Here is a 49,219-nt window from a genome sequence, read left to right as displayed (position 1 = left end):
CAGCACGGCGCCGCCGACCGCGGCGGCGGCCGCGGCGGCGACCAGGACCCGGAGCACCAGCGCATCGCCGACCAGCCAGGCACCGGCGGCGCAGGCAATTGACGCACCGGCGACCGTCGAAGGGGGAAGAAGCCGGTGCAGGGGTGGGGAATGGCGATGGCGTCCTCGTGGCATGGCCTGAAATTTACCGTGCGTACGAGGCTGGTGGGGCCCCGCCCTGCAATCCGTTTCCCGCTGGTTACTTGTTGAGCAGGTTCTTCTCCTTCAGATAGGCCGTCGCGACATCCGCCGGCTTGCGCCGGTCGGCATCGACCTGGCGGTTCAGCTCGATCAAGTCCTTCGTCGTGAGCACCTTCGTGAGCTTGCCGAGCGCACTCGCGATGGCGCTGTCCCCGGCGCTCTTCGCATTCACCACCGGCAGCACATTCTCGGCGTTCTGCAGGTGCTTGTCGTCCTTGAGGAGCACCAGCCCGAAGCTGCCGAGCGTGGCGTCCGTCGTCGTGGTCAGCACCAGCTGGTCCGTGCCGTCCTTGACCGCCTGCTTGGCCTGCACCGTGCCCACGCCCTTGGGGTCGATGCCCGTGACATCTATGCCGTACGTCTTCTTCAGACCCGGCAGGCAGTACGGCCGGGTCTCGCACTCCTCGCCCGCCGCGAGCTTCACCTTCTCCTTCGAAGCGCCGAGGTCCGAGAGCGTCTTCAGCTTGTGCTTCGCGGCGAATTCCTTGGTGACCGCGAAGGCGTTCTGGTCCGTCGCCTCGCCCTGCGGAAGAACCTTCAGCCCGCGCGGTGCGGCGAGCTTCTTCAGTGCCGCTACGGTCTCGTCCGCGTCGTTGGACGCGACGGACTTCGCCTTGGCGCCGTTCTCCTTGGCGTTGAGGAAATCGGCGAGCGTGGAGGCGTATTCCGGAACGACATCGACCTCGCCCTTCTCCAGGGCCGGTTCGTAGAGCTCGCGATTCTTCAGGGTCTGGACGGAGGTCTTGTACCCGGCATTGGAAATGATCTTGGAATAGAGCTCGGCGAGCACCGTGGACTCGGTGAATCCCGCCGAACCGACGACGATCGAGCCCTTGCCGCCCGTGCTCTTGCCGCCCTTTTCCTCCAGGCTCTGGCCGCCGCACGCGGAGAGCCCCGCGGCCAGCGCCAGCACCGTCCCCGCGACGAGGGCCGTCCGCGCGGTACGCGACGTGCTGTTCATCGGTTTCACCATCCAGTCGTTGAGATCGAGCAAGGGGTACAGCAGAGGTGAGCGAGTACAGCAGAGGCGCGGCCGGACGTCTGTACCCAACGGGGTACAGGTCACCGTTGTCGGCAAGCCCGTGTCAGAAAGCCGGCGCGTCCTTGCGGGCCGCCCGTATGCCGCGGCGGCCCGTGCGCGCCGGGCGCTTGCCGCGCATCGGGTCGCACAGCCGCTCCACCGCCACCAGCACCGCCTCGACGAGCAGCGCCAGCCCCGCGACCAGCACCGCGCCCGCCACCACCTGCGGGGTGTCGTAATTGCCGAAGCCCGCCGTGATGATCCGGCCGAGACCGCCGCCGCCCGCCAGCGCCGCCAGCGTCACCGTCGCCACGACCTGCACCGACGCCGACCGCAGCCCCGTCATGATCAAGGGGTACGCGAGCGGCAGCTCGACCCGGAGCAGCAGCTGCGAGCCGGACATGCCCATCCCCCGGGCCGCCTCCACCACATCGCGATCGGCCTCCCGCATCCCGATGTACGCGTTGGTCAGCAGCGGCGGCACGGCGAACAGCACCAGCGCCACGATCGTCGGCCAGTCCCCCGCCCTGCCCAGCGGGCTGAGCGTCAGCAGCACCAGTACCGCGAAGGTCGGCACCGCCCGGCCGACGTTGGCGAGATTGACCGCCAGCGCCCCGCCCTTGCCGATGTGGCCCAGATACAGCGCCACCGGCAGCGCCAGCACACAGGAGATGACCAGGCACACCACGCTGAGCTGCACGTGCTGGCCCAGGCGGTGCCATACGCCGTTCTCCCCCGCCCAGTTGGCCGCGGAGCCCAGCCAGTCCCACGCACCCGTGATCGCATCCATCGCTCAGGCCACCGCCTTCCGCTCGCGCCCGAACCGCCGCGTCCGCTCAGGTCCCGCTCCCCCGGCCCCGGTCCGGCCACGCCGGGCCCGTCCGGCCCGGGTCCACGGCGTCAACGCCCGCTGCAGGCCCACCAGCAGCAGGTCGGCGACCAGCGCCAGCAGCACGCACAGCACGGAGGCCGTGAGGACCTCCGCCTTGAAGAAGCCCTGCATCCCGCTGTCGATGAGATTGCCCAGGCCGCCGAAGCCGACGACCGCGCCGATCGTCGTCATCGCCACCGTCGAGACCGTGGCGATCCGCAGCCCCGCCATCACCGCGGGCAGCGCCAGCGGCAGTTCGACCTGGAAGAGCAGCCGCAGCGGGCCGTATCCCATCCCGCGGGCCGCCTCGCGCACCTCCGCGGGGACCGCCTGCAGGCCCGCGAGGATGTTCCGCACCAGGATCGTGAGGGAATAGAGCACCAGGCCCGTCACGACCACGGCGGCCGAGACCCCGAACACCGGGGTCAGCAGCGCGAACATGGCCAGCGACGGGACCGTGTACAGAATCGTCGTCAGGCCGAGGACCGGCCCGGCCGCGCCGCGCCGCTGCCGGGCGAGCAGCGCCAGCGGGAAGGCCACCAACAGGCCGACGGCCACGGAGAGGACGGTGATCCACACGTGCTGGACGGTCGCGTCCACCAGCTCCTGGCTCCGGCTGCGGACGTACTCGCCGCAGATCCAGTCGTTGGCCTGCAGGCAGCTGCGCGGGCTCACGGCCGCGCTCACGTACGTACTCGCGATCGTGCTCATGGGCGTGCTCACGCCACGTCACCTCCCCCGTCCACTCGCTCACAAATCCGGTGACTGTCTGCGACCCTATCCCCCGCCACTGACAATCGGCCCGGACCGCCATTCACTCGCAACATCCCGTTCATCCCGCCCCGGGCGGACCGACGACAATGGGGAAGCATGAGCATGATCCGTTTCGAGCACGTCACCAAGCGTTACGCGGACGGCACCACCGCCGTCGACGACCTCTCCTTCGAGGTCGCGGAGGGCGAGCTCGTCACGCTCGTCGGCCCGTCCGGCTGCGGCAAGACCACGACCATGAAGATGGTCAACCGCCTCATCGAGCCCAGCGACGGCCGCATCTTCCTCGACGGCGCGGACATCGCCACCGTCGACCCGGTCGAACTGCGCCGGCGCATCGGGTACGTCATCCAGCAGATCGGACTGTTCCCGCACAAGACCGTGCTGGACAACACCGCCACGGTCCCGCACCTGCTCGGCCGGCCCCGGAAGCAGGCCCGCGCCCGGGCCGCCGAACTCCTCGACCTGGTCGGCCTGGACCCGTCCGTGTACGGCGACCGGTACCCGGAACAGCTCTCCGGCGGTCAGCGCCAGCGCGTCGGCGTGGCCCGCGCGCTCGCCGCCGATCCGCCCGTGCTGCTCATGGACGAGCCGTTCGGTGCCGTGGACCCGGTCGTCCGCGAGCACCTGCAGACGGAGTTCCTGCGCCTGCAGTCCTCGCTCCACAAGACGGTGCTCTTCGTGACGCACGACATCGAAGAAGCCGTACGGCTCGGCGACCGCATCGCCGTCTACGGGGCCGGGCGCATCGAACAGTTCGACACTCCGGCGACGGTGCTGGGCGCGCCCGCGACGCCGTACGTAGCGGAGTTCGTCGGCGCCGACCGGGGGCTGAAGCGGCTGTCCGTCACCCCCATCGAGACCGGCGACCTCGAACAGCCGCCGGTCATCCACCTCGACGACCCCGTGGGGCGCGCGCTGGCCGGGATGACGGCGGACGGCGCCCGCTGGGCGGTCGTGCTGGACCACGAGGACCGGCTGCACGGCTGGGTCGCGGCGGACACCCTCGCGCTCGCGAAGGAGGGCACGGTCCGCGAGCACGCGCGGCGCATGGAGGCGTGGCTGCCGGTCGGGGCGCCCCTGAAGCAGGCGTTCAGCACGATGCTGCAGCACGACGCGGGCTGGATCGCCGTACTGGACGGCGACCGCTTCCTCGGCGTCCTCACGCCGGGCCGCCTCCACGAGGCGCTGCGCCGCTCGACCACGGCGGACGCGGCGAACATCCCCCGCACCGAGGTGGACCTGGAGTCCGTACTGGACGCGTGAGGGGCGACCGGCCGGCTGCGCCTACGGGCGCAGCTTCCGGGTCCCCCACCCCGGGGGTTACCCAAGGACGAGTGCCGCCGCACCCGAGCAGTCCCGAGTGCACCCGAAAGAGCCCCCGCGCCCGCGCGTCACGCAGCCCCCGCACTCGCGCGTCACGCAGCCGCCGCGCCCGCCTCGTCGTCATCGTCCGGGAGCTTGCAGACGCGCTCCAGGAAGACGGCGGCGGCCACCACCGCCAGGCCGGCGAGGACCGCCAGGCCCGCGTACACCGTCTGGTCCCCGCGGCCCTGGGCCGCCGAGCCCGAGGTCAGCAGGAAGACCGCGACGCCGCCGTACAGGCCGCTCACGACCGCGGCGACCAGCGCGCTCGCCTGACCGAAAAGCACCGCCCGCGCGGCCATCATCGGCTCGACGCCCTTCGCGCCGGGCACCCGCTCGCGCTGGGCCTTCAGCCGGCTGCGCAGCGACAGGGCCGTCGCCGCCAGCACGGCCGCGATCAGCGCCAACACGATCGGGGCCGCCAGCGGCACGCTGGGCAGGCTGCCGAGCGCGTCCCACAGCCGGGCGCCGGCCCAGGCCAGTACGCCTGCCACCACGAACAGCCCGACCAGCACCTTGATCCGTAGCTGCTTCACCGAGCTCTTCGCCCCTCACACCGTCCTGGCCGCACGCCCCACGCGGGCGCGCCGGCCGTCATGTCCACCGGACACCATCATGATCCCTGCACCGGCCCGGGGGCCGTAGGGACAACGATCACTCCGGCAGTCGCAGTTCCAGGTCGGCGCGCGGCGCGACGCCGCCCCGGCCCAGCTCCTCCAGCAGCTCGGCCACCGGGCCGCGCCCGGGGACCAGGGCCTCGGGGTCGACGTCGTGCCACGGCACGAGGACGAAGGCGCGCTCGTGGGCGCGCGGGTGCGGCAGGGTCAGCACCGGGTCCTCGGAGACGACGTCCTGGTACGCGACGATGTCGACGTCGATCGTGCGCGGACCCCAGCGCTCGTCGCGGACCCGCTCGAACGCCTCCTCGATGGCGTGGCCGCGCTCCAGGAGCGAGGAGGGCGGCAGCGTGGTCTTCAGGAGGACGACGGCGTTGAAGTACGTCGGCTGGGAGCCCGGCTCCACGCCCCACGGCTCGGTCTCGTACACCGGCGAGACGGCCTTCACGCGCACGCCGGGGGTGTCCTCCAGCGCGTCGATGGCGCCCTGCAGCGTCTCCAGGCGGTTGCCCAGATTGCTCCCCAGGGAGATCACCGCGCGTTTGGGGTTGGTGAGCGTCACGTCCGCCGCGTCCACCTGCTCCACCACGGAGGCGGGCACCGGCTGTACGGTCGGGTCACTGCTGGTCATACTCGGCTCCGGGTGATGGTGATGGTCACGTCGTCAAAGGGGACCGTGATCGGGGCATCGGGCTTGTGAACGACGACCTCGACCTCCTCCACCCCCTCGTGCTTCAGGCATTGGGCGGCGATCCGCTCCGCGAGCGTCTCGATGAGGTCGACCGGCTCGCCCTCGACGATCGCCACGACCTCCTCCGCCACGACTCCGTAGTGCACGGTCTTCGCGAGGTCGTCGGTCGCCGCCGCCGGCCGGGTGTCCAGGCCGAGCACCAGGTCCACGACGAACGCCTGGCCCGCCTCGCGTTCCTGGGCGAACACACCGTGGTGTCCTCGGGCCTTCAGCCCGCGCAGCGCGACACGGTCCACGCGAATCACTCCCACTGGTACCACTGATCGTCGGATTACCGGGCACGCACCGGACACCGTCCGGAACACCACCCGGTCATCGAATTTACCTGCGAGCACTGACAGCGCTCGCCCACGGGGGCCATGGACGGCACCCCGCACAGCTGCCGCACAGCCGAGTCCCCGTCCGCGCGGCCATTTACCCCGCGGCCCCTCGCTCCACCCCTACCCCGACACGACTTGGCTCGAACGAGTGCTCCCTCGGTCACCCCGCTGACCCCGGCCGCTGACCCCCGGACACGGTATCCGCCGACGTCAGCGCCGTGCACGCGCCCGGTCGGCGCCCGGCACGGAGCCCGCCGAGACGCGTCTCACAGGCCGCCGGGCAGCCCGCCCACGCCGTCGTCCTCGTCCTCGGGCCCGTCCTCGTCGTCCTCGTCGTCCCGGTCGGCGAGCACCGGCGACCCGTGGTGCGACCACACCCGCCAGCCGTCCTCCGTACGCCGGAAGACGTTGGTCGCCACGACCAGCTGGCCGATCAGCGGGCCCACCGAGCCGTCCTCCTCGGCCGGGCCGCCGCTGAGGATGTTCTCCGTGCAGGTCACCAGCGCGGTGTCGGCCACCACGTCGATCTCCACATCGGTGAGGAAGAACTGGATGTACTCGGTGTTCGCCATGATCAGCGCATACGAGCGCAGCACCTCGCTGCGGCCGCGCAGCACCGGCCAGCCAGGGTGCACCACGCTCACCTGGCCGTCCAGCCACAGCTCGGACATCGCCTCGTGATCGCCGCGCTCGATGGCCTCGTAGAACGCGGTATTGGCCTGCTCCACCAGCTCGATGTCCGTACGTGGGCTCAAACCGCTCACACCGCTCCCGTCATGATCCTCGTGCGTACTTCGCGTCCTTATGGGCGTGCACAGGTACGTGCACGCATGCGTGCCCCGCGCCCCCGCCACCCGGGCACCCGCGCGCCGCCTGGCTGCCCTGTGCCCTGCCGGGCCCCGTTCTACGCCGTGCGCCGGGCCGCGGAACCGGCCGCCTCCACGGCGCGCGCGACCCGTACCGCGTCGGCGCTCGCCCGCACTTCATGCACGCGAACCGCCCAGGCGCCCTCGCGCGCCGACAGGGCGGTGACCGCGGCCGTCGCCGCGTCCCGCTCCCGGGCCGGCGGCACGGAGGCGGAAGCGCCGGCACCGGCCAGCACCCGGCCCAGGAACCGCTTCCGCGAGGCGGCCACCAGCAGCGGCCGGCCCAGCTCGCGCAGCCGCTCCAGGCCCGCGATCAGCTCCAGGTCGTGGTCGGCCCGCTTGGCGAAGCCCAGCCCCGGGTCGATCACGACGCGCTCCGGGTCGATGCCTCCGGCGACCGCACGGTCCATCGACACGCGCAGCTCGGCCACGACCTCGCCGACGACGTCGCGGTAGACCGCCCGCTCGTTCATGTCGACGGACTGGCCACGCCAGTGCATCACCACGAACGGCGCGTTCGCCGCGGCCACCACCGGGATCATCGCCGGATCGGCGGCGCCCGCGCTGACGTCGTTGACCAGCCGCGCGCCCGCCTCCAGAGACTGCTCGGCCACGGAGGCCCGCATCGTGTCCACGGAGATCACCACGCCGGCCGCCGCCAGCTCCCGTACGACCGGGATGACGCGGCGCAGCTCCTCGGCCTCGTCCACGCGCGCGGCGCCGGGCCGGGTCGACTCGCCGCCCACGTCCACCAGGTCGGCCCCCTGGGCCACCAGGTCCAGGCCGTGCTTGACCGCGAGCTCGGTGTCGAACCAGTCGCCACCGTCGGAGAACGAGTCGGGGGTCACGTTGACCACGCCCATGACCGCGCACCGGTCCCACTCGGGAAGACCGGCCACCCGGCCACGCAAGGTACTCATACATCCAGCCTAGGCGCTGTGGCCGGGCGGCTCGCCCCACGCACGGCGCGTTCCTGGGCGAACGCGGACGTACGGGAACACCTGTACGTCCCCGTACGTACCCGTTCGCCGCCTCCCCCGCCGGCCCCGGCCGCCACCGCGCCCGCCCCTCGGGCTCTCAGGCGGCCCGCTCGACCGACGTGCCGCGCAGCCCCCGAGAGCGGTGCGCACACGGGCGCGCCACGGGCTCCGGACGCCGGCGGCGCAGCAGCCGCGGCAGCCCCAGCTGCACGAACCCTTCGGCCTGCATCGCCGCGAAGCCGATCCGCGGCAGGTCACGGGTGGCCCGGAAGACCACGAAGCGCGGCTCCCAGCGGGGCTGGAACTTGGCGTTGAACTTGTACAGCGATTCGATCTGGAACCAGCGCGAGAGGAACACCAGCAGGCCCCGCCAGGTGCGCAGCACCGGCCCCGCGCCCAGCTTCTCGCCGCGGGCCAGCGCCGAGCGGAACATCGCGAAGTTCAGGGAGACCTTGGCCACGTCCAGCTTCGGCGCCGCCTGCAGCGCTGCCACGATCAGCAGCTCGTTCATCCCCGGGTCGGCGCTGCGGTCGCGCCGCATCAGGTCCAGCGACATGCCGTCCGCGCCCCACGGCACGAAGTGCAGTACCGCCTTCAGGTCGCCGTACGGGCCCGGCGCCTCGCCCTCTTCGGGGGCGCGGTGCGCGGTGGCTATGACCGCGTCCCCGTCCCGCGGGTCGCCGATCCGGCCCAGCGCCATCGAGAAGCCGCGCTCGGTGTCGGTGCCCCGCCAGTCGTCGGCGGCCCGCTGGACCGCCGCGATCTCCTCGGGGGTCAGCTCCTCCACGCGGCGCACCCTGGTCTCGTAGCCGTTGCGCTCGATGCGCTTGACCATCTGCCGTACGTTGCGCATCGCGCGCCCGGAGAGCGTGAAGTCCGCCACGTCCACGATGGCCTCGTCGCCCAGCTCCAGCGCGTCCAGGCCCGTCTCGCGGGTCCACACCTCGCCGCCGGTCTCGGAGCAGCCCATCACCGCGGGCGTCCAGGAGTGCGCCCGCGCCTCCTCCATGAAGCGCTCGATCGCACCGGGCCACGCCTCGACGTCCCCGATGGGGTCGCCGCTGGCCAGCATCACCCCGGAGATCACGCGGTAGCAGACCGCCGCCTTGCCGCTGGGCGAGAAGACCGCGCCCTTGTCGCGGCGGAGCGCGAAGTGGCCGAGGGAGTCCCGGCTGCCGTGCCGGGCCAGCAGGTCCCGCAGCCGGTCCTCGTCCTCCGCCGTGAGCCGGGCGGCGGGCTGCTCGGGCCGGAAGGCGAGGTACGCGGTGGTCGCCAGGGTCAGCAGGCCGAGCGCGCCGAGCGAGTAACCGACCGTGTAGTCGACGTGGTGGGTGTACGCCACGGGGCCCTCGAAGCCGAACAGGCCCCACAGGACGTGCTGCAGCTCCTCCCAGACCGTCGGGTCGCCGACGGTGCGGTGCGGGTGGGAGTTGACGATCACCATGCCGAGGGCGACGCTCACGCCGCCCAGCACGACGAAGTTCAGCAGCGCCTTCCAGCGGCTGCGCGGGTCCGGCAGCGCGGCGAACTCGCTCCGGTGCCGGACGAGGTAGGCCAGCAGCGCCAGGGACAGCACCGCGCCGACGACGGAGTGGCGGTACGCGAACTGCGCCGCCGCGCCCACCGGGAGCAGCGTCACCGCGGCGACCCACACCCGCCGCTTGCGCCGCTTCAGGCCGTGCGCCAGCAGCAGGAGCAGCAGGCCCACCACGATCGAAGCGGCCGCGGCCAGCGGGCTCACCGCGCCGGGCAGCACCTCCGCCAGCGCGTGCATGCGGCTGTGCCGGAAGCGCGGGAAGACACCGGCCGCCACGTTCAGCAGACCGATCAGCGTGCAGGCCGTACCGACGGCCGTGGGCACCGCTTCCGGGCGCGGTCCCCGCACCCAGCGTGCGCGACGCCACGCAACCACTCCGGACTTTTCGCCATCTAGCCTGTCAGACATCACTTTCCCGTCGCCCGCTCCTCAAGCCGCCTGGTCTTCAGAACGCGGAGCATCAGTCGCCACTACGTGGACAATTTGCGTCCTGTAGGACGGCGCTTCAGGGCTCGGGGTTCCATCAGGCGATCGGGCCGTCCGGCCGCCCGGCAGGAAGTGGACATGGAACTCACCAGTAAGACCGTGCTGGCGCTCACCGTGCTGGTCGCGGTGGCTCTCTTCGTCTGGACCGTGCTGCTGTGGCCGCGCCTCGCAGGCCGCACCTGGCGCGCCGTGACGGGCCGGATCGGGCTGCTGCTGGCGACCCAGCTGACCCTCTTCGCCTCGGTCGGGCTGGTGGTCAACGGCGCTTTCGGGTTCTACGCGTCCTGGGCCGACCTCTTCGGCCAGGAGCACCAGACCGGTGTCGTGGTCGACCACACGACCGGCCCGGGCGGCACCGACCTGAAACGGCAGGGCATAGAGCGGACCGGCCTGCCGCACGACAAGCGGCGCGCCGACGTCGCCGGCCGGCTGGACAGGGTGCTCGTACGGGGCGAGTCGACCGGCATCACCAGCCCGGCGTACGTCTACCTGCCGCCGGAGTACTTCCAGCCCAGGTACGCCCATCAGCGCTTCCCCGCGGCCGTCGTGCTCACCGGCTATCCGGGCACCGCCGAGGCGCTGTACACCAAGCTGCACTACCCGCAGACCGAGCGCCGGCTCGTCGGGCAGGGCAGGATGCGGCCGACGATCCTGGTGATGATGCGGCCGACGGTCGCCCCGCCGCGCGACACGGAGTGCATGGACATACCGGGCGGCCCGCAGACCGAGACGTTCTTCACCAAGGAGCTGCGCGCGGACATCGCGGCGCACTACCGCACCGGTACGGCCGCCCGCAGCTGGGGCCTGATGGGCGACTCCACGGGCGGCTACTGCGCCCTGAAGATGACCATGCGCCACCCGGAGGCGTACTCGACGGGCGTCGCCCTCTCCGGCTACTACAAGGCCCCGCTCGACCCGACCACCGGCGACCTCTTCGCCGGCGATCCGCAGCTCCGACGCGAGAACGACCTCATGTGGCGGCAGCGCCACCTGCCGGCGCCTTCGGTGAACCTGCTGGTCACGACCAGCAGACAGGGCGAGGCCAACTACGCCGACACCATGCGCTTCATCCGGCAGACCAAGGAGCCCACCCGCGTCTCCTCGATAGTCCTGGACAGCGGCGGCCACAACTTCAACACCTGGCGCCGGGAAATCCCCGCCGCACTGGCGTGGCTGGCAGGCCGCCTCAGCGCATAGCCGGCAGCGCACAGCCGCACGCCGCGCCCGGCGGCGTGCGGCCGCCGAGCGGGCTCAGCGAGCCAGGATCAGGCTCATCGCCTCGGCGCGCGTAGCCGCGTCCCGCAGCTGTCCGCGCACCGCGGACGTGGTGGTCTTCGCACCCGGCTTCCGCACGCCGCGCATGGTCATGCACATGTGCTCGCACTCGACCACGACGATCACGCCGCGCGGCTCCAGGATCTCCATGAGGGAGTCGGCGATCTGCGTGGTCAGCCGCTCCTGGACCTGCGGGCGGCGGGCGAAGACGTCCACCAGCCGGGCCAGCTTGGACAGCCCCGTGATCTTGCCGTCGGTGGACGGGATGTAGCCGACGTGCGCGACACCGACGAACGGCACCAGGTGGTGCTCGCAGCTCGACATCACCTCGATGTCCTTGACCAGCACCATCTCGTCGTGGCCGAGGTCGAAAGTCGTCGTGAGGACGTCCTCGGGCTTCTGCCACAGCCCCGCGAATATCTCCTTGTACGCCCGCGCCACCCGCGCCGGCGTTTCCAGGAGGCCTTCGCGGTCCGGGTCCTCGCCGACCGCGATCAGGAGTTCGCGGACGGCGTCCGCGGCCCGCTTCTCGTCGAACTCACCGATCTTGCCTTCGCCGTCCAGCGCCACCGGGTCGGTCATCTCGTGCCTCGTTCCGTCTTTCACCCCGCTGCGAACGCGGAATGCCGCGTCCCCCAGGCTAGAACCTGGGGGACGCGGCATTCATTCCGGGGCCGCTGTGGCGAGCGGCCGACCGGTCACGCCTCGCTGCTGCCGGAGTCCTCCGGGAGGTCCACCTTCTCCGTGGAGACGGTGGGCGTCGCGGTGACCGCGCCGTTGGCCGGGGCCAGCTCCTTGGGAGAGAGCACCGGCGGGCGGGTGGAGGGCGTACGCCGTGAGGAGCCGGTCCACGCGGGGCGGGCCGGGCGCTTCACGATGTGCTTGAAGACCTCGGCGATCTCCTCCTTGCCCAGGGTCTCCTTCTCCAGGAGGGCCAGGACCAGGTTGTCGAGAACGTCGCGGTTCTCGACGAGGATCTCCCACGCCTCGTTGTGCGCGGTCTCGATCAGCTTCTTGACCTCCTCGTCCACCAGCGCCGCGACCTCTTCCGAGTAGTCGCGCTGGTGGGACATCTCGCGGCCCAGGAACGGCTCGGACTGGTCCGAACCGAACTTGATCGCGCCGAGCCGCTCGGTCATGCCGTACTGCGTGACCATCGCGCGGGCCGTGGCGGTCGCCTTCTCGATGTCGTTCGCGGCGCCCGTCGTCGGGTCGTGGAAGACCAGCTCCTCCGCCGCGCGGCCGCCCAGCATGTATGCCAGCTGGTCGAGCATTTCGTTGCGCGTGGTGGAGTACTTGTCCTCGTCCGGGAGCACCATCGTGTAGCCGAGCGCGCGGCCGCGGGACAAGATCGTGATCTTGTGGACCGGGTCGGAGTTCGGCGAGGCCGCCGCGACCAGGGCGTGTCCGCCCTCGTGGTACGCGGTGATCTTCTTTTCCTTGTCCGACATGATCCGGGTCCGCTTCTGCGGACCGGCCACGACCCGGTCGATCGCCTCGTCCAGGAAGTGGTTGTCGATCAGCTTCTTGTCGCTGCGGGCGGTGAGCAGCGCGGCCTCGTTGAGGACGTTGCTCAGGTCCGCGCCGGTGAAGCCGGGCGTACGCCGGGCCACCGCGCTGAGGTCGACGTCCGGGGCGACCGGCTTGCCCTTCTGGTGAACCTTGAGGATCTCCAGACGGCCCTGCATGTCGGGGCGGTCGACCGCGATCTGCCGGTCGAAGCGGCCCGGGCGCAGCAGCGCCGGGTCCAGGATGTCCGGCCGGTTCGTGGCGGCGATCAGGATGACGCCGCCCTTCACGTCGAAGCCGTCCATCTCGACCAGGAGCTGGTTCAGCGTCTGCTCGCGCTCGTCGTGACCGCCGCCCAGGCCCGCACCGCGGTGCCGGCCGACGGCGTCGATCTCGTCGACGAAGACGATCGCCGGGGCGTTCGCCTTGGCCTGCTCGAAGAGGTCACGGACACGCGAGGCGCCGACACCCACGAACATCTCGACGAAGTCGGAGCCGGAGATCGAGTAGAAGGGCACGCCCGCCTCGCCCGCGACGGCGCGCGCGAGGAGCGTCTTGCCCGTACCGGGCGGGCCGTACAGCAGTACGCCCTTGGGAATCTTGGCGCCCACGGCCTGGAACTTGGCCGGCTCCTGCAGGAACTCCTTGATCTCATGGAGCTCCTCCACCGCCTCGTCCGACCCGGCGACGTCCGAGAACGTCGTCTTGGGGGTGTCCTTGGTGATGAGCTTGGCCTTGGACTTGCCGAAGTTCATGACCCGGGAGCCGCCGCCCTGCATCTGATTCATCAGAAACAGGAACACGACGACGATCAGGACGAACGGCAGCAGCGAGAGCAGCATGCCCACGAAGGGGCTCTGCTTCTCCGGCGAGACGGTGTAACCGTCCTTGATGTCGCCCGTCTGGTACTTGGACTGCAGGGTCTTTGCCAGGTCCACGCCCTGGTCGCCGATGTAACTCGACTGGATCTTGTCGGAACCCTCGACCTTGTTGCCGCCGGAGAGCTCGACCTTGATCTTCATCTCGTCGCCGGTCGTCAGCTCGGCGGACTTCACCTTGTTGTCCGTGATCGCCTTGACGACCTGACCGGTGTCCACCGTCTTGTAGCCGCCGGACGAACTGACGACCTGCATCAACACGACCACGGCGAGGACGGCCAGCACGATCCACATGACCGGCCCACGGAAGTATCGCTTCACGTCCATCCATACGGAGCCCAAAGGCCCCGTCCCTCCTGCCACAGTGAGGCACTCCAGCCCTCGGGGAGGTCTGGTCGTGCGTACGGTGTATTACTGGCCCGAAAAAGACTGACCTTCGGACGGTACCCCAGCATTGTCACCCGACGCCGCTGCCCGTGGTGAACAATGCGACTTGGATTCCGCCCTCCCTGCTCCAACGGCGGGAGACCGCTGAGGGTTCCCGCCGTCCGGCACGAGGTGCTTTCCAGGCCCTGTCCGGCACCGCCGACGGGGCGTCAGCCGCCGTAGACGTGCGGCGCGAGCGTGCCGACGAACGGCAGGTTGCGGTACTTCTCGGCGAAGTCCAGGCCGTATCCCACGACGAATTCGTTGGGGATGTCGAAGCCGATCCACTTCACGTCGATGTCGACCTTTGCCGCTTCCGGCTTGCGCAGCAGCGTGCAGACCTCGAGCGAGGCCGGCTCCCGCGAGCCCAGGTTCGACAGCAGCCAGGACAGCGTCAGGCCGGAGTCGATGATGTCCTCGACGATCAGGACGTGCTTGCCCTTGATGTCGGTGTCCAGGTCCTTGAGGATGCGGACCACGCCGGAGGACTGGGTGCCCGCGCCGTACGACGACACGGCCATCCAGTCCATCGTGACGGGGGTGGACAGCGCACGTGCCAGGTCCGCCATCACCATCACGGCGCCCTTCAGGACGCCGACGATGAGCAGCTCCTTGCCCGCGTACTCCGCGTCGATCTTCGCGGCCAGCTCGGCCAGCTTCGCATCGATCTCTTCTTTGGTGATGAGCACCGACTGAAGGTCGGAACCCATGTCCTTGTCGTCCACCCGTGCCACTTTCGCTCGGTTCGGTGTCATGAAGCCTCAGGAAGCATGAAGCCTCAGGAAGGCTGTCTTGCGACTCGTCCGGCCGGGCGGTCCCGCGCGGCTCAGCCCTGCCGGATGACCAGTTTGCCACCCTGCCGTCGCACACCCACCAGCCCGGGGAGGTCGATGGCCCCCTGGCCGCGCCAGGCGGTGATCAGCCGGTCGACCTCCTCGATGTGCCGGGCGAAGAGCGAACCCGCAGGTGAGCCCGCACGCAGCAGGGCCCGGCGGAGCACTCGGCGGCGTACCGCGGGAGGGAGCGCGTACAGCGCGGTCACGTCCAGCGCACCGGTGGCATCGGCCACACCGCGCTCGGCCTCGACGGCCCAGGAGTCCAGCGCGTCGGCGTCGTCGCGGGAGAGCTGCGCCGTACGGGCGAGGGCCTCGACGACGCCCTTGCCGAGCGCCTTCTCCAAGGCGGGCAGGCCCTCGTGGCGGAGCCGGGAGCGGGTGTAGGAGGGGTCGGTGTTGTGCGGGTCGTCCCACACGGGCAGCGACTGGATCAGGCATGCCTTGCGGGCGGTCTGCCGGTCGATCTCCAGGAAGGGGCGGCGGTAGCGGCCGTCGGCGCCGGAGACGGCGGCCATGCCGGACAGCGAGCGGGTGCCGGAGCCGCGGGCGAGGCCGAGGAGCACGGTCTCGGCCTGGTCGTCGCGGGTGTGGCCGAGGAGGACCGCGCTCGCGCCGTGCCGCCGGGCGGCGTCGTCCAGCGCGGCGTACCGGGCCTCGCGGGCGGCCGCTTCGGGGCCGCCGTCCCTGCCGACGCAGACGGTGACGGCCTCTGCCGGGTCCAGATGGAGCGACCGCATACGGAGGACGACCTCGGCGGCCCGGGTGTCGGAGCCATCCTGGAGGCCGTGGTCGACGGTGACGCCGCCGGCGCGGACGCCGAGGCGCGGGGCTTCGAAGGCGAGGGCCGAGGCGAGCGCCATGGAGTCGGCGCCGCCGGAGCAGGCGGCGAGCACCAGGGGCGGCGGGGCGTCGGGGCCGGACCGCCGGGTGTGGGACGTGAGGACGTCGTGGAGTACGCGGCGGACCGCCAAGCGTATTGCGGCGACCGCTGGATGGGGACCCATGTCCGTTTCCAATCGTTCAGCTGGGGGAGCCTCGGGCCGGACGGCGGCTGCCGTCCGGCCCACCAGGGAGCATCTCGGGGGCGAGCGCCGGGGGGATCGCCGGGCGATCCCCGGGGCGGTCACTCAGAGTGTCTCGATGGTGACAGAGATGAGCTGTTACCCGAGCATTGCACGCCTCTCCCCGGGCCACGGTCCCTCAGAAGGGTGATTGAGGGGGCGTTCTTCTGTCCTACGGCGCGCCCACGGCGCCCTGCCTTCCTACGGCGCACCGTCCGCCTTGCGGTGCACCCGCGCGACCCAGTCCGCCGGTTTGGCGATCTCCTGTTTGGTCGGGAGCGTGTTCGGCGAGGTCCACACGCGGTTGAAGCCGTCCATGCCGACCTCGTCGACGACGGCCCGTACGAAGCGCTCGCCGTCCCGGTACTGGCGCAGCTTGGCGTCCAGGCCCAGAAGCTTGCGCAGCGCCTGGTCCAGGCGCCCTGCGCCGCTCGCCCGGCGCTGCTGGAACTTCTCCCGGATCTCCGTCACCGAGGGCACGACCTGCGGGCCCACGCCGTCCATGACGTAGTCGGCGTGCCCCTCCAGCAGGGACATCACGGCGGTCAGCCGGCCGAGGATCTCGCGCTGCGCCTTGGTCTGCACGAGGTCGACCAGGCTGCGGCCGCCGTCGTCCTCGCCGGCCTCGCCCTCGGGCTTGGCCCCGGTCAGCGACTGGGCGGCCTCCCGCAGCCGTTCGAGGAGCGTGCCGGGGTCGATCTCGGTCTCGCCGAGGAACGACTGCACCTCGCCCTCGATGTGGTCGCGCAGCCAGGGCACCGCGGTGAACTGCGTGCGGTGCGTCTCTTCGTGCAGGCAGACCCACAGCCGGAAGTCGTGCGGGTCCACCTCCAGCTCGCGCTCGACGTGGACGATGTTCGGCGCGACGAGCAGCAGCCGGCCGCCGCGGGCGCCCGCTGGCAGGTCCTTGGTGGGCGGCGCGAAGGTCTCGTACTGGCCGAGCACGCGGGAGGCCAGGAAGGACAGCAGCATGCCCAGCTCGACGCCGGTCACCTTGCCGCCGACCGCGCCTATCACCGCGCCGCCGGGGAGCGAGGAGCGGCGCTCCTGCATCTTCTCCAGCAGCGGCTTCAGTACGGCGCGGAAGCCGGCGACGTTGGCGCGGATCCAGCCGGGCCGGTCGACCACCAGGACGGGGGTGTCGTGGCCCGCCGCGCCGCCCTCGCTCCCCGGTGGGGTCATGCGGGTGAACGCGCGCACGTGCTCCTCGGCGGCCTTCGCGTGCCTGCGCAGCTCGGCGACGACCGCGCGGGCCTCGTCGCGGCTCACCTCTGGGCCCGGCCGTACGAAGCGGGACGCGGTCGTCACCGCGAGATTCCAGTCGACCATCTCGGCACCACCGATGCTCGTCATGACTTCACGGTACGGGTGCGCTCGGCCCGGGGATAGCCGATTCGCGGCGCTCGACGGTGGCCGGCGCCGCATACGGGGGCGCGCACGCATCACCGGCAGCCGCAGTTGGCCACCGCCGAGGCGAGGCGGTCGAGGGACCGCTGCGCCCCGTACGCGTCGCTCGTGCCGTTGGTCATGAAGGCGAACGTCAGCAGCCGGCCGTCGGCGTCGACGACCGTGCCGGCGAGGGTGTTCACGCCGGTGAGGGTGCCGGTCTTGGCGCGTACGGCACCGGCGCCCGCCCGCTCGTCGGCGTACCGGGCCTCCAGGGTGCCGGTGAAGCCGGCGACGGGGAGGCCGGTGAGGATCGGGCGCAGCTCCGGGTGGTCGGGGGCAGCGGCGAGCAGCAGCACGTGGGACAGCAGGCCCGCGGAGACCCGGTCGTCGCGGTCCAGGCCGCTGCCGTCGTGGAAGACGGTCCGCGCCACAGGGAGGCGGAGCTGTTCGAGTGTGCGCTGTACGGCGTGGCCCGCACCCTTGAAGGTCGTCGGCGCTCCCGTGGCCACGGCCGTCTGGCGGGCCAGCTGCTCGGCGATGTCGTTGTCGCTGTGCGTGAGCATCCGCTCGACGATGACCGAGAGCGGGAGGGAGGGGGCCGCCGCGAGCCGGGTGGCCGTGCGGCGGGCCGCGGCGTCCCGGGGGGTCCCGGTGACCGCGATGCCGTGGGCGCGCAGGTCGGCGGCGAAGGCGCGGGCGGCCTCGGCGGAGGGGTCGGCGGCGCGGGGCGCGGTGCCGTGGCCGCTGGTGTCCAGGCGGGCCTCGTCGGCGGTGAGCGCGGTGACGGGGGCGAGGTTTTCGTTGGGGCCGATCGGGTGCTGCGGCGATCCCCTGTAGAGCGAGTCGTCGTAACCGAGGGTGACCTTCTTCGTGCCGCGCTTCTTGAGGGCGCGCGCGGTGTCGGCGGCGAGGTCGCCGAGGGCCGCGGGGCGCTGCGCGGCCGGAGTGCCGGCCCTGGGCGTACGGGCGGTGAGGGTCGGATCGCCGCCGCCGACCAGTACGACCCGGGGGGTGCCGTCCTTCGCCCGGCCGTCCTGCACGGCCTTCGTGGTGAAGCGGTGCTCGGGGCCGAGGGCGGTGAGGGCGGCCACGGCGGTACCGAGCTTGATCGTGGAGGCGGGGGTCGCGGTCCGGCCCGGGTGGCTGGCGAAGACCTCGCGGCCGGTGGCCACATCCACGACCGAGGCGGTCCGTACGGGACCCAGCTCGGGCGCCTTCAGCAGGGGCGCCAGGGCGTCCGCGAGGCCGCTGCCGGTCGGGGGCGGGGCGCCGTCGCCGCCGCCCTTCACGGGGGCGCCCAGGGCCGCCAGGACGGGCGCCGCGCCGGGAGCCGCGGGGCCGCCGTCGTGACGCTCACCACCTCGCCCGTCCCAGCGGGCCGCGCGGGCCCGTTCGGCCGTACGCTGACCGGAGTCCCACGGACCGGCCGCCGCCACCGCACCGGCCGCGACCGCGAGACCGGCGACGGCGGAGCCGGCCGTCACCTGCCACGTCCGTTTCCGCTGGGGCGGGGTCCGCCGCCACCACTGGCGGGCGAAGAACCACTCGTCGGCGGCGAACTGCGCGGTGCTCCGCCCCGCGCCGGCCGCCGTCCGTATGCAGGACCGGCCCCAGCCGCCCCACCTGACCTGCCACGACCTGGTCTCCGGCACTTTGGACCAGCCCCTTTCGCCACCACACACCTGCGTGGGGGACACTTAATCACCAGACGTATGTGTTGATCATGGAGGAGCCACCCGTGGAGTTCGACGTCACCATCGAGATCCCGAAGGGTTCGCGGAACAAGTACGAGGTGGACCACGAGACCGGTCGGATCCGCCTGGACCGTCGACTCTTCACCTCGACCAGCTACCCGGCCGACTACGGCTTCGTCGAGAACACCCTCGGCGAGGACGGCGACCCGCTGGACGCGCTGGTCATCCTGGACGAGCCGACCTTCCCGGGTTGCCTCATCAAGTGCCGCGCCATCGGCATGTTCCGCATGACCGACGAGGCCGGCGGCGACGACAAGCTGCTGTGCGTCCCGGCCTCGGACCCGCGCGTGGAGCACCTGCGCGACATCCACCACGTGTCGGAGTTCGACCGCCTGGAGATCCAGCACTTCTTCGAGGTCTACAAGGACCTGGAGCCGGGCAAGTCGGTCGAGGGCGCGAACTGGGTCGGCCGCACCGAGGCCGAGGCCGAGATCGAGGCCTCGTTCAAGCGCCTGGAGGCGCAGGGCGGCAAGCACTGAGCCTGACGGCTTCGTAGGCCGTACACACGTCGGGCGGGGCACCTGGTGCCCCGCCCGACGTGCATGCATCAGAAGCCCCGCGTCCGCTTCGCCGCGCGGCGGCTGGTGCCGTCCTCCGTGCTCGGGGCCTTGATGAAGAGGCGGGCCACCTCGCCACCGAGGTTCACGCCGACCGCGATGGCCAGGGCCAGCGAGATGGCCTTGATCAGCGAGGAGACGCCGGCGTCCAGGTTGCCCTGGGCGAAGTTGAGCAGCGCGAAGTACGTCGCGCTACCGGGGAGCAGCGGGCCGATGGCCGCCGTGACGTACGGCAGCGCGGACGCGTAGCGGTAGCGGGACAGCAGCTGGCCGAAGAGGCCGACCAGGCCGGCCGCGATCGTGGTGGCGACCACCGGGTGGACGCGGGCGTGCGAGAGCGCGCCGTATATCACCCAGGCCACGCCGCCGTTGAAGGTCGCGAACAGCACGGTGTGACGTTCCTGCTGGAGCAGGACACAGAAGGCCAGCGCCAGCAGCAGCGAGGCGATGATCTGGACCACCGGCTCGTCGAACGACCCCAGCGCCTCCTCCGGGTTCAGCGTGTGCGCGCTCAGCTGGACGCCGATGTACAGGACGCCGAGCACCCCGATGACGATGCCGACGATGAGGTAGCCGACCTCCAGCAGACGTGCGGCGGCGGTGATGTAGTAACCCGTCAGGCCGTCCTGCACGCCCGCCACCAGCGCCCGCCCCGGGATCAGCGCGAAGAGGCCACCGGTGATGACCGCCGACGCCTGCACTCCGGTGTGCGTCATGCTCAGCGTCACGCCCATCGCGGCGGGCGGCATCGCCGCGGCCACGAACTGGTAGAACTCCGGCAGCCCGCGCCCGGAGGCCAGCCACGCCAGCCGGTCGCCGAGCATGGACCCTATGGCGGCCGCGACGAAGACCGTCAGGCCACCGCCGACCAGCATGCTCGCGGCGCCGGACAGCAGGCCGGACGCCACGGTGAGCGCCCAGCTGGGGTACGGGTGGCGATTGCGCCGGATCTCGGCGAGGCCGCGGTACGCCTCCTCCAGGGTGATGCCGTCGGAGGTGATGTCGTCGACCAGCTGGAAGACCGCGGAGAGCCGGGTGTAGTCCACGCCGCGCCGGCGGACCGTGCGGCTGGCCGTCACCGGGTCGTCCACCAGCGAGGGCTGGTACGAGATCGACAGCAGCGTGAACGTGACCGTGGGCTCGACCCGTTCCAGGCCGTACGCGTGGGCGACGCCGAACATGGCCGCCTCGACGTCCTCGGCCCCCTCACCGCCGGCGAGCAGGATCTCGCCGATACGGAGCGTGAGGTCGAGCACGCGCGGCACGGCGGGCCCCGACTCGTCGGCGCGTTCGATCCGCTCCGGAGCCGGGCGCTCGGTGACCGGCATCCGCAGCATCGTGCGCATCCGGTCCTGCCAGGGGACGTCCTTGGTCAGGCTGACGACCGGTATGCCGTGCGGCGGGGTGAACGCGGGCCAGCCGGCCGGCGTGGTGGGCAGCTGGTGGGTGCCCGTGGTGGAGCCGTTGGTGCCGTCCGGCGAGCTGCCCGGGGGCGCGAAGGCGGACCCCTCCGGCTCGGCGGGCGCCTCGGCCCGCATTCCCTCCGGGAGAGCGAATTCCGAGGTGGGGTGCTCGTCCTCGGGCAGTGGGGGCTGGGGCACGCCGAGCGGCGAGGTGAACGCGCTCCGCGCTTCGTCCGATTGGGGTTTGCGGTCCTCGGGAGTCTCCGGGTCCGACGCCACTGCTTCTCGCTCCTCGTGCGCCTGCTGCGTCCGTCGTCAAAGCCACCATGCCTGATCGCCGCCCCTGGCGCGCGGGACGGGGGGTTCGCATGGTGGTGAATGGGGTGGGGAAAACCCGCCCTGGACGCCGCGAAGGCGCCCCTGGACCGCTCCGCGGCGACGCGGAACGGAAGGGGCGCCCAAGGGCGGTGCGGTACGGGGGGATGTGCTGCGCAGCCGGTCAGCGCTTGGCGTGGCGGCCGCGGCGGCCCTCGCCCGGAGGCTGCTGCTGATCCTGGGGGTGCGGCTGCTGCGACCCCTGCTGAGGGTGCTGCGACTGCGCATCATACTGCTCCGGCCCGCCGGGCTGCTGCGCGGGACGGCCGTACGGAGCGGGCCCGGACTGCCCGCCGTACGAGGGCTGCCGGTGCTGCTGCGGCTGCTGTCCGTAAGGCGCCTGCGGGGCCTGCGGAGCGTCCTGCCGGCCGTACGGGGACTGCTGCGCCCGAGGCGCCTGCTGCTCACCGTAGGAGGATGCCTGCTGCCCACCGTACGGGTCCTGCTGCCCGCCATAGGGGGCCTGATCCTGCCGCCCGTACGGCGACGGCTGCCCCTGGCTGTAGGGAGCCTGCCCCTGACTGTAGGGAGCCTGCCCCTGGCCGTACGGAGGCTGTCCCTGACCGTACGGGGCCTGCTCCTGGCCGTACGGGGACTGCTGCCGGCCGTACTGCGACCGGTCCTGCTGCGCGCCGTACGGAGACGGCTCGTGACCGCCCTGGCCGCGGCCATACGGGGCGCGCTCCTCGCCCTCGTGCGGGACGCGCGGCATCGGCTGAGTGGCGTCCGCCGGGCCGCCGGCGACCGGACCGGCCGGCGGCGGCGCGTCCTGGCCCGCGGCGCCCGCAACGCCCGCAGCGCCCTCGGCGGCCGCCTTCTTGGCCTTCTTGCGGCCGCGGAGGTACTCGATGGCGATCGGGACGACGGAGATCAGCACGATCAGGACGAGGATGGCCTCGATGTTCTTGTGCACGAACTCGATGCCGCCCAGCGCGGCGCCGAGCAGCGTCACGCCCGCGCCCCACAGGGCGCCGCCGATCACGTTGAAGACGAGGAACGAGCGGTAGTTCATCCGGCTCACGCCCGCGATGATCGGCGTGAACGTCCGCACGATCGGCACGAAGCGGGCCAGGATCAGCGACTTCGGGCCGTGCTTCTCGAAGAACTCGTGCGCCTTCTCGACGTTCTCCTGCTTGAACAGCTTGGAGTCGGGGCGCTTGAACAGCGAGGGCCCGACCTTCCGGCCGAAGAGATAGCCCGCCTGGTCGCCCAGCACCGCCGCGAGCACGACCAGCAGACACACCAGCCACAGCGGCTTGTCCAGCTTCCCTGCCGTGACCAGCAGGCCGGTCGTGAAGAGCAGGGAGTCGCCGGGCAGGAAGAAGCCGATCAGCAGACCGGACTCCGCGAAAACGATGACCAGAACGCCGATCAGGCCGAAGGTGCTGATCAGATAGTCCGGGTCCAGCCACTGGGGGCCGAGCGCGAGAGTGTTCACGGTGGGCAGGGCTCCTGGGTCGAGGGCGCCGGATCGGTCGGTACGCGGAAAGCGGGGTACAGGCGCAGTATGCGGCCCAAAGCTATCAACGCCTTGTGACGCCCCTTGGTTCCAGCTGTCCCGCCCGGCGCCGTCGCCCCCGGGGCGCCGGGCGGGACAGCGCCCCAGGCAGCGCCCCGGAGTCCCTCAGGAGCGACGGACCGCGTTCGCCAGCATCGCGTCCCGCATGTAGACCGCGAGCCCGGGCCTGATCGCCTCGTACGTGGCGGTGAACCGCTCGTCCGCGACGTACATCTCGCCGATGCAGGAGTGCATCTCGTACGAGCACTCGTAGTGGTGCCGCGAGATGAAGCGGCGGTGCTCCTCCGCGACGTCCGTCGCCGCCTCGGAGTCGGCCGGCACGCCCTGCGCCAGCAGCTCGCCCATCCGGTGGTGGAGCGCGTCGAAGTCCGCCGTCAGCCGCTTCCAGTCCTCCTTGGTGTACGTGGCGGCGCGGCGCTGCGACTCCTTGTACGCCTCCGTGTCGCCCCAACGGCGCTCGACCTCCTCCGCGTACTGGTCGGGGTCGTGGTCGCCGAAGACCTCGAACTTCTCCTCGGGGGTGAGATTGATGCCCATCCTGCGTGCCTCCATCGCTGTCTTCACGGCCGCGGCCATCTCCTGGAGCCGGGCGATCCGGTCGGTCAGCAGTACGTGCTGGCGCCGCAGGTGCTCCTGCGGATCGGCGTCCGGATCGTCCAGGAGGGCCGCGACCTCGTCGAGCGGAAAGCCGAGCTCCCGGTAGAACAGGACGCGCTGCAGCCGGTCGAGGTCGGCGTCGTCGTAGCGCCGGTGGCCCGCGTGGCTGCGCGCGCTCGGCGAGAGCAGTCCGATCTCGTCGTAGTGGTGCAGGGTGCGCACCGTGACGCCGGCGAACCCGGCGACCTGTCCCACGGAGTACGTCATCTCCGCTCCCTTCTCGGTACGCCTTCACGGTGCGTCCTCACGTCGCGTGAGGTGCAAGTCCGTATGCCGGAAAGCAGGTGAAGGGCGGATACATCCAATGGCATCCTGCGGCCATGCTGGGGATAACGGATCTTTCGACGTATCTCGCGGGTCTCGCGCTGATCATCCTGCTGCCGGGCCCGAACTCGCTGTACGTCGTCTCGGTCGCGGCGCGGCGCGGCCCGAAGGTGGCCTACCGTGCGGCGGCCGGCGTGCTGTGCGGCGACGCGGTACTGATGACGCTCTCGGCGGGCGGCGTGGCCTCCCTGCTGCAGGCCAGTCCGCTGGCCTTCGGGATCGTGAAGTTCGTCGGCGCGGGCTATCTGACCTGGCTGGCCATCGGGATGCTGCGCGGCGCGGTGGCACTGTGGCGCGGCCGGGAGGCCCGCAGGGCCGAGAAGGACGGGGAGGGCGCCTCGCCCGCGCGGCCCAAGGAGGAGACCGAGCGGCCGTACCGCCGCGCCCTCGTGGTCAGCCTGCTCAACCCGAAGGCGATCCTGTTCTTCATCTCCTTCTTCGTGCAGTTCGTCGACCCGCACTACGCGCACCAGACGCTGTCCTTCTTGGCGCTCGGCGCGTGGGCCCAGTTGTTCAGCTTCACGTACCTGTCGATCCTGATCTTCAGCGGTACGTATCTGGCCGCGACCTTCCGCAAGCGGCGCCGCCTCACCGCGGGCCTGACCGCGGGCGCCGGGGCCGCCTTCCTGGGCTTCGCGGCGAAGCTGTCGATGGCCGGTACGGGCTGACGCACCGGACCGGCCTCCTTCAGGCGCCGCCGGGGAACGGCGGCTTGTCCGCGAACGGGTTCGCCGTGCCCTCCGGCAGTACGCCCACGAAGGGCGCGCCCTCGCCCGCGAAGACGTAGGCGCCCCCTTCGATGCGGGCGATCAGGGAGCGGGCCCACTCCGCCCCGGTGTCCGCGGCGTGCACCCACATGTTCATGATCTCGCCGATGTGGCCGAGCTGCTCCGGGCCGTCCTCGGGGACGTAGTGGCCGGTGACCTCGGCGCGCCACGCCTCCAGGGCCCGTACCCGCTCCTTCAGCAGGGCCACCGCCTCCTGGCGCGGCAGGTCGACCATGAAGCCGATGCCGGCGCTCAGCACGTCGACCTTCTGGCCGTGCTGGGAGAGCGCGGCACGCAGCAGCGCGAAGTACTCCGCCTCTCCGGCGTCCGTCATCTCGTACTCCGTGCGCGGCGGCCCGCCGGCCGTGCTCGGCGCGGTCTCGTGCGCGCGCAGCAGTCCCTGCTTCGCCAGCTGCTTCAGCGCGTGGTAGATCGAGCCGGGCTTGGCGTTCGACCACTCGTGGGCGCCCCAGTACTCCAGATCGCTGCGCACCTGGTAGCCGTGCGTCCGGCCGTGCTGCCGCACGGCTCCCAGTACCAGCAGCCGGATCGCCGACATCGCCCGCGCTCTCCTCATCGCCCGGAGGTGACCTTGCGGGTCAGCACGCTACTGCCCGGCGCCACCCTCCTGGCGCAGCAGCTCCCGCTCCTCGTCGACCAGGACGAAGGCCGTCTTCCCGTCCAGGGACTCGCGGACGATGTCGGCGTGGCCCGCGTGCCGGGCGGTCTCCTCGATCAGGTGCAGCACCAGCCAGCGCATGGACTGCCGGGCCTCCGGCGGGTACCACGGCGCTTCGGGCAGCGGGAAGGTGTCGTCCAGGCTGGGCACCGAGCGGACGAACTCCTCCGTGCGCTTCGCCACCCCGTCCCAGTAGGCGAGCATGCCCGCGACCGACTCGCCCTCCTCCAGCTGGAAGCTGAGGTGCCAGGTGCTCTGGTCGCGGTGGATGGAGGGCGGCAGCTCCTGCGCGATCTCCAGCCAGCCCAGCTCGGTCTGCGCGACGTGCTTGAGCAGTCCGGACAGGGACAGCTCGCTGGCGCTGGGGCGGCGCGCGGCGGCTTCGTCGGTCAGGCCGAGCAGCGCGCGGCGGATTCCGCCGCGCTGCGCTTCCAGGAAGGCCAGCAGCGCGCCGCGCTCGTCACCCTTGTCCTCGGCAGGCACGTGAGTGGGCATGAGAGCCGCCTTTCGTCGCTTCATCGGTGCCGGGGTGTTCCCCGACACCGATGAAGCTACGGACCCTTGCGGTCAGGTCCTGTCCTCAAGGCAGGACCTGGCCGGAAATCGTCGGAGCCGGCAGTCCTCAGAACGGGAAGACCGTCCGCTCGTGCTGGATCGAGACCCACTTCTGGGTCGTGAACGCCTCCACCGTCGACTCGCCGTTCAGCCGCCCGACCCCGGACGCCTTCTCGCCGCCGAAGGCCACCAGCGGCTCATCGTGGACCGTGCTGTCGTTGATGTGGATCATGCCTGTCTCGATCTCCCGGGCCACCCGCGCGCCGCGCTCCACGTTGCCGGTGTGCACCGCGCCGCTCAGCCCGTACGGCGAGTCGTTGGCGAGCCGCACCGCCTCCTCCTCGCCGTCGAACGCGGCGAGCAGCACCACGGGCCCGAAGATCTCCTGCCCGTACAGCGCGGAGTCGGCAGGCAGGCCGGACAGCACCGTCGGCTCGACCAGGTTGCCCTGCGTACGGCCGCGCACCAGGGGCGTGGCGCCCTCGGCGACCGCCCGTTCCACCAGCGCGGTCAGTGCCTCGGCCTGGAAGCTGTTGATCAGCGGCCCGATGTGGGTTTCCGGGTCGCGCGGGTCGCCGGTCTTCAGCTTCCTGACCCGGGCCACGAACTTCTCGGTGAACTCCGCCTCGACCTTGCGGTCCACCAGGACGCGGTTGGCGGCCATGCAGACCTGGCCCTGGTACACGAAGCGGCTGAAGACCGCGGCGTCCACCGCGTAGTCGACGTCCGCGTCGTCCAGGACGATCAGCGCGCTGTTGCCGCTCAGTTCGAGGATGGCGCGCTTGAAGTGGCCCGCGGTGACCGCGGCGACGTGCCGGCCGACCTTGTCCGAGCCGGTGAAGGAGATGACCCGGGGCACCGGGTGCTCTATCAGCGCGTCGCCGATCTCGGCGATGTCCGTGACGAGGACGTTCAGCAGCCCGGCCGGCAGGCCCGCGTCCTCGAAGATCTTGGCTATCAGGCCACCGCCGACCACCGGGGTGTTCTGGTTGGGCTTGACGACGACGGCGTTGCCCAGGGCCAGCGCGAGCGCCACCGACTTCAGGGTGACCAGGAACGGGAAGTTGTACGGGCTGATCACGCCGATGACACCGACCGGGAGCCGGTAGACGCGGTTCTCCTTGCCCTCCACCGGGGACGGCACGATGCGCCCCTCCGTGCGGAGCGCGAGCTGTACGGCCTCGCGCAGGAACTCCTGCGCCGTGCGCACTTCGTAGGCCGCCTTGACGCGCGTGCCGCCGAGCTCGACGACGATCGCCTCGATGATCTCGTCCTCGCGCTCCTGGACGATGCGCAGCGCGTTCTCGATGATCAGCCGGCGGCTGTACGGATTGGTGCGCGCCCACGCGCGCTGCGCCCGCTCGGCAGCCCGGTACGCCTCGTCGACCTGGTCCACGCCCGCGACCGTGACCGACGCGAGCTTCTCCTGGTCGTACGGGTTGAAATCGATGATGTCCCACGAGCCGCTGCCGACCCGCCACTCACCGTCGATGTACTGGTAGGCCAGGTCTGAGAAGAAGGACATGGTCGTTCCTACTCTGTGCGGGCGCCTGTGGGGATGGCTGATCCGGCGTCATTCTACTGACGAGTCACGTCAGTTGGAGCAGGCCCCGAAGAAGATCCCGGGTGCGGGTCGGATCCAGGCTCTCCTCCTGGAGGCTGCTCATCACCCGCTCGTACTGCCCGACCTCCTCGGCCTTGTCCAGATACAGCGCGCTGGTGAGCTGCTCCAGATAGACGATGTCCGAGAGGTCGGACTCGGGGAAGCGCAGCATCGTGAAGGCGCCGCTCTCGCCCGCGTGCCCGCCGAAGTTGAAGGGCACGACCTGCAGCCGCACGTTCGGACGCTCCGAGATGTCGATGAGGTGCTGGAGCTGGCCGCGCATGACGGCGCGGTCGCCGTACGGGCGGCGCAGCGCGGCCTCGTCCAGTACGCAGTCGAACTGCGGCGCCCGTTCCGCGATCAGCAGCTTCTGGCGTTCCTGGCGCAGTGCGACGCGGCGGTCGATCTCGGCGAGGGGGGCGCCGCGCATGCCGCGGCTCACGACGGCGTGCGCGTACCCCTCCGTCTGCAGGAGCCCGTGCACGAACTGCACCTCGTAGGTGCGGATGTGCGAGGCGGCTCCCTCCAGTCCCACATATGTCTGGAACCAGCCGGGAAGGACATCGCCGTAACTGTGCCACCAGCCCGCCACGTTGGCCTCACGGGCCAGCCCGAGGAGGGAGTCGCGCTCGGCCTCGTCCCCGACGCCGTAGAGGGTCAGCAGGTCCGCCACGTCCCGCGCCTTAAAGCTCACCCGCCCCAGTTCCATACGGCTGATCTTCGATTCCGACGCGCGGATCGAGTAGCCGGCCGCCTCACGTGTTATCCCGCGGGACTCTCGCAGCCTCCGCAGCTGCGACCCCAGCAGGATGCGCCGCACCACAGATCCGCTCGACTCACTTGCGGTCACAACTTCGACCCTCCCGTGACCCACCCCGTCCAACAATGAGCGGCAGTCTGCCACGTTCGGGCTCCGTTGCGTGCTCAACCGGTTACGGATATGGGCCTGTTCTCGCGCCTTCGGCAAAGCCGGGCGCAAGAGTGCGTAGGAAGAATTACGCCCCTACGCCTACGGCCGTACACAAAGTGGACGTCTGCACGTGCATCTGCCCTTGCATCTGCCGTACGCATTCGGAACCATGGAGCTCGCACACATGCACGCTCGTGAAAGACCCGCGAGATCTGGGCACACCCGTCTGGATCGTGACGTCCGCGAACGCCAGGAGTGCCTCGCATGGGGACCAAGGTTTCGACCATGCTCGCGCCGTTATGGCAGGGGCTTCCGCCAGTCGACCCCGCAGCCATCTCCGGCTCCGTCACCTGGACCCTGCGACCGCAGTACGAATCGGTGCGCGGCGCCCGGCAGTTCACCCGCGAGACGCTGCAGCGCTGGAACATGGACGAGCTCTTCGACAGCGTCGCGCTCGTCGTGTCCGAGCTCGTCACCAACGCGCTGCGGCACGCGGGGCCCGAGCTGGACGACGTGGCGGACGGGCGCGCCTACGGGGCCGCCGACGACACCTCACCGAGACTCCACCTGATCCGCTGGGCGGGCCGGCTGGTCTGCGCGGTACGGGACGGCAGCGACGCCTCACCGGTCGAGGGCGAGGCGGACTTCTCCGCGGAGTCCGGGCGCGGGCTCTACCTGGTGGATTCCTTCAGCGACAGCTGGGGCTGGCACCGCCTGGAGGACGCCGCGCACGGCAAGGTCGTCTGGGCGCTCTTCCAGCTGCCGCAGGTACCGGCCCAGGCCACGGCTTCGGCCTCCCGGGCACAGGCGAGCTGACCCCGCTCCAGTACAGCTCACATGCACGTGCATATTCGTATGCGTGTGCGATACGCCCGAGGGGTCGGCCCGCCGACGCACCTGCGACCCACGCCTCGCGGTTCAGTCCCGTACGAGGTGGTCGAACTCCCCGTCCTTGACGCCGAGCAGCATGGCCTCGATCTCGGCCGGCGTATAGACGAGCGCGGGGCTGTCGGGGAAGCGGGAGTTGCGCACCGCCACGTCGCCGCCGGGCAGCTTCGCGAACTCCACGCACGTACCGTTGGAGTTGCTGTGCCGGCTCTTCTGCCACACCACTCCGTCGAGATCCGAAGCGGCCATGCCGTTGTACGCGTGGGGCACTGGTCTCTCCCGGTGAGAAATGGTGTCAACTGCCCGGGATCATAACTCTGTTCATGTGCCGATGCTCGGGCAGATGCACGTGCACGACAGCCTGTGGCCAGCCCGTCACAGCTCGTCGGGCCGTGCCCCGCCCGTCGAGCGCCTTCCCCACCGCCCCCTTCCCCATGCCCTGCGGCGTACGGTCAGCGGGAGGCGTACGGCAGCAGCGCCATCTCCCGGGCGTTCTTGATCGCCGCGGCGATCTGCCGCTGCTGCTGGGCAGAAACCCTGGTGATGCGGCGGCTGCGGATCTTCCCGCGGTCGGAGAGGAACTTCCGCAGCAGGTCGGTGTCCTTGTAGTCGACGTACGTGATCCCCGCCGCGTCGAGCGGGTTGGGGCGCGGCGCGCTCTTCTTGCGCGGGTCGGGACGACGGGGCATGGCAGGGGTTTCCTCACGAAATCAGGCCGTCGAAGACGACCGAGAATTGATGTAGATGCATGACACACGCGTAGCGCGGTCGGCGGACGCCGCCTACGGCACCGGGTCGAGCAGTTCGTCGAACGCGGTGGACAGTCGCCGCCAGTACTCCCGGCCGCGCGCGTACTCCGCGTCGGTGAGCAGGCAGGACTCCAGCAGCGCCGTCAGCCCCTCCCGGTCCAGGCCGGGCGAGGTGAACACCAGATGCTGCGCCCGGTCGCCGTGCTCGGGATCCCAGTCCAGCGCGGCGGCGGCCCGGCGCATCGGCGGCACCATCTCCCAGGCGGCGTCCGGCAGCGAGGCCAGCCACGGCCCGGTGTTCTCCACGCACAGCGCGCCGCCCGCCGCGTCCCAGGACAGCAGTGTGTCCGGGCGGTCGGCCAGCCAGAAGCGGCCCCGGCTGCGCGCGGCGGCACAGCACAGGTCCTCCAGCGCGGCGTGCAGCCGGCCGGGGTGGAACGGCCGCGTGCGGTGCCACACCAGGGTCGCGACGTCCGCCTCCTCGGCCTCCTGCGGCAGCAGCGCGCAGGCCGGGTGCTGGCGCGCCGCGGCCGCCGCGACGTCGAAGCCCGCCACGGCGGCGGCCGCCAGCTCGGGCGACTCCACCGCGATGCGCCGCGCCGTGGGGTGCAGCTGGTTCAGCAGGGCGAGGTCCGCCTCGTCCCCCGGCTCCTCGCCGGGCGCGACGACCAGCACCGGCGGGTACTCCAGCTGGCGCGCCCAGGTGTCCGCGACGGTCCGCTGGTCGGAGGCGGCGGCCGCGAGACCCGCCTCGGCGAGGTCGTCGCCGCAGCCCAAGTAAGGCAGCAGCAGGGCCGGATCGACGGCCGTCATGACGCCGGTCAGCGCGAGCGACTCGCCGCCGCAGGCGTCGATCACCTCGGCCATCGCCTTGGGCTCCACGGAGTCCCACAGCTCCACGACGGCCAGCCGGCACGTCCGGCCGTCCGCCAGCCGCTCCAGCTCGGGCACCAGGTCCTCGCGCAGCGCGCAGCACGCGCAGTCGTTGACCAGCGGCGCCTCGCCGCTGTCCAGCAGGCCGGTGCCGTCCCGCACGGTGCGCTGCACGACGCCGTCGGCGGCGGTGGCGAGGTCGTGGTGGAGGGCGACGCTGCCGGGGACGGTCCGCAGCAGCTGCTCGACGGCGGCCCCGCGGGCCTCCGCGTGCAGCCCGCCGACGATCACCACGGAGAGCCGGTCGCGGTCCATCAGCGGTCCCCGCGCTCACCGTCGGCCGCGCGCCGGCCGCCGACCGTCCGCGTGCCGAACCGGCGCTCGAAGCGCTCCACGCGCCCCGCGGTGTCCAGTACGCGCGCCGTGCCCGTGTAGAAGGGGTGGCTCGCCGACGAGATCTCCACGTCGATCACCGGGTACGTGTGCCCGTCCTCCCACTCGACCGTCTTCTCGCTGGTGGCGGTCGACCGGGTGAGGAAGGCGAAGTCGGCGGCCCGGTCGCGGAAGACGACGGGCCCGTACGCGGGGTGGATTCCAGGCTTCATGACGCTGCTCAGCGCTCCTCTCGGAAGTCGACGTGCCGGCCGGCGACCGGGTCGTACTTCTTCAGCACCAGCCGGTCGGGGTCGTTACGGCGGTTCTTGCGGGTGACGTACGTGTAGCCCGTGCCGGCGGTGGACCGGAGCTTGATCACGGGACGTAGTTCGTTGCGGGCCATACGGGCTACTATACAGAAACGACAGTCATTTTCATTAAGGACTCAGTAGGAGGTAGCTCACTTGTCCGCCCACTGCCAGCTGACCGGCCGCGCGCCGGCCTTCGGCAACACGATCTCCCACTCGCACCGGCGCACACCGCGCCGCTTCGACCCGAACATCCAGCGCAAGCGGTACTGGCTGCCCAGCGAGAACCGCTTCGTGCGCCTGCGGCTCAGCACGAAGGCGATCAAGACCGTCGACACCATCGGCGTCGAAGCCGCCGTCGCCCGTATCCGGGCCCGAGGGGAGCGCGTCTGACATGGCGAAGAAGAGCAAGATCGCGAAGAACGAGAAGCGCCGGGTCGTCGTCGCCCGTTACGCGGCCCGCCGGGCCGCACTGAAGGCGATCGTCCGCGACCCGAAGACGCCGGACGAGGAACGGCTGGGCGCCCAGCGCGAACTGGCCCGCCAGCCGCGCGACGCCAGCGCCACCCGCGTCCGCAACCGCGACAGCGTCGACGGCCGCCCGCGCGGCTACTTCCGCGCCTTCGGCCTCTCCCGCGTCCGCCTGCGCGAACAGGCCCACGCGGGCTACCTGCCGGGCGTCACGAAGTCGAGCTGGTAGACCGCCCGACGGCACCGGGGCCGGGGACCGCCGTTCACGCGCCCCCCGGCCCCGGTTTCCTCCCCGTACCCCTGTACGGGTCATACTGAGCGGAACGTCCGAATCCGTACCGCGCGTACGGGCGCGCGGCCGCGCCCCCACGGGAACGCACCCCAACGAGAGCGAGCCCCCATGTTCCGCAATGCCCTCGAGCCCTGGCACCTGGTGCTGATCCTCGCGGTCCTCGTCCTGCTCTTCGGCTCGAAGAAGCTCCCCGACATGGCCCGCGGCCTCGGCAAGTCGATGCGCATCCTGAAGTCCGAGACAAAGGCCCTGAAGTCCGACGCCCAGGACCGCCCCCAGCCCACACCGGAACAGTCGCGGACCGTCGGCCAGGAGTGACGCGCCGGGCTCAGAACTCGCTGGTGTCGAGTTCGAGGTGAGCTCGTCGACCAGCAGGACCGGACCGGGATCGTGCCAGAGCGCCTCGCTGTCGAAGCTGCCCTTCGGGGCGACGACGAGGTCGGGGATGACCTGATGAACGAGCACCTCCGGGAGGTTGTCACCCCCGGAGGAAGTCCTCCATCACGGTGGCCAAGGTCACCGGGGTTTCGTGCATCGGGTAGTGGCCCGTGGCCGGGAGGGTGATGAGGTCGGCGTTCGGGTACCAGGTCTGCCATGTCGCGCGCATGACGTCGGCGGTGAGGGCGAGGTCGTGTTCGCCGACGACGACGCGTACGGGGACGGGGTTGCCGCGTACCGCGTCCGAGAGGTCCAGGGTGTGCCAGCTGGCGAGGTAGCCGGCGTGCGCCTCTTTGCGGGAGGCCGCCATCGAGTGGCTGATCATCCGCTGTTGCCAGACCCGCCCCGTACGGTGGCCGGTCACCAGGTCGAGGATGGCCCGGCGCTTCTCGGGGTCCTCGGACGCCCCGTAGAAGAGGGCCTGCGTGGGCTCGTCCATCGGGTACGGCGCCGCCGGTACGGGCGCTAGGCCGAGCAGGCGGCTGACCCGCTCCGGCGCACGCACCAGCACCTGCTGGATCGCCTTGCCGCCCATGGAGTGCCCGACCAGCGCGAAGCGGTCCCAGCCGAGCTGGTCGGCGAGGGCCAGCACGTCGTCGGCGATCTCGGGGAGGTCGTAGCGGCCGGGGACGTCCTTGCGGTCGCCGTAACCGCGGTAGTCCAGGAACGCGTACGTGAAGTCCTCGGTGTCCAGGTAGTCCAGGATCGCGCCCCAGCCCGCGCAGGTGGCGAACCAGTCGTGCAGCACGATCACATGGCGCGGCCCGGAGCCGATGAGGCGGTGGGCGACGGTCTGCTCGGATCCGGTCATGCGGCGGCTCCCTCTTCGGTGTCCGGCCCCCCGGGCCTCGTGAGCGTATGGTCCCGCCGTCCGGAGGTGTGGGAACAGAGGCGGGACACGGCGAACATCATTGCCACCGCCGTGACTTGCGGTGCCGGACGATTGTCAGTGGCGTGCGGTGCAATGGGCGCATGAACCGAACTCTCAGAGTGCGTCACGACCAGGTGCTGGCCTGGCGGCTGCGGCAGCAGAGCCTCGTGCCGCGCGGTGCCGCGTCCGTCGCGGAGCTCGCCGGGCGGCTGGCCGGGGTGCAGGCCCAGGTCGCCTCGTCCGCCGAGCTGGCGGTCGCCACCCGCCGGAGCGCCCCGGTGCCGGGCGCCGTCGACGCCGCGCTCGCGGACCGCTCGGTGATCAAGACCTGGGCCATGCGCGGCACGCTCCACGTGCTGCCCGCGCCGCAGGCCGGTGCGTATCTCTCCCTGCTCGGCGCGGCGCGGACGTGGGAGAAGCCGTCCTGGCAGAAGGCGTTCGGGATGAGCCCGCAGCAGCTGGCGGCGCTGGGCGAGGCGGTCGACGAGACGCTGGACGGGCGGCAGCTGACGCGCGAGGAGCTGGTGGCGGCCGTGTGCTCCCGCAAGGAGCTCGGCGGCCTCAGCGAGCAGCTGTCCTCGGGCTGGAGCGCGCTCCTCAAGCCGCTGGCGTGGGGCGGCCGGCTGTGCCACGGCACGCCCCGGGGGCGGAACATCACGTTCGCCGCGCCGCGCTCCTGGGTGCCGGACTGGGGCGGCATACCGGATCCCGAGGAGGCGTCCGGGGCGGTGATCTCCGCGTACCTGGGGGCGCACGGCCCGGCGACGCCCACCGCCTTCGACACGTGGCTGCTGCGCGGCGCGACCCGCAGGGCGACGCTGCGCGGCTGGTTCGCGGCGCTCGGTGACGCGCTCACGCCGGTCGAGGTGGACGGCGAGCCCGGTGCGTACGTCCGCAGCGAGGACGCCGACGCGCTGGCGGCCGCGCGGCCCTCCCGCGAGGTGCGGCTGCTGGCCGGCTTCGACCAGTACGTCCTGGGGCCTGGCACCGCCGACAGCCGCCTGGTCCCGGCCCACCACAGGAAGGCCGTGAGCCGTGCGGCCGGGTGGATCTCCCCCGTCGTCGTGCACGGCGGCCGGGTCGCGGGCGTCTGGGCCTTCACGGACACGGCCGTACAGGTCAGTCTCTTCAAGGACCACGTGGCGGAGCACGGCCCGGTGCCGGACGAGGGCCTGGCGGCCGAGGCGGCCCACCTGGCCCGCTGCACGGGCCACGACCGCCCGATATCGATACAGGAGATCTGACGGCGGGGGGACGACGGGGGCCGGACGAGGCGCCGCCACGGCCGGAATGTCGTACCCCGGTGCGAAACTCGAACCATGCGGTGGGTGGTGGGCGGATCGGCGAGCGGGGGTGTGCGGCTGTGTGCGGTGGACGGGGCGGGAGCGGCTGTCGGTGCGGTCGCCGAGGAGCCGGATCTGATCACGGCGGTGCGGGCGCGGCCGGACGTGGAGCGCTGGGTGTGGCGGTCCACGGCGGAGTCGTACCGCAAGCTGCTCGCGGCCGGGGTGCGGGTCGAGCGGTGTTACGACGTCGAGGCCGCCGAGGCGCTGCTGATCGGGCACGAGGAGGGCCAGTCGGGCCAGCCGCGGTCGCTCGCGGCGGCCTGGGCGCGGCTGCACGGTCTGCCGGTGCCGGACGACCCGCCCGTGCGTACCGCGGAGACGCAGCCCTCGCTCTTCGAGCCGGGCCCGGCCCCGCTGCCGCCGGGCACGGACGAGTTCACGGCGCTGCGGGAGGTGTACGCGGGCCAGCTGGCGCGTACGGAGAAGACCGAGCGGCCGGAGCGGACGCGGCTGCTGCTCGCGTCGGAGTCGGCCGGGATGCTGGTCGCCGCCGAGATGCACCGGGCGGGGGTGCCCTGGCGCGCGGACGTGCACCGCGCGCTGCTGGACGGGCTGCTCGGCGAGCGCTATGGGCGCGGCCTGGAGCCGCAGCGGCTGGCCGAGCTGGCGGACGAGGTGTCCCGCGCGTTCGGGGAGGGCGTGCGGGTCCGTCCCGACCTGCCGGCCGACATCATCCGGGCCTTCGACCGGGCCGGCATCAAGCTGGCCTCCACCCGCAAGTGGGAGCTGCTCCGCATCGACCACCCGGCCGTCGCCCCGCTCCTGGAGTACAAGCGGCTCTACCGCCTGCACACTGCGCACGGCTGGTCCTGGCTCCAGCAGTGGGTGCACGAGGGCCGGTTCCGCCCGGAGTATCTTCCCGGCGGCACGGTCTCCGGGCGCTGGACCACCAACGGCGGCGGCGCGCTGCAGGTCCCCAAGGTGATCCGGCGGGCAGTGGTCGCGGACCCCGGCTGGCGGCTGGTGGTCGCGGACGCCGACCAGATGGAGCCGCGGGTGCTGGCGGCCGTCTCCCGGGACCGCGGCCTGATGGAGGTCGCGGGCAGCGGCCGGGACCTGTACGCCGACCTGGCGGCCCGCGCCTTCGGCGGCGACCGCGCGCAGGCCAAGCTCGCGTTGCTCGGCGCGATCTACGGCCAGACCTCGGGCGACGCGCTCAAGCACATGGCGGACCTGCGCCGCCGGTATCCGGCCGCGGTGGCGTACGTGGACGACGCGGCGCGGGCGGGCGAGGAGGGCCGCCTCGTGCGCACGTGGCTGGGCCGGACCAGCCCGCCCGCCTCGGTGGTTCCGCCCGACGAGGCGGGCCTGCCTCAGGAGGAGGCCCCGCCCTCGTACGGCAGCACGGCGGGCACCCGGGCCCGCGGCCGCTTCACGCGCAACTTCGTCGTGCAGGGCAGCGCCGCCGACTGGGCGCTGCTCGTACTGGCCGCGCTCCGCCAATCGCTGCACGAAGCCGGGATGCGCGCCGAGCTGGTCTTCTTCCAGCACGACGAGGTGATCGTGCACTGCCCCGAGGAGGAGGCGCCCGCGGTGGCGCAGGCCATCGCCGCGGCCGCCGACCTGGCGGGCCGCCTCGCCTTCGGCCCCACCCCGGTCCGCTTCCCCTTCACCACGGCGGTGGTGGAGTGCTACGCGGACGCGAAGTGAGCTGAGCCGCGGCGAGTTGTCGTACGGCGTCGTACAAGCACGCCCGGACCAGTCGTACGCGCACGCCCGGACCGGTCGTACGGGCAGCCCGGACCAGGGGAAGACGCCCGTACAGGCTCTAAACTCCGAGGAGGCCCCGGTGCGGTCGGCCGGGCCGTGAGGACGTGGATGACCGCCATCCGGGAGAGGACGAGCGTTGACCGGTACCGAAGGGACAGCCGACGGCACTGCCGAGGGGACCCCTGACGCCGCGCCCCCGGCCGACGACGCCGCGCCCCCGGCCGACGACGCCGCGCCCCCGTCCGGCGACGCCGCCTCCCCGGCCAAGCTCGGCCCCAAGGACCGCCGGAAGCGGATCGCGGACCGGGTGCTCGCCGAGGGCCAGGTCAGCATCGAGGACCTGGTCCAGGAGCTGGCCGTCAGCCAGATGACCATCCACCGCGACCTGGACACCCTCGAACACCAGGGCTGGCTCCGTAAGGTCCGCGGCGGCGCCACGGCCGCGCCCAACGCCCTCTTCGAGTCCAACGCGCGCTGGCGCGGCAGCGAACACGTCGCGGCGAAGGAAGCCATCTGCGCCGCGGCGCTGGCCATAGCGGAGCCCGGCCAGGCGGTGATCATCGACGACTCCAGTACGGCGCTGCCGCTGGCCCGGTCGCTCTCCGGACGCGGCGCGTACACCGTGATCACCAACTCCCTGCAGGTGATCAACGAGCTGGCGGACGAGCCCGACATCCGGGTGATCGCGCTGGGCGGCGAGTACCACGCCGCGTTCAACGCCTTCCTCGGCATGTCCACCGCCGACATCGCGCGCAGCTTCCGCGCCGATGTCGCCTTCCTGTCCACCTCCGCCGTCGACAACGGCCACTGCTACCACCAGGCCCAGGAGAACGTCCTGGTCAAGCGGGCCCTGATGGCGGCGGCCCGGCGCAAGGTGCTGCTCGTGGACCACTCCAAGTTCAGCCGCCAGGCGCTGTACGAGCTGGCTCCGCTGGCCGACTTCGATCTCGTCATCTCCGACCAGGATCTTCCGCAGGAGGAGCAGGAGGCGCTTCAATCGCTGGGTGTGCGCTACGAATTGGTGGCGACGACCGGCGGCTGAGGCGGAGGCGTGAGCATGAGCGAGCTGGAGCGGATCAACCCACCGCAGTTGTCCCCGCCGACCGGCTTCAGTCACGCCGTGCGGGCCGCCTCGGGCACGCTCGTCCTGCTCGCCGGGCAGACCGCGCTGGACGGCGCAGGACGGATCGTCGGCACGGGCGTCGTCGAGCAGTTCGAGCAGGCGCTGACGAATCTGCTGGCCGCCGCCGAGGCGGCCGGCGCGGGCCCCGCCGACCTGGCCAAGCTGACGGTGTACGCGGTGGACGTGGCCGACTACCGCCGCAACGCCGCCGCCATCGGCCGGGTCTGGAAGCGGCTGGCCGGCGGCGACTATCCGGCGATGGCCGTGATCGGCGCGACGCGGCTGTGGGACGAGGCCGCGCTCGTCGAGATCGAGGGTATCGCGGTGGTGTCCTGAAGGGCGGCCGGGCGACAGCGCCCGAGCGGCCGGCGCCCGGCTACTCCCCGTAGATCTCCGCCAGTGCCTTCACGTCCTCCTCGCTGAGCCGTATGCGGAAGTGCTCCGCCGCCACGTCCGGCAGTTCGGCCGCCGTCACCTGCCGCTTCTCCGACGAGAAGTCCGGCCCGGTCAGCGTCAGCTCGCTGCCGATGAGCGTGCGCCGCAGGTCGGGCCCTGGCCGCTGGAGCACCAGGCGCCGCACGAACGGCGAGTGCGGGTGCGTGGCGATGTAGTGGTGGAAGACGGCGTAGTCGGCCGGACAACGCGGCTCCTCGGTGAAGGAGTACAGGTCGAACCAGCCCTCCGGGTGCAGCGAGCGCAGCACCCAGGTGCCGACCGGGCCCGTCTCCTCCCGTACCACTCCGAAGGTCCAGCCGCCCTGCCGCTCCTCGTGCCCCGCGCGCAGCGGCAGCGGCGCGAGCAGGCCCTCGCCGCCGAAGCCGACGTCGGTGATCCAGTCTTCGCCGTCCAGCCGCACCTTCAGCAGCGCGTGCGTGGTCGGGCGGAGCTTGTCCTCGCCCATCCGGATGCGGGCGCCGAGCCCGGAGACGGCGAAGCCGAGCCGCTCCAGGGCGGCGGCGAAGAGGAGGTTCTGCTCGTAGCAGTAGCCGCCGCGGCCGCGTACGACGAGCTTGTCCTGGAGGCTCGGCAGGTCCAGCGGGAGGCCGCGGCCCAGCAGCACGTCGATGTTCTCGAAGCCGATGGCCGCCGTGTGGCCGGCCTGGAGGGCACGCAGCGTGGCGAGCGTCGGCGTGCGGTCCCCCGCGTACCCGATGCGCCGCAGGTAGCCGTCCAGGTCCAGCTGTTCCCCGGACCAGCCCGAATCCGACATGCCGCCGCCTCCGTACGCAAGAGAGAGGCCCGGTCCGCTGTACGGACCGGGCCCCTCCAGGATCGCACAGACGTTCTGTGCGCTCAGCGCGTCACTTCCGGTGGCGGGCCACCTCCGCGGCGTCCTTCTTGAACGCCCAGGCCATCTTGGGCTCCATCGCGAACCGGAAGATCCGTTGCACGGGTGGCGTGCAGAGCAGCGTGATGATCGTGCCCGCGATCAGCGTCAGCGCGATCGCGCCGAGCGGGGTGTGCATCCAGTGGGCGTCGTACCAGTCCCAGAAGCGCGACCCCTTGGCCAGGAAGCCGTGCAGCAGGTAGCCGTACAGGGTGCCGGCGCCGAGTGCGGTGAACCACATGTGACGGCCCGGGACCCAGGCGAAGAAGCACGCCACCAGGACGAGCGAGCAGCCGAACATCGCCAGCGTCATGACCGCGCCGGACCACCACGGCGCCGCCATCTCCTGGGCGCTGTCGCGGTGGTAGAACCACGCGGCGTTCATCCGGGGCGCCGCCCAGTACGCGAAGACCAGCGCGCTCGCGAAGACCGGCACGGCCAGGATGCGCGCCCGCTTGTTGCGCACCAGCAGGAAGTGCTCGGGCTTCAGGCACAGGCCGATGACGAAGAACGGCAGGAACTGCAGCACCCGCTGGAGGTCCAGGTCGTCGCCGATGTCCGGCGAGACGGACGCCAGTACGGCGATGGCGAGCGCGAGCGGCACGGGCCAGCGCACGATCTTCCACAGCGGCGTGGTGAGCCGCCAGATGAAGAGCGCGACCAGGAACCATGTCAGGTACCAGGGGTCCAGCAGGCTGATGGGGTAGCCGGGGTCGTCGTCCGCCACCCGCTTGAACAGCGTGTACGCCGTCTCGAAGAGGATGTACGGCACGGCGACGCCGGTGATCAGCCGCTGCAGCCGGTCCTTGCGCATGTCGAAACTGCGCGAGAAGTAGCCGGAGATGATGATGAAGGCCGGCATGTGGAAGGCGTACACCGTGATGTACAGCGCCGCCGCCGACCGGCTGCCGTCCCGCAGCGGTTCCCACGAGTGACCCATGGCCACCAGCACGATCGCCAGGTACTTGGCGTTGTCGAAGAAGGCGTCCCGCTGCTTGCCGTTCTTCGGCGCCTCGGCGCGCTTCCGGCCGGCCTGCCGCGCTCCGCCCGTTGCCGCGGCGTCCGGGGCCGCCGGCTGCGGTGCGGTCCGCGTGGGCGGGAGAGGGGTGCGCCGCTCACTGTGCGGCTGCGCGAGATTGTTCATGTCCCCTCCCCCAGGCAACCCAGGGAGAGCATTCTCCGTCTTACCGGAATTGCGGGGAGCGAGGCAGCTGAGAACATCAGAGGCACCCTAGCCCGGCACACCGAATCCCGTAAATCGTCTCCTCACATGCTTCACATGCCAGGTACGTCACACGGCAACCGGTGCGGCGAAGGTGAGCACGAAGGCCCAGGTCAGAGGATCACGCCGTCGACGCTGTAGGCCGAGAACGCCCGCTTGGCCTGACCGACCGAGACGCCCCAAGTGTGCACCTCCATGCGGTCGGCGTGCGGTCCCCACAGGCTCTGCACAGCGGACACATAGGCCGAACTCAGGTCCTTGTACGGCGGATTGATCCAGTCGGCGAACCGGGCGTACTCCGGAAGCCGCGCGCGGCTCGGCGTGCCGAGCACCGCTGTACGGACGTCCGGCTGCAGGGCGTGCACGCGGCGGACGGCGGCGACGCCGAAGCTCTGGACGACGAGCCCGTCCAACACGTGCGTCGCGTCCAGCCACCCGGACGACCGCAACTGGGCGAGGATCTGCTTCTCGATGCCCGGGTACTTCTCCGGGTTCTTGATCTCCAGCAGGAGGTGCTGGTCGTTGCGGTCCACCCGGTTCAAGTACGCGGCGAGGGTGGGCACCCGCTCCCCCGCGAACTTCTTGCCGAACCAGCTCCCCGCGTCCAGCTTGGCGATCTCGGCCGCGGTGAAGTCCCCCACCCGCCACGGCGCCCGGTCGGGATAGACCTTCTCGACGTTGGTGGTGCGCTTGAGCGTGGCGTCGTGGATGACGACCAACTTGCCGTCCTTGGTGCGCTGCACGTCGTTCTCGACCCACTCGACGTCGCGCCGGTCGGCCTCGTCGACCGCGGCGAGGGTGTTCTCCGGGGCGTACTTGGCGGCGCCCCGGTGCGCGATGACCGTGGGGCCGTCGAGCGGCAGCCCCTTCTGGGCGGAGACCAGCCGGACCGGGGCCGGCGGGGCCGCGACACCACCGCCCGGGACACCCGCGTCGGCGGCGAGCACCGCCGCGAAAAGAAGGACGAGACCGGCTGCGGCGCTGCGGACGGCGCTTCGGAGCATGGGACCTCCTGGACGCTGGCGGCGGGCCCCGTGTGCCGACCGGAGCAGACCGCCCACCCCTGCCAGGTACCGGAGCCCATGACAACTCCCACCACAATTGCACCAGTTTATCCGTTTTCCTATTCGTGTGCGCCAGGCGGGCTAAGCGGACCCGGTGCAATCAGGCCACGGGCGGCGCGACAAGGGAGGAATACGAGGGGTAATTCACTGGCCATGGATTTACCGCGCAGGGCCACCACAGGGCCCACCACGTCACACGAGAGTGCGCAACTCCGCCAGCACATCGGCGTCCGTGCCGTCCAGCGCCGCCAGCGACAGCCGCCACTGCTCGTCCGACTCCGCCGCGCGCCCGAGGGTGCGCAGAACGTGTCCGTACTCGTACCGCGCCTTGCCCGCGGTGTACGCGTCACCGCGCAGCTCGGCCAGGTCCAGCAGCGTCGCGCACTCCCGCGCGGCCCGCTCCGCCCGCGCCAGCGTGCGCAGCGCGCGGATCAGCCCGAGGCGGCTCTCGGAGACGGTGTGCCAGTCGGTGGAGTCCTCCAGGGAGCGCAGCGCCTCCTCGAACTGGCCGACCGCGGCCTCCGGTTCGCCGAGCGTGAGATAGGCGCACCCGATGTTGCAGCGCGCCGTCTGCTGCAACCGTGCGCTCTCCAGCCGCACGCCCGCCTCCAGGCTGCGCCGGTGGTACTCGATGGCCTTGCGCGCGTCCGTCAGCTCGTAGAGGTTGCCCAGGTGGCTCAGGCAGATCGCCACCGCGTGGTCGTCGCCCAGCCGGTGCGCGTACGCCAGCGCCTCCTCCTGCGCCGCCGCCGACTCCTCGGCCCGCCCCAGTACGTACAGGAGCAGCCCCCGGTTGCTGAGCACCCGCTGCAGCCACTCGTCGTCGCCCAGCAGCCGCCACCTGGCGATCGCGTCGTCGATCAGCACGAGCGCCTTCTCGTAGCGCCCCGACATGTAGTACGCGCTGGCCAGGTCGCTCATCGCGACCACCTCGGCGGCCGCGTCCCCGGACTCGCGCGCCCCGGCCCGCGCCAGGTCGCTCAGATCGGCCAATTCCTGTGTGCGCCCGCGCCGTTGCAGATAGGGCACGAGCATCCGTACCAGCGTCACCGCCGCGTCCCTGCCGTACGCGGTACGCACGTGCCGCGCCACCAGACCGCTCATGACGGCCAGTTCGCGGTCGCCCCAGCCGAACGCCTCCTCCGTGTCCGCGAACGGCGCCGCCGCCTCCTTCGGCTCGCCCGCCAGCCGCAGCGCCTGGAAGGGCGACGGCGGCAGGAAGACCCGTACGGACTGCGCGGCGCGGGCGGCGAACCACTCCACGCCGCGCCGCGCCGCCGCCTCCCGCTCCGCCGCGCCCTCGTGCCGCGCCGCCAGCTCCCGCGCGAAGTCCCGCACCAGGTCGTGCGGCGCGTACCGGCCGAACGCCACCTCCTCCAGCAGCGCCACGTCCACCAGCCGGTCCAGCGCGGCGCCGGCCCGCCGGGTGCCCGCGTCCATCAGCCGGGCCGCCAGCTCCGTCTCGTACTCGGGCAGGTCCAGCGCGCCCATCCGGCGCAGCGCCAGCGCCGCGTCCCGGTCGGCCGGCCGCTCCGACGCCACCAGCGCGTCGTACGCGACGGCCAGCGAGCGCCGCACGCTCAGGTCGTCGTACTCCAGGTGATCGAGGCGCCCGTCCTGCCCGTCCAGCAGCTCCACCAGCGCCTCCACGGTCAGCGCGCGGCGGGCCGCGAGCCGGGCCGCGACCACCCGCAGCGCCAGCGGCAGCTGCCCGCACAGCTCCGCAAGCCGACGCGCCGCCGGGCTGCCCGCCGGCACCCGGCCGTGCCCCGACACCCGGCTGATCAGGTCCACGCTGTCCCGCTCGGCGAGCCTGGCCAGCGGGAGGTGCACCGCGCCGTCCAGCGCGGCCAGCGGCGACCGGCTGGTGACCAGCACCGCGCAGCCGGGGCCCGCCGGGAGCAGCGGCCGCACCTGGGCCGCGCCGGCCGCGTCGTCGAGGACGAGGAGGGTACGGGCCCCGGCGAGGGTCGAGCGGAGCAGCGCCGAGGCGGCGTCCACCTCGTCCGGTACCCGCCCGCTCGGCACCCCGAGGTCGCGCAGCAGCACCTCCAGCGCCTGGAGCGCGCTCATGGGCGCGACGCCGGGGTTGGCGCCGTGCAGATTGAGGAAGAGCTGTCCGTCCGGGTACTGCTCGCGCAGCCCATGGGCGACGTGCACGGCCAGCGCGCTCTTCCCGACGCCCGCCATGCCGCTGAGCACGGCGGTCGCGGCCCGGCCGCCACGCGGCGCCAACGCGTCGTACAGCGCGGCGACCTGCTCGTCGCGCCCGAGGAAGGGGGCGGGCGGGGGCGGGAGTTGGGCGGGACGGTGGGCGGGGCTGGGTTCCGTGGCGGTGGTGGTCTCTGGGTCCGTAGGGGTGGCGGGCGCCGGTTCTGTCGGGGTGGCGGGCTGCGGTTCGGTCCGGGTGGCGGCCCCTACGGGAGCGCCTCGGGTGACGCCTTCGGGGACGCCCTCGGCGGTGTTCTCGGCGGTGCCCTCGGGCGTGTTCCTCCCGGTCGGCTCCGGGTCCTCCCGCAGCACCTCCTGGAGCGCCTCCTGGACCGCCGCGCCCGGCTCGACGCCGAGGTCGTCCACCAGCCGCCGGCGCAGCGCCTGGAAGGCCGCGAGCGCCTCCGCCTGCCGGCCCGTCCTGCGCAGTACCAGCATCAGTTGCCGGTGGAAGCCCTCGCGCAACGGGTGCTCGGCGGTGAGCCGGTACAGCTCGGGGGCCAGCCCACCGGGCCGCCCGAGCCGCAGCTCGGCGTCGTACCGCCACTCCAGCAACTGGAGCCGTTCCTCCTCCAGTTGCTGGACGAACGGCTGGGCGGCCAGCGCGTCGGACACCTCGACCGGCAGCCCGTCCAGTGGGCGGCCGCGCCACAGTGCGGACGCCGTGGCGGCCTCACCGAGCACCGCGGCCCAGTCCGCACGGGCGTAGGCCTCCCGGGCACGCCGTACGGCGGCGGTGAATTCGGTGCTGTCCAGCTCCCCCGCCCCGACCCGCAGCAGATAGCCGGGGGCCACCGAGCCGATCCGGCCGTCGCCGTCCGCGCCGAGCGTCCGGCGCAGCCGCGTGACGTGGTTGTAGAGCGAGGCGTTGGCCGAGGCGGGCGCGTGCCCGCCCCAGAGCGCTTCCTTGAGTACGTCGACCGGTACGACGCGGTTCGCGCGCAACAGCAGGGCGGCCAGCAGCGCCTGTCCCTTCGCGCTGCTGAGGGGGCGGGCCCCGCCCGCGCCGTCGTGCACCGTCAGCGGGCCCAACAGGCCGAACCGCATGTTGCTCCTCCGTACAGGCCGACCCGTTGGCCACATGGTTGGGCACATGTTAGTCAGCCGTTGGACCGGTCCGATGAGATCGTCACATCGGATCCGGCCCGTCGGTGCGCCGGCGCGCACACCGCCCGTCGGGGGAGCGCAACCGCCGAGCCGGATCCGGAGCCACGTACCGCTGTCGGCCGTCCAGGGGCCCTGAGGTTTTGGTGGCCGCCGAAGAGTGACAGGCTCTGGGGGACCGGTCAGGGACGACAGGGAGCCACGCTTGGAGAGCGACCAGAGCGGCAGCGGCGGCGACGAGGGGCGCGGCGACGCCGGCCGCGACGGGGAGTGCGGTGACGGCGGGCGTGGGGGCGCCCGCGACGGCGCCGCGGACGAGGCCGTACGGCGGCGGGCCGTCGCCCTCGTCCAGCGCATCCTGGACGGCGCGTACGACGGCGAGACCGAGCTCTACGCCCATCTGGACTGGCTGGAGCAGGCCCTGCGATGCCGTTACGTCAGCGACTTGATCTTCTGGCCCGACGTGCCGCCCACCGCCCAGGAGGTCGTGCGGCAGGCGCTCGCCTTCGGACCGGCCATCCCGCGGCCGCGCGACTGCCCGCCGGACCGCACGAACGCCGCTCGCTGAGCGCCACCCGCTGAGCGCCGCCCGGCGCCGCCCTCACAGCGGGTGCGAGGCGGACACCGGACGCGGCGCGACGGGCACCCTGCCCCTGCGCACCATCGAGGGCGGCACCACGGCGGGCAGCCGCCCGCCGGACGGGCCACCGGGGCGGCCGGGGCCTCCCGGGCCGGGGCCCGGACCGCCGGGCCCCTGGCCGGTGCCGCACACCGTCTCGTCGTGCGGCCACAGGGCGGCGGGCCGCCGGACGGTGCCCGCCCGCCATTCGGCCAGCAGCCGGTCATAGATCGGGGTCGGCTCCATCGCGGGGCGCGGCACGACTCCCGGGCGCTGTCTGTCGAGAAAGAGCTCCACGCCGGGATTCAACTCGGACCCATGGCCCCGGGTTGCGGCTCGCACCCGTACCGGGTACGGAATACGCCTGCACCGGGGACGGTGTGAAGATACGTTCCCTCAGCCGTACGAGCGCGCCTCCGAAACGGGAGGCGGGACGGTGCCGGAGGGTGAAGGACGGCACCGCCCCGCGAAGGCCCACGCATCACGGCCAGTGACACGTTCCGCCACACCCAGTGCAACGCCGCCGCGGGCCGGGAGGTAATGACTCCGGGCCCGGTGCCACCCGGCCGTGCGCCCCGGCGGCGGCCGGCCGCCGCACCACCACGCTCATCCGGGCCACTCGACCGCGCGTCCGCACCGCCACGAATGGCCGCAGCCCCGCCGTCCTCGCTGCTCAGGGCGAAAGAGCAGGTCAGACAATGCGACCGCAACCGGCGGCTACTGACGGCGCGTTGCCGATGAATTGCGCGTCGTGACGGGCCTTTGCACCGTGACGGTATCTCGGCGTTCCCCCGACGCACCGCTCGGCGGTACCGCTCGACGGCACCGCCGCGCCGACCACCGGCCGCTCCTCCCGGTCACCCGAAAGGACCACCATGCGCATGCTCCGGAAGCCCGGACTCGTCGTCACCTCCGCCGCCTGCGGCGCCCTCGTCCTCGGCACGGCCGGCCCGGCCGCCGCGGCCGTCGCCGAACGGAACGCCGCGCCGCCCGACGCCGCCGTCATGGCGCCCGGCGCCGACACCCCGCAGAGCAGCAACGAGTCCGGCGGCCTGCTGGGCGCCCTCAGCGACGTGCTCCACGTGGTCGGCGACGCGCTGAAGAAGGACGACAGCGGCTCCACCGCGCACACCAAGACCGAGGCCCAGGCCATCGCCGCCGAACTCGCCAAACTGCAGGGCCGCGACGCGAGGCCGGCTCCGGGCTACTCGACGGACCAGTACGGGCTGACCGGTACGGACGCGTCCTCCGACGTGTACGCCCAGGCCGACCCGTACGCCCAGGCCGACCCGTACGCCGGTGACACCCCGTACGCCGCCGCTCCGTACGCCCCCACCGACCCCACCGGCGCGGATGCCGCCAGGAACCCGGAGACGACCAGCACCCGGGCGGCGGCCGCCGCCGGGCCGCGGGCCCGGGCCATCGGCGATCTCCAGGCGAAGATCGAAGCGCTGGTGCAGGCCCTCGGCGCGCGCGACCGGGCCGATGTCGTGACCGCCGCCCAGCAGACCGTCACCGCCGCCGGCGACCTGGCCAAGACCATTCTCAACAGCCCGCAGCACACCTGGGGGCAGGCCCCCGGCACCTCCGGCCTCCAGCAGCGCCCGCCGTCCGCGCAGGCACCGGCCGCACAGGCACCGGCCGCACAGACGCCGTCCGCGCAGACTCCGGACGTGGATTACTGACGGCCCGCTCCCCCGCCCGGCTCCACGGGCATAACTCCTTCGGCCCACACCCGGCATAACCCGCGGCCGGGGCGGGCGGTTGTACGTGGACGTGGACATGAAGGACGACGACGAGCACGCGGACCGGCAGCCTCCGCGCGTGCCACGGCCCGGCCGCTGGGTGCGGGAGGAGCCGACGCCGATCTACGACCGGCTGCTGGCCGAGTGGCACGCGCGGGGCCCGTACCCGCCCCGCCGCGAACGCCCCGACGACGCCGAGCCGCAGACCGGCCCGCGCATCCCGCCGCTGCGGCCACCGCGCGTACCCGACCCGCCACGCAGACCACCCCGCCAACGGCCGTACGAACTCTGAGCCGTACGAACTCTGACCCGTACGGCCTCCGGTAGCTCCGGCTCCGGCCGTACGCCACACCCGCCCCGGTCCGCCGCCCACACCCGCGGCGGCCGGGGCCACAGCCGTGCCCGCACCGGCCCCTCCGCCCGTTCTCCGGCGCCCCGGCCCGGGCCTCGGGCAGCAAGAAGCCCGGGCCGTCCACGCGGAGGGTGAACGGCCCGGGCCCTCGGGGCACTTACTCGTTGCCGACGCCGTTCGCGGACAGGATCGGGATGTCGTCGAGCAGGTGCGACAGCGCCTCGTCACCCTTGTTCTGGGTGGAGTTCTCGGTGCACTGCTGGTTCTGCGGCGAGGAGAGGACGTTGATGTCCTGGACCGTGATCGGGATGAGGCCGATGAGCGATCCGATGTTCGCCTTGGCCGGCAGGCCGATGCAGGGCTTGTTGAGCGAGCCCTGGATCAGTCCGATCTGCGGGCTCATGTCGCCGTGGGTGGTGGAGTTGCCGAACGACTGCGACGCACCGTTGCCGTTGATGGCGGTGGCACCTTCGTCGTCACCAACAGCCATCGCCTGCGGAGCGGCGGCGGCCGAGGCACCGACGATGGACGCTGCGACTGCGGCCGAGGCCATGAACTTCTTGATCACGATTCACCCTTCTTGTTACTGAATGCCCGCATCCGGAGCGCTCTGCCCAACTCTTTTCAGCGGGTTTGGTTTTGCACTTTCACCCATATGGTTCTTCGCCCGCGCATCGAATTCACCGCGACGGCACAGCCGTACGGTGGAATACGCGGACCGCCGTGCGCGCATTCGACCCGCGGAATCCCGCACACAATCCCGCGAAAGCGGGCCGGCGACCGGCGTCCGCCGTTCGACGGTAAATTCGGCAGTGCGCCGAATAACGGGCCGGAGCAAGGTATGTTGATCGAGCGGCCGATCAGCGGGGGCGATTCCGATCCCCTTCACCTGGAACCGTCCTCGCGGTCGCGGGCCCGGACGGGCCGTACGCCGTCCCGCTGCACGGCGGCTGATCCTTGCGCCGGATCGGCCGCCCGGCGGTGCGGCGGCGTCACTTCCCGAGCGGCAGTCCGGCCAGCGGAAGGTGCCCCGCGAGGCCGGTGACGCCGTCCAGCAGCCCCTCGGCATCGCCACTGGCCAGCGCGTGCGTGGTGCGGTGCGCGTTGTCCACCAGCGGGTCGACCTCGGCCTTGCCCGCGTTGGCGAGCGCGTCGTTCAGCCCGCCGTTCAGGCTCATGCTCGGGGATGTCGAGGGGGCGGGGGCGGCGAACGCGGGGGTCCCGGCCGCCAGCGCCACCACGGAGCCGGCGAGGATCGCCGCGGTCTTCGCGAGCTTCATCTTCAGCGTTCCTTTCCGCAGCGGCGAGGGCGACGACGACGCCCTGCGCGTCGCGCAGGCAGTGTGGCGTGCCGTACGTTCCGCCGCTGTCGTCATGCGTAACGACCCGGTCCGCACACGGAAACTGCGGGCCCGCTCCTTTTTCCCGTTCCACCCGAACGACGGGAATTCCGGCGCCCCTTTCGGCGTTGCCGTTCGCCCGCTTCCTGGACGCCCGCACATCCGTCCATAAGGAAATCCGAATTTCTCCCCGGCCGCCTGTGCCGCCCGCACTGCCGCGCCACTCGCCTCCCCGTGCCGCCCGCGTCCGCCCCGCCGTACTGCCCGGCGCCGCACCGCTCACCGGGCAGCCGGCGTCAGCGCCTGGCCGGACGCGCCCGGCGGTACAGGATCGCCCCGCCGAGCACCAGCGCGGCGCCGGTGCCGGCCGCGACGCCGATCTGCTGGGTACCGGTGTGGGCCAGCTGCGTCCCCAGGGACACCGGCTCGCTCGCCCGGGCGTCCTCGGCCGCCTCGTGGTGGGCGGGGCGCGTGCCCGTCCCGTCGCCG

51 protein-coding genes are annotated in these 49,219 nt (G+C 72.0%); 15 read left to right on the top strand and 36 right to left on the bottom strand.

All coding sequences use genetic code 11. From position 1 onward, the window contains the following. Window positions 1-238: 238 nt before the first annotated feature. From ABT381_RS14125 to ABT381_RS14115, 3 genes are all read right to left on the bottom strand, one after another. Window positions 239-1,201, bottom strand: coding sequence for an ABC transporter substrate-binding protein (locus ABT381_RS14125; protein WP_351592752.1), 963 nt, complete (start codon window positions 1,199-1,201; stop codon window positions 239-241). 124 nt (window positions 1,202-1,325) lie between these two features. Next, window positions 1,326-2,051, bottom strand: a complete 726-nt coding sequence (locus tag ABT381_RS14120; protein WP_351592749.1) for an ABC transporter permease — start codon at window positions 2,049-2,051, stop codon at window positions 1,326-1,328. Between the two features lie 3 nt (window positions 2,052-2,054). Further along, complete coding sequence (locus tag ABT381_RS14115) at window positions 2,055-2,843, bottom strand: ABC transporter permease (RefSeq protein WP_351592759.1); 789 nt, start codon at window positions 2,841-2,843, stop codon at window positions 2,055-2,057. Window positions 2,844-3,008: 165 nt separating this feature from the next. On the opposite strand from ABT381_RS14115, the gene ABT381_RS14110 reads away from it, so the two are divergent. Continuing rightward, window positions 3,009-4,169: an ABC transporter ATP-binding protein gene (locus ABT381_RS14110; RefSeq protein ID WP_351592756.1), complete on the top strand. Its 1,161-nt coding sequence runs from the start codon at window positions 3,009-3,011 to the stop codon at window positions 4,167-4,169. 152 nt (window positions 4,170-4,321) lie between these two features. Here the strand turns inward: ABT381_RS14110 and ABT381_RS14105 are convergent, their stop codons facing one another. The 6 genes from ABT381_RS14105 to ABT381_RS14080 all read right to left on the bottom strand — a co-directional run bounded on the left by ABT381_RS14105 (window position 4,322) and on the right by ABT381_RS14080 (window position 9,747). Further along, window positions 4,322-4,804, bottom strand: coding sequence for a DUF3180 domain-containing protein (locus ABT381_RS14105; RefSeq protein WP_351592746.1), 483 nt, complete (start codon window positions 4,802-4,804; stop codon window positions 4,322-4,324). Window positions 4,805-4,922: 118 nt separating this feature from the next. Next, window positions 4,923-5,516: a 2-amino-4-hydroxy-6-hydroxymethyldihydropteridine diphosphokinase gene (gene folK / locus ABT381_RS14100; protein WP_351592744.1), complete on the bottom strand. Its 594-nt coding sequence runs from the start codon at window positions 5,514-5,516 to the stop codon at window positions 4,923-4,925. After that, window positions 5,513-5,872, bottom strand: a complete 360-nt coding sequence (folB, locus tag ABT381_RS14095) for a dihydroneopterin aldolase (protein ID WP_351592742.1) — start codon at window positions 5,870-5,872, stop codon at window positions 5,513-5,515. The genes folK and folB overlap by 4 nt, the downstream gene beginning before the upstream one ends. A 350-nt stretch (window positions 5,873-6,222) precedes the next feature. Continuing rightward, window positions 6,223-6,711: a nuclear transport factor 2 family protein gene (locus tag ABT381_RS14090; protein WP_030260354.1), complete on the bottom strand. Its 489-nt coding sequence runs from the start codon at window positions 6,709-6,711 to the stop codon at window positions 6,223-6,225. A gap of 149 nt (window positions 6,712-6,860) precedes the next feature. Then, the gene (gene folP / locus ABT381_RS14085) at window positions 6,861-7,742 is read right to left on the bottom strand and encodes a dihydropteroate synthase (RefSeq protein WP_351592739.1); all 882 of its coding nucleotides are present in this window, start codon (window positions 7,740-7,742) and stop codon (window positions 6,861-6,863) included. Window positions 7,743-7,899: 157 nt separating this feature from the next. Beyond that, the gene (locus ABT381_RS14080) at window positions 7,900-9,747 is read right to left on the bottom strand and encodes a phosphatidylglycerol lysyltransferase domain-containing protein (RefSeq protein ID WP_351592737.1); all 1,848 of its coding nucleotides are present in this window, start codon (window positions 9,745-9,747) and stop codon (window positions 7,900-7,902) included. Between the two features lie 156 nt (window positions 9,748-9,903). Here ABT381_RS14080 and ABT381_RS14075 point away from each other — a divergent pair, with 156 nt between their 5' ends. Next, on the top strand, window positions 9,904-11,022 hold the full coding sequence (locus tag ABT381_RS14075) for an alpha/beta hydrolase (RefSeq protein WP_351592734.1): 1,119 nt from the start codon (window positions 9,904-9,906) through the stop codon (window positions 11,020-11,022). Between the two features lie 54 nt (window positions 11,023-11,076). Here ABT381_RS14075 and folE read toward each other — a convergent pair whose 3' ends face one another. From folE to dacB, 6 genes are all read right to left on the bottom strand, one after another. Next, on the bottom strand, window positions 11,077-11,682 hold the full coding sequence (gene folE / locus ABT381_RS14070; RefSeq protein ID WP_351592731.1) for a GTP cyclohydrolase I FolE: 606 nt from the start codon (window positions 11,680-11,682) through the stop codon (window positions 11,077-11,079). 116 nt (window positions 11,683-11,798) lie between these two features. Further along, complete coding sequence (gene ftsH, locus ABT381_RS14065; RefSeq protein WP_351592728.1) at window positions 11,799-13,814, bottom strand: ATP-dependent zinc metalloprotease FtsH; 2,016 nt, start codon at window positions 13,812-13,814, stop codon at window positions 11,799-11,801. A gap of 269 nt (window positions 13,815-14,083) precedes the next feature. Beyond that, on the bottom strand, window positions 14,084-14,623 hold the full coding sequence (gene hpt, locus ABT381_RS14060; RefSeq protein ID WP_031058519.1) for a hypoxanthine phosphoribosyltransferase: 540 nt from the start codon (window positions 14,621-14,623) through the stop codon (window positions 14,084-14,086). 116 nt (window positions 14,624-14,739) lie between these two features. Continuing rightward, complete coding sequence (gene tilS, locus ABT381_RS14055; RefSeq protein ID WP_351592725.1) at window positions 14,740-15,753, bottom strand: tRNA lysidine(34) synthetase TilS; 1,014 nt, start codon at window positions 15,751-15,753, stop codon at window positions 14,740-14,742. A 258-nt stretch (window positions 15,754-16,011) separates the two neighbouring features. Next, window positions 16,012-17,163 (bottom strand): Rv3626c family coenzyme F420 biosynthesis-associated protein, encoded by a 1,152-nt coding sequence (locus tag ABT381_RS14050; protein WP_351592722.1) that lies wholly within the window; start codon window positions 17,161-17,163, stop codon window positions 16,012-16,014. A gap of 89 nt (window positions 17,164-17,252) precedes the next feature. Beyond that, window positions 17,253-18,851 carry a D-alanyl-D-alanine carboxypeptidase/D-alanyl-D-alanine endopeptidase gene (dacB, locus tag ABT381_RS14045; protein WP_351592719.1) on the bottom strand — a complete coding sequence of 533 codons (1,599 nt, stop codon included), beginning with the start codon at window positions 18,849-18,851 and terminating at the stop codon, window positions 17,253-17,255. Between the two features lie 86 nt (window positions 18,852-18,937). On the opposite strand from dacB, the gene ABT381_RS14040 reads away from it, so the two are divergent. Then, window positions 18,938-19,432: an inorganic diphosphatase gene (locus ABT381_RS14040; protein WP_031058529.1), complete on the top strand. Its 495-nt coding sequence runs from the start codon at window positions 18,938-18,940 to the stop codon at window positions 19,430-19,432. A 68-nt stretch (window positions 19,433-19,500) separates the two neighbouring features. Here ABT381_RS14040 and ABT381_RS14035 read toward each other — a convergent pair whose 3' ends face one another. From ABT381_RS14035 to ABT381_RS14025, 3 genes are all read right to left on the bottom strand, one after another. Next, entirely contained in the window at window positions 19,501-21,192 is a 1,692-nt protein-coding gene (locus ABT381_RS14035; RefSeq protein WP_351592716.1) for a threonine/serine exporter family protein, read from the bottom strand. A gap of 220 nt (window positions 21,193-21,412) precedes the next feature. Next, a complete protein-coding gene (locus tag ABT381_RS14030) occupies window positions 21,413-22,726 on the bottom strand; it encodes a DedA family protein (protein ID WP_351592714.1) in 1,314 nt (437 codons plus the stop codon). Between the two features lie 186 nt (window positions 22,727-22,912). Further along, on the bottom strand, window positions 22,913-23,671 hold the full coding sequence (locus ABT381_RS14025) for a MerR family transcriptional regulator (RefSeq protein WP_351592712.1): 759 nt from the start codon (window positions 23,669-23,671) through the stop codon (window positions 22,913-22,915). Window positions 23,672-23,784: 113 nt separating this feature from the next. Here ABT381_RS14025 and leuE point away from each other — a divergent pair, with 113 nt between their 5' ends. Beyond that, window positions 23,785-24,456 (top strand): leucine efflux protein LeuE, encoded by a 672-nt coding sequence (leuE, locus tag ABT381_RS14020; protein ID WP_351592710.1) that lies wholly within the window; start codon window positions 23,785-23,787, stop codon window positions 24,454-24,456. Between the two features lie 19 nt (window positions 24,457-24,475). Here leuE and ABT381_RS14015 read toward each other — a convergent pair whose 3' ends face one another. The 4 genes from ABT381_RS14015 to ABT381_RS14000 form a co-directional block, all read right to left on the bottom strand. Continuing rightward, window positions 24,476-25,114, bottom strand: a complete 639-nt coding sequence (locus tag ABT381_RS14015) for a PadR family transcriptional regulator (RefSeq protein ID WP_351592708.1) — start codon at window positions 25,112-25,114, stop codon at window positions 24,476-24,478. A gap of 48 nt (window positions 25,115-25,162) precedes the next feature. Continuing rightward, window positions 25,163-25,729 (bottom strand): DinB family protein, encoded by a 567-nt coding sequence (locus ABT381_RS14010; protein WP_351592705.1) that lies wholly within the window; start codon window positions 25,727-25,729, stop codon window positions 25,163-25,165. 127 nt (window positions 25,730-25,856) lie between these two features. Further along, window positions 25,857-27,314, bottom strand: coding sequence for an aldehyde dehydrogenase family protein (locus ABT381_RS14005; RefSeq protein ID WP_351592702.1), 1,458 nt, complete (start codon window positions 27,312-27,314; stop codon window positions 25,857-25,859). A 64-nt stretch (window positions 27,315-27,378) separates the two neighbouring features. Then, window positions 27,379-28,242, bottom strand: a complete 864-nt coding sequence (locus ABT381_RS14000; protein WP_351592699.1) for a Sco1979 family transcriptional regulator — start codon at window positions 28,240-28,242, stop codon at window positions 27,379-27,381. Window positions 28,243-28,566: 324 nt separating this feature from the next. Between ABT381_RS14000 and ABT381_RS13995 the strand changes: the two genes are divergently transcribed. Then, window positions 28,567-29,118 (top strand): ATP-binding protein, encoded by a 552-nt coding sequence (locus tag ABT381_RS13995; protein ID WP_351592696.1) that lies wholly within the window; start codon window positions 28,567-28,569, stop codon window positions 29,116-29,118. Between the two features lie 102 nt (window positions 29,119-29,220). On the opposite strand, the gene ABT381_RS13990 is transcribed toward ABT381_RS13995, so the two are convergent. The 5 genes from ABT381_RS13990 to rpmG form a co-directional block, all read right to left on the bottom strand. Continuing rightward, on the bottom strand, window positions 29,221-29,460 hold the full coding sequence (locus ABT381_RS13990; RefSeq protein ID WP_351592693.1) for a DUF397 domain-containing protein: 240 nt from the start codon (window positions 29,458-29,460) through the stop codon (window positions 29,221-29,223). Between the two features lie 182 nt (window positions 29,461-29,642). Further along, the gene (gene rpsR, locus ABT381_RS13985) at window positions 29,643-29,879 is read right to left on the bottom strand and encodes a 30S ribosomal protein S18 (RefSeq protein WP_031058550.1); all 237 of its coding nucleotides are present in this window, start codon (window positions 29,877-29,879) and stop codon (window positions 29,643-29,645) included. A gap of 93 nt (window positions 29,880-29,972) precedes the next feature. Continuing rightward, window positions 29,973-31,127 carry a GTP-binding protein gene (locus ABT381_RS13980; protein ID WP_351592689.1) on the bottom strand — a complete coding sequence of 385 codons (1,155 nt, stop codon included), beginning with the start codon at window positions 31,125-31,127 and terminating at the stop codon, window positions 29,973-29,975. Further along, complete coding sequence (locus ABT381_RS13975) at window positions 31,127-31,417, bottom strand: type B 50S ribosomal protein L31 (protein ID WP_351592686.1); 291 nt, start codon at window positions 31,415-31,417, stop codon at window positions 31,127-31,129. The genes ABT381_RS13980 and ABT381_RS13975 overlap by 1 nt, the downstream gene beginning before the upstream one ends. A gap of 8 nt (window positions 31,418-31,425) precedes the next feature. Continuing rightward, window positions 31,426-31,590 carry a 50S ribosomal protein L33 gene (gene rpmG, locus ABT381_RS13970; RefSeq protein ID WP_030019254.1) on the bottom strand — a complete coding sequence of 55 codons (165 nt, stop codon included), beginning with the start codon at window positions 31,588-31,590 and terminating at the stop codon, window positions 31,426-31,428. A 61-nt stretch (window positions 31,591-31,651) separates the two neighbouring features. Between rpmG and rpmB the strand changes: the two genes are divergently transcribed. The 3 genes from rpmB (at window position 31,652) to tatA (ending at window position 32,576) form a co-directional block, all read left to right on the top strand. Next, window positions 31,652-31,888: a 50S ribosomal protein L28 gene (gene rpmB, locus ABT381_RS13965; protein ID WP_351592682.1), complete on the top strand. Its 237-nt coding sequence runs from the start codon at window positions 31,652-31,654 to the stop codon at window positions 31,886-31,888. Window position 31,889: 1 nt separating this feature from the next. Continuing rightward, on the top strand, window positions 31,890-32,195 hold the full coding sequence (gene rpsN, locus ABT381_RS13960; protein ID WP_351592679.1) for a 30S ribosomal protein S14: 306 nt from the start codon (window positions 31,890-31,892) through the stop codon (window positions 32,193-32,195). Between the two features lie 171 nt (window positions 32,196-32,366). Next, window positions 32,367-32,576, top strand: coding sequence for a Sec-independent protein translocase subunit TatA (tatA, locus tag ABT381_RS13955; protein WP_351592676.1), 210 nt, complete (start codon window positions 32,367-32,369; stop codon window positions 32,574-32,576). Between the two features lie 160 nt (window positions 32,577-32,736). Here tatA and ABT381_RS13950 read toward each other — a convergent pair whose 3' ends face one another. Then, window positions 32,737-33,507, bottom strand: a complete 771-nt coding sequence (locus tag ABT381_RS13950; protein ID WP_351592673.1) for an alpha/beta fold hydrolase — start codon at window positions 33,505-33,507, stop codon at window positions 32,737-32,739. A gap of 161 nt (window positions 33,508-33,668) precedes the next feature. Between ABT381_RS13950 and ABT381_RS13945 the strand changes: the two genes are divergently transcribed. The 4 genes from ABT381_RS13945 (at window position 33,669) to ABT381_RS13930 (ending at window position 38,082) form a co-directional block, all read left to right on the top strand. Continuing rightward, window positions 33,669-34,811, top strand: a complete 1,143-nt coding sequence (locus ABT381_RS13945; RefSeq protein ID WP_351592670.1) for a winged helix DNA-binding domain-containing protein — start codon at window positions 33,669-33,671, stop codon at window positions 34,809-34,811. A gap of 75 nt (window positions 34,812-34,886) precedes the next feature. Next, window positions 34,887-36,563: a bifunctional 3'-5' exonuclease/DNA polymerase gene (locus tag ABT381_RS13940; RefSeq protein WP_351592667.1), complete on the top strand. Its 1,677-nt coding sequence runs from the start codon at window positions 34,887-34,889 to the stop codon at window positions 36,561-36,563. 196 nt (window positions 36,564-36,759) lie between these two features. Next, on the top strand, window positions 36,760-37,665 hold the full coding sequence (locus ABT381_RS13935) for a DeoR/GlpR family DNA-binding transcription regulator (protein ID WP_351592664.1): 906 nt from the start codon (window positions 36,760-36,762) through the stop codon (window positions 37,663-37,665). Between the two features lie 15 nt (window positions 37,666-37,680). Then, window positions 37,681-38,082, top strand: a complete 402-nt coding sequence (locus tag ABT381_RS13930) for a RidA family protein (RefSeq protein ID WP_351592661.1) — start codon at window positions 37,681-37,683, stop codon at window positions 38,080-38,082. A 40-nt stretch (window positions 38,083-38,122) separates the two neighbouring features. Here ABT381_RS13930 and ABT381_RS13925 read toward each other — a convergent pair whose 3' ends face one another. The 4 genes from ABT381_RS13925 to ABT381_RS13910 all read right to left on the bottom strand — a co-directional run bounded on the left by ABT381_RS13925 (window position 38,123) and on the right by ABT381_RS13910 (window position 44,617). Further along, window positions 38,123-38,956 carry an arylamine N-acetyltransferase family protein gene (locus ABT381_RS13925; RefSeq protein ID WP_351592658.1) on the bottom strand — a complete coding sequence of 278 codons (834 nt, stop codon included), beginning with the start codon at window positions 38,954-38,956 and terminating at the stop codon, window positions 38,123-38,125. Window positions 38,957-39,047: 91 nt separating this feature from the next. Next, on the bottom strand, window positions 39,048-40,217 hold the full coding sequence (locus tag ABT381_RS13920) for an acyltransferase family protein (RefSeq protein WP_351592655.1): 1,170 nt from the start codon (window positions 40,215-40,217) through the stop codon (window positions 39,048-39,050). Between the two features lie 191 nt (window positions 40,218-40,408). Next, window positions 40,409-41,299, bottom strand: a complete 891-nt coding sequence (locus ABT381_RS13915; protein ID WP_351592652.1) for a glycerophosphodiester phosphodiesterase — start codon at window positions 41,297-41,299, stop codon at window positions 40,409-40,411. A gap of 252 nt (window positions 41,300-41,551) precedes the next feature. Beyond that, complete coding sequence (locus tag ABT381_RS13910; protein WP_351592649.1) at window positions 41,552-44,617, bottom strand: AfsR/SARP family transcriptional regulator; 3,066 nt, start codon at window positions 44,615-44,617, stop codon at window positions 41,552-41,554. Window positions 44,618-44,879: 262 nt separating this feature from the next. Between ABT381_RS13910 and ABT381_RS13905 the strand changes: the two genes are divergently transcribed. After that, the gene (locus tag ABT381_RS13905; RefSeq protein ID WP_351592646.1) at window positions 44,880-45,242 is read left to right on the top strand and encodes a hypothetical protein; all 363 of its coding nucleotides are present in this window, start codon (window positions 44,880-44,882) and stop codon (window positions 45,240-45,242) included. Window positions 45,243-45,275: 33 nt separating this feature from the next. Here the strand turns inward: ABT381_RS13905 and ABT381_RS13900 are convergent, their stop codons facing one another. Next, window positions 45,276-45,590 carry a hypothetical protein gene (locus ABT381_RS13900; RefSeq protein ID WP_351592643.1) on the bottom strand — a complete coding sequence of 105 codons (315 nt, stop codon included), beginning with the start codon at window positions 45,588-45,590 and terminating at the stop codon, window positions 45,276-45,278. 578 nt (window positions 45,591-46,168) lie between these two features. On the opposite strand from ABT381_RS13900, the gene ABT381_RS13895 reads away from it, so the two are divergent. Together ABT381_RS13895 and ABT381_RS13890 are read left to right on the top strand one after the other, a co-directional pair. Continuing rightward, window positions 46,169-46,978, top strand: a complete 810-nt coding sequence (locus ABT381_RS13895; protein ID WP_351592641.1) for a hypothetical protein — start codon at window positions 46,169-46,171, stop codon at window positions 46,976-46,978. A gap of 97 nt (window positions 46,979-47,075) precedes the next feature. Further along, the gene (locus ABT381_RS13890; protein ID WP_351592639.1) at window positions 47,076-47,330 is read left to right on the top strand and encodes a hypothetical protein; all 255 of its coding nucleotides are present in this window, start codon (window positions 47,076-47,078) and stop codon (window positions 47,328-47,330) included. Between the two features lie 217 nt (window positions 47,331-47,547). Here ABT381_RS13890 and ABT381_RS13885 read toward each other — a convergent pair whose 3' ends face one another. From ABT381_RS13885 to ABT381_RS13875, 3 genes are all read right to left on the bottom strand, one after another. Continuing rightward, complete coding sequence (locus ABT381_RS13885) at window positions 47,548-47,958, bottom strand: rodlin (protein ID WP_351592637.1); 411 nt, start codon at window positions 47,956-47,958, stop codon at window positions 47,548-47,550. 424 nt (window positions 47,959-48,382) lie between these two features. After that, entirely contained in the window at window positions 48,383-48,670 is a 288-nt protein-coding gene (locus ABT381_RS13880) for a hypothetical protein (RefSeq protein ID WP_351592635.1), read from the bottom strand. Between the two features lie 356 nt (window positions 48,671-49,026). After that, window positions 49,027-49,219 (bottom strand): LPXTG cell wall anchor domain-containing protein (locus ABT381_RS13875; protein ID WP_351592634.1); only part of this gene is annotated, 193 nt, incomplete at its 5' end.

This window comes from Streptomyces sp. NPDC000151 (assembly GCF_040301705.1).
Lineage (GTDB): Bacteria > Actinomycetota > Actinomycetes > Streptomycetales > Streptomycetaceae > Streptomyces.
The sequence above is the reverse complement of the archived record's forward strand: the minus strand, read 5'-3'. Positions and strand labels throughout refer to the sequence as shown.

What these genes read in the sequence shown, in the direction of transcription:
- ABT381_RS14125 (WP_351592752.1), bottom strand. Translation starts at nt 1,201, where the DNA reads ATGAACAGCACGTCGCGTACCGCGCGGACGGCCCTCGTCGCGGGGACG.
- ABT381_RS14120 (WP_351592749.1), bottom strand. Translation starts at nt 2,051, where the DNA reads ATGGATGCGATCACGGGTGCGTGGGACTGGCTGGGCTCCGCGGCCAAC.
- ABT381_RS14115 (WP_351592759.1), bottom strand. Translation starts at nt 2,843, where the DNA reads ATGAGCACGATCGCGAGTACGTACGTGAGCGCGGCCGTGAGCCCGCGC.
- ABT381_RS14110 (WP_351592756.1), top strand. Translation starts at nt 3,009, where the DNA reads ATGATCCGTTTCGAGCACGTCACCAAGCGTTACGCGGACGGCACCACC.
- folK (WP_351592744.1), bottom strand. Translation starts at nt 5,516, where the DNA reads ATGACCAGCAGTGACCCGACCGTACAGCCGGTGCCCGCCTCCGTGGTG.
- folP (WP_351592739.1), bottom strand. Translation starts at nt 7,742, where the DNA reads ATGAGTACCTTGCGTGGCCGGGTGGCCGGTCTTCCCGAGTGGGACCGG.
- ABT381_RS14080 (WP_351592737.1), bottom strand. Translation starts at nt 9,747, where the DNA reads ATGTCTGACAGGCTAGATGGCGAAAAGTCCGGAGTGGTTGCGTGGCGT.
- ABT381_RS14075 (WP_351592734.1), top strand. Translation starts at nt 9,904, where the DNA reads ATGGAACTCACCAGTAAGACCGTGCTGGCGCTCACCGTGCTGGTCGCG.
- folE (WP_351592731.1), bottom strand. Translation starts at nt 11,682, where the DNA reads ATGACCGACCCGGTGGCGCTGGACGGCGAAGGCAAGATCGGTGAGTTC.
- ftsH (WP_351592728.1), bottom strand. Translation starts at nt 13,814, where the DNA reads ATGGACGTGAAGCGATACTTCCGTGGGCCGGTCATGTGGATCGTGCTG.
- hpt (WP_031058519.1), bottom strand. Translation starts at nt 14,623, where the DNA reads ATGGGTTCCGACCTTCAGTCGGTGCTCATCACCAAAGAAGAGATCGAT.
- tilS (WP_351592725.1), bottom strand. Translation starts at nt 15,753, where the DNA reads ATGGGTCCCCATCCAGCGGTCGCCGCAATACGCTTGGCGGTCCGCCGC.
- ABT381_RS14050 (WP_351592722.1), bottom strand. Translation starts at nt 17,163, where the DNA reads ATGACGAGCATCGGTGGTGCCGAGATGGTCGACTGGAATCTCGCGGTG.
- ABT381_RS14025 (WP_351592712.1), bottom strand. Translation starts at nt 23,671, where the DNA reads ATGACGTACTCCGTGGGACAGGTCGCCGGGTTCGCCGGCGTCACGGTG.
- leuE (WP_351592710.1), top strand. Translation starts at nt 23,785, where the DNA reads ATGCTGGGGATAACGGATCTTTCGACGTATCTCGCGGGTCTCGCGCTG.
- ABT381_RS14015 (WP_351592708.1), bottom strand. Translation starts at nt 25,114, where the DNA reads ATGTCGGCGATCCGGCTGCTGGTACTGGGAGCCGTGCGGCAGCACGGC.
- ABT381_RS14010 (WP_351592705.1), bottom strand. Translation starts at nt 25,729, where the DNA reads ATGCCCACTCACGTGCCTGCCGAGGACAAGGGTGACGAGCGCGGCGCG.
- ABT381_RS14005 (WP_351592702.1), bottom strand. Translation starts at nt 27,314, where the DNA reads ATGTCCTTCTTCTCAGACCTGGCCTACCAGTACATCGACGGTGAGTGG.
- ABT381_RS13995 (WP_351592696.1), top strand. Translation starts at nt 28,567, where the DNA reads ATGGGGACCAAGGTTTCGACCATGCTCGCGCCGTTATGGCAGGGGCTT.
- rpsR (WP_031058550.1), bottom strand. Translation starts at nt 29,879, where the DNA reads ATGCCCCGTCGTCCCGACCCGCGCAAGAAGAGCGCGCCGCGCCCCAAC.
- ABT381_RS13980 (WP_351592689.1), bottom strand. Translation starts at nt 31,127, where the DNA reads ATGGACCGCGACCGGCTCTCCGTGGTGATCGTCGGCGGGCTGCACGCG.
- ABT381_RS13975 (WP_351592686.1), bottom strand. Translation starts at nt 31,417, where the DNA reads ATGAAGCCTGGAATCCACCCCGCGTACGGGCCCGTCGTCTTCCGCGAC.
- rpmG (WP_030019254.1), bottom strand. Translation starts at nt 31,590, where the DNA reads ATGGCCCGCAACGAACTACGTCCCGTGATCAAGCTCCGGTCCACCGCC.
- rpsN (WP_351592679.1), top strand. Translation starts at nt 31,890, where the DNA reads ATGGCGAAGAAGAGCAAGATCGCGAAGAACGAGAAGCGCCGGGTCGTC.
- tatA (WP_351592676.1), top strand. Translation starts at nt 32,367, where the DNA reads ATGTTCCGCAATGCCCTCGAGCCCTGGCACCTGGTGCTGATCCTCGCG.
- ABT381_RS13950 (WP_351592673.1), bottom strand. Translation starts at nt 33,507, where the DNA reads ATGACCGGATCCGAGCAGACCGTCGCCCACCGCCTCATCGGCTCCGGG.
- ABT381_RS13945 (WP_351592670.1), top strand. Translation starts at nt 33,669, where the DNA reads ATGAACCGAACTCTCAGAGTGCGTCACGACCAGGTGCTGGCCTGGCGG.
- ABT381_RS13940 (WP_351592667.1), top strand. Translation starts at nt 34,887, where the DNA reads ATGCGGTGGGTGGTGGGCGGATCGGCGAGCGGGGGTGTGCGGCTGTGT.
- ABT381_RS13930 (WP_351592661.1), top strand. Translation starts at nt 37,681, where the DNA reads ATGAGCGAGCTGGAGCGGATCAACCCACCGCAGTTGTCCCCGCCGACC.
- ABT381_RS13925 (WP_351592658.1), bottom strand. Translation starts at nt 38,956, where the DNA reads ATGTCGGATTCGGGCTGGTCCGGGGAACAGCTGGACCTGGACGGCTAC.
- ABT381_RS13920 (WP_351592655.1), bottom strand. Translation starts at nt 40,217, where the DNA reads ATGAACAATCTCGCGCAGCCGCACAGTGAGCGGCGCACCCCTCTCCCG.
- ABT381_RS13915 (WP_351592652.1), bottom strand. Translation starts at nt 41,299, where the DNA reads ATGCTCCGAAGCGCCGTCCGCAGCGCCGCAGCCGGTCTCGTCCTTCTT.
- ABT381_RS13910 (WP_351592649.1), bottom strand. Translation starts at nt 44,617, where the DNA reads ATGCGGTTCGGCCTGTTGGGCCCGCTGACGGTGCACGACGGCGCGGGC.
- ABT381_RS13895 (WP_351592641.1), top strand. Translation starts at nt 46,169, where the DNA reads ATGCGCATGCTCCGGAAGCCCGGACTCGTCGTCACCTCCGCCGCCTGC.
- ABT381_RS13890 (WP_351592639.1), top strand. Translation starts at nt 47,076, where the DNA reads ATGAAGGACGACGACGAGCACGCGGACCGGCAGCCTCCGCGCGTGCCA.
- ABT381_RS13880 (WP_351592635.1), bottom strand. Translation starts at nt 48,670, where the DNA reads ATGAAGCTCGCGAAGACCGCGGCGATCCTCGCCGGCTCCGTGGTGGCG.